The organism is Ruminococcus sp. 1001136sp1, assembly GCF_039841815.1.
Taxonomy (GTDB): Bacteria; Bacillota; Clostridia; order Lachnospirales; family Lachnospiraceae; genus Blautia_A; species Blautia_A faecis.
The window spans coordinates 1-57671 of sequence record NZ_JBDPGY010000023.1; the positions used below are offsets into that span (position 1 = coordinate 1).

A 57671-nucleotide genomic window follows, 5' to 3' on the forward strand; every position below is an offset into this window, starting at 1 on the left:
TATACAACCGGCTTATTGTGGCAGCAATAGGCTTTATAAGGCTTGAGCCGTATGATGGGAAACTATCACGTACGGTTCTTAGGGGAGGGAAGGACAGTAATGCTCTTCTCTTACCCGACTACGCCAGTGTGGAAATGCTCTATCATCCCGAACATGCAGGAAAGCCCCTGGCTGTTGGGGGAGATCCTGAAGCCAGGCATGGAATCATACTGACGGCAAATTATATTGCCAAGCAAAAAGGGGTAAAGACAGGTCAGGCTATATGGCAGGCAAAAAGTGCTTGTCCAGATCTGGTTGTTGTTCCGTCCAGGATGGATCTTTATCTACAGTTTTCTTCCATGCTGTGGGAGATTTATGGAGACTATACGAATCTGGTGGAGCCTTATGGATGTGATGAAGCGTGGCTAGATGTGACTGGAAGTACCTCCTTAAAAGGAGATGCAAAAAAGATTGCAGAAGAAATCCGCAGGCGTGTAAAAAAGGAATTGGGGATCACAGTCAGTATTGGAATCTCCTGGAATAAGATTTTTGCTAAGCTTGGAAGTGATTATAAAAAACCAGATGCGGTTACGGAATTTCATAAAGAAAATTACCAGAGCATCGTCTGGAATCTGCCTGCAGCTGATCTTTTGTATGTCGGAAGATCTACCAGAACGATGTTAAACCGTTATGGGATCAAAACCATTGGGGAAATTGCAACGTCGGATCCAGATTTCCTGGAGCGGCTGTTCGGGAAGATGGGACTGGTCTTATATTCTTTTGCAAATGGCTGGGATGATTCTCCTGTTGCACCAGAAGGATATGCAGCTCCCATTAAGTCCATTGGTAACAGTACCACCACACCAAGGGACTTAGAAACTAATTTAGATGCAAAGATCATATTTATGGCACTTGCGGAAAGTGTTTCTGCAAGGCTTCGGAAACATGGCTTTAATTGTAACGCGGTATCTATATCCATTCGTGATAATGGCTTATATTCGTTTAAAAGACAGCAGAAATTGAAACAGCCGACAGACATTACAAATGAGATTTTTAACGCTGCCTATCAGCTGTTTCTAAAGAACTATGACTGGAGTCATCCGGTTCGGAGCCTTGGAGTTCGGGCAGAGAAACTGGTCCTTGGGGATGTGCCGGTACAGCTTGATCTGTTTGCCAGCGTGGAGCAGAGAGAAAAACAGGAAAAAATGGATCGCGCGGTGGATGGGATCCGCAGACGGTTTGGCTATTTCAGTGTACAGAAAGCATTTATGTATCAGGATAAAGCCCTGGCAAGTCTGGATGCGCAGGGAACCCATACGGTTCATCCAGTAGGGTATTTTAATGGGAGGTAGAAGCAGATGGAAAATTTAAAAGTTTATGTGGATGTATTAGTAAAGATGGATAAAGATGGGGATATGACGCCTGTGCAATTTGTGTGGGAGGATGGCACCACCTACCAGATCGACCGGATAAAAAACAAAGAGCGCTGTGCCAGCCGGAAGGCCGGAGGTACCGGAATCCGGTATACCGCTATGGTAGGCGGAAAAGAATGCCATTTATACTATGAATTTGATAAATGGTTTATGGAGCGGAGGGTTTCTTGAAGAGGTGGTGCTAAAATACGCTTTTATATTGACAAATGTATGTCTGATAGAATTGCTTAGAAGAAAACAATACCAGATATAATGCAACTTAAGCTAAAACAAAAATACAATATATATGTACAAAACAAGTTGACACGTACTATATATTGCACTATTCTACAATTGAATTATCGTTTATACATAGCAGACTCTATGTAATCAAATTTTATTCCGGTACCATGCTGGGATTATACCTTTTAGAAGATTCTGGAAAATAACAGGAAGACATCAAAAATCAAAAGAATGGTTTTTGGTGTCTTTTTTGTTGCCTGAAAATATCCAGAAAAGAATTAGAGCTGCAAATATCAAAGAAAGGAGCAAAAGATAATTCACAAATAAAGAGAGAAAAAAGGAGGATACGGATGGAAAAACCAACATTAGAGTATGACGGAAATCTGGGAAAGGAACAGGTACGGCTTCCGGTGAAAGCGTATTACCACGAGAAACGGCTTTATATCGGACTGATAAAGGGAGAGGATGGAGAACCCGGGTTGTTTGATGACCTGACGGTAAATAGAGCCGGAAAAAGTCAGACAAAAAAGCAAGACTTTGGGTGTTCCTTTGCAAAGGGCGCTTGATTATTTCCTGTTAGAACATCCTGTGCGAAGAAGAAAAGAGTTTGATAAAAATCTTTCGGAATCCACATCGGAACTGTGTAGAACATATGGGATTAAACGATCAGATATATATAATTATTTACGCAGGAATAATTCTTCGAAGGAAGAAGCCATTAAACACTATATTGAACTTAATGCAACAGTTGGCTCTGAACCGATTGTTTTTCAAGGCGTTGAATATGTGGATCTTCGTGAATGCTGCCGTATGCTGGATATTTCTTATAGGTGGGTATGCGAAAAGATTTTGAATCAAGAATTAAGTGTAGAAGAAGTCCTGCTTTATTATAAAGGAAAAAAAGAAGCTCTTCGTAAGATGGAAAAAGAGCCGATTCGCTTAGAAAATGGAACTCGTTATAATAATCTTGCTGAATTTTGCACAGCACTAAAAATACGTAAAAAGGCTATTTATGGGTATATATATGCAAATGATTGTTCGGTATCTGAAGCGGCAACCTACTACGCAGACAGACAAGTGGTGTCTGAAAAAGAAATTCCTCAAATAGGAGATCGAATCTATACAGATCTCCGTGAGTGCTGCAAGGACCAGAATGTTCCATATCGCTGGGTATGCAATAAGATGCTGCAGGAAGATGTTTCTGTCCAAGACGCTGTCCAATATTATAAAAGGAAACAAGAAAAGAGGCAGCAAAAGGCCCAAAGGCAAGTTCCTGTCAAAGGCAAAATGCCTGAACCACAGCCTGTTAATGTTCTGGGAAAGAAATATGAATCAAAAGAACGCTGTTATAAAGGCTTGGGGATAACCAAAAAGTCGGTTCAAAATCATATGAAGAAAACATCCTGTACATTTGAAGAAGCTGTCGTATATTGCTATGAGAAAAAGCTGGAAAAACAATTTGAATTTCGCGGAGAAATTTATAAAAGCTACAATGCCTGCTGCACTGCGTATAATCTTGCACAGGAATATGTTGCGATAAAAGCAAAGCGGGAAAAAATCACAAGACAGGAAGCTATGGAAAAACTATTAGCACAACGAGAGTCTGAAAAAACCATATAAACAGAACACAATTTCGAAAGGAGAACAGTTATGTTGAAAAGTAGAGGCGGACGAGAAGAAAATGAGAAACTTCTTCTTTCAGTAAAAGAAACTTGCGGACTTACCGGATTGTCTGAAAGGACAGTGCGAACTTTAATGGCAGAAAATGATTTTACCGTTCGGATTGGGCGAAGAACCCTTGTTCATAAGAAAAAATTTGAGAAATGGCTGGAAAAACAGGAGACTTGAATATTTTTCTGGAACGTGTTAATATTCTGATGTACTTGTGATCTGGTCGGGAAAGGATGAAAACCAGATATTATGAGGTGTTTTATATTATTTTAAACACTGGGATGCGTATTGGAGAACTGGCAGCTCTTATGTGGGAAGACATTGATTTTCATGCACACCGAATCCGCATTTACAAAACACTTAATAAAACTACGATATTTTATGATGATAGTAAGAGAAGAATAAGATGAATACAAATGAAACAAAAAATGAAAATACCGTGCAGAAACCGTGCAGTAACACTTCCAAAAGCGGCGCAAATGTAGATAAATCAAGGGGTTCTGGCAAAAGAATGAACATGTCGCCCATGATGCAGGAATACTGCAAAACCAAAGAAGAATACAAAGACTGCATCTTATTTTATCGTCTCGGGGATTTCTACGAGATGTTTTTTGATGATGCACTTCTGGTATCCAAGGAGCTGGAACTGACGCTCACTGGTAAGGATTGTGGTCTGGAAGAGCGGGCACCTATGTGCGGAATCCCGTTCCATGCGGCAGATACTTATATCAACCGTTTGATCGAGCGTGGGCATAAGGTTGCAATCTGTGAGCAGGTAGAGGATCCGAAAAAAGCAAAAGGACTTGTAAAGCGTGCTGTTATCCGTGTGGTTACTCCCGGAACTACTTTAGATGCAACTTCTTTGGATGAGTCAAAGAACAATTATCTGATGTCAATTGTCTCCATAGCAGACCGCTTTGGTTGTGCAATAGCGGATATTACCACAGGTGACTGTTTCCTTACAGAAGTACCAAATAGCCAGAAACTGGTTGATGAGATCAACAAATTCAGTCCGGCTGAAATCATATGTAATGATTCCTTTTTTATGAGTGGGGTTGACACAGACGATTTGAAAGAACGTCTTGGAATTTGTATTTTTTCCCTGGATGCCTGGTATTTCGATGATGATACCTGCAGAAAAGAATTAAGGGAACATTTTCACGTAACCAATCTGGAAGGCCTTGGAATCAGCGATTATGACAGTGGAATCATAGCTGCCGGAGCGCTGTTTTTGTATCTTAAGGAAACGCAGAAGACTGCACTTTCTCAGATGACTACCATCCGTCCTTATACGGCAGAGCGTTATATGCTGATTGACAGTTCCAGCCGACGAAATCTGGAGTTGGTGGAGACCCTCCGTGAAAAGCAGAAAAGAGGTTCTCTTCTCTGGGTACTGGATAAGACTAAAACAGCCATGGGTGCCCGTACTCTTCGCTCCTTTGTGGAACAGCCACTGATCGATGCAGAAGAGATCAATCGCAGACTGGAAGCTCTTGAAGAGCTGAATGAGAAACCGATGCTCCGCGATGAGATCCGGGAATATCTCAATCCAGTGTATGACCTGGAGCGTCTGGTCAGCCGCATCAGCTTTAAGTCTGCAAATCCAAGAGATATGGTAGCATTTGCGTCCTCTCTGGAAATGATTCCTTATATTAAACAGGTTCTCAAGGACTTTCAGGCACCGATTCTGAAAGAAATCTACGAGGACATGGACAGTCTTGAAGATATTACAGATCTGATCAAGCACGCCATTGTAGATGAACCGCCCCTTGCCCAGAAGGATGGAGGCATTATTCGTGAAGGCTTTAACGAAGATGTGGATAAATTCCGCAGTGCCCGCACAGATGGAAAAAAATGGCTTACAGAGCTGGAAACAAAGGAACGTGAGCGTACCGGAATCAAATCCCTGAAGATCAAATATAACCGTGTATTCGGCTATGCCCTTGAGGTAACCAATACGTTTAAAGAACTGGTGCCGGAGAACTACATCCGTAAACAGACTCTTGCAAATGCAGAACGTTATATTACCGAGGAGTTGAAAAACCTTGAAAATATGATCCTTGGCGCTGAAGATAAACTTTATGCCCTGGAATACGAGCTGTTTTCCAATGTCCGTGATAAAGTTGGCCAGGAAGTGATAAGAATCCAGCGTACAGCCAAGGCAATTGCAGGTCTGGATGTGTTTGCATCCCTGGCGCTTGTTGCTGAGCGCAATCATTATGTACGCCCGAAGGTAAATGAAGGCGGAATTATAGATATCAAAGGTGGCCGTCATCCGGTTGTAGAGCAGATGATCGATAATGATATGTTCATTGCCAACGATACATACCTTGACAATACTAAAAAAAGAATTTCCATTATTACAGGCCCCAATATGGCAGGTAAATCTACATACATGCGTCAGACTGCGTTGATCGTACTTATGGCGCAGATTGGAAGCTTTGTTCCGGCAGATAAAGCTGTAATTGGAATTGTGGACAGAATCTTTACCCGCGTAGGTGCATCAGATGACCTTGCCAGCGGACAGAGTACTTTCATGGTGGAAATGACTGAGGTGGCCAATATCCTTCGAAATGCCACTGCCAAGAGCCTTCTGATCCTGGATGAGATTGGCCGTGGAACCAGTACCTTTGATGGTCTTGCCATTGCCTGGGCAGTGATTGAACATATCAGTAATACAAAGCTTTGTGGAGCCAAGACATTATTTGCCACACATTATCATGAACTGACTGAACTGGAAGGAAAACTATCTGGCGTTACCAACTACTGCATTGCAGTTAAGGAAAAAGGTGACGATATTGTTTTTCTCCGCAAGATTGTAAAAGGCGGCGCAGATAAGAGTTATGGAATTCAGGTCGCCAAGCTGGCAGGTGTTCCGGATTCTGTTATTAACCGTGCAAAAGAGCTGGTTGAGGAATTAAGCGATGCAGACATTACTGCTGCTGTAAAAGATCTGGCTTCACCGAAGAAGAAGCCGAAGGTAGAAATGGATATGGCGCAGATGTCATTATTTGACACTGTACAAGACAATGACATTATTGAAGAATTAAAAGGCATTGACATTGGAAATCTGACTCCCATGGAAGCCTTAAATACGTTATACAATCTTCAGAATAAGATAAAGAACAGATGGTAACTGACAGCTGACTTTCATATATGGTGCTGTCACCGGCAGGCGACATGTCCGTATTGTGAACCGAAGCGGTCAACCTGCTTTTATATGGAGAGAAAAACTTGAGAAAAATAGCAGTTTTAGATAAACATACCATTGATAAAATTGCAGCAGGTGAGGTGGTAGAGCGCCCTTCTTCTGTTGTAAAGGAGCTTGTAGAAAATTCCATTGATGCTGGTGCTACTGCTGTAACAGTAGAGATTACAGATGGAGGAAAGAAGCTGATCCGTATTACAGACAACGGAGGGGGAATCGAGGCTGCTCAGGTACCTACGGCATTCTTAAGTCATGCTACCAGCAAAATTGAAAAAGTAGAAGATCTGGAAAACATAGCCTCACTGGGATTTCGTGGTGAGGCTTTATCCAGTATTGCCGCAGTTTCCCAGGTGGAGCTGATCACAAAAACTCCTTCTGCTATCAGCGGCGTGCGTTACGTGATCGAAGGCGGCGTAGAACAAAGCCTTGAGGAAATGGGAGCTCCAGATGGAACTACTTTCCTGGTTCGGAATCTCTTTTACAACACACCGGCCCGGAGCAAGTTCCTGAAATCTGATTCTTCAGAAGCAAATTATATTGGAACTATGATGGAACAGCTTGCTCTTTCCCATCCGGAGATTTCTTTTAAATATATTCAGAACAAACAGGTGAAACTGCATACTTCCGGCAATTATAATGTGAAGGATGTTATTTATAATGTATATGGCCGGGATATGGCGAAAGCACTTCTGGAAGTCTCCTACGAAAATGATTTTATGAAAATTGAGGGATACGCCGGCAAACCGGAGGTTTCCAGAGGAAACCGAAGCTTTGAGAACTACTATGTAAATGGCAGATTTGTGAAAAACAATATTATTACGAAGGCCATTGAGGATGCATATAAGGGCTTTGTCATGCAGCATAAATTTCCTTTTGTGTCATTGCAGATCCAGATGACAGGAAATGATCTGGATGTAAATGTTCATCCCCGGAAACTGGAGGTTCGTTTTGCAAGAGGGGCGGAGGTGTATGATGCCATTTACGAGGCTGTTCACAATGCGCTTCTTCACAGAGAACTGATACCGGTTGTTCCAGTGGGAAAAGAGGAGCGGGAATCAAAGGTGGCAGCAGTAAGCCGCGGAGCAGTTCCGGAGCCATTTGAGAAAAGTCGCAGGACGGAACTTCATTGTGAAGGTGCTGCTGAAAAAGCTGGTCGAAGCAGCGCAGGGAATAATGAAAGCTGCTATTCACAGGCTGCTGAAAAAACAGTTCTAACTGGAAAAACAGCTCTAACTGAAAAAACAGCTCCAACTGGAAAAATAAATTCATCTGGAAGCCTTGTAAACAGCTCTGGCTGTCAGGCCAGCAGTGTGCTTCGTGAGCAGGCAATTTATCAGGCGAAGCCATTTAGCAAGGAAGAGGAAGCTCTTTTTGCAGGAACTTTAAAAGAGGCTGCGGAGGCAGATAAAAGAGCGGATGAAAAAGCAGAAGAAAAAGCGGATAAAAGTGCAGATGAAAAAGCGGCAGAAGATAACATATCGGTTGAGAGAATGAATGAAGCCGATAATCAGGCAGAGACTGCTGTATCCGTAAACTATGAGATACCAGATAAATCTGAGCCTGGACAGAGTGATCCAGGTACAGAATATCCATCCGTTGGGGGAAAGCAGCTTGAGCTTTTTCAGGAGAAACTTCTGGCACCAGAATCCCGAAACCGCCATAAGCTGATTGGCCAGTTGTTTGACACCTACTGGCTGGTGGAATTTGAAAACCAGTTTTACATTATCGACCAGCATGCAGCTCACGAAAAGGTAAATTATGAGCGCTTTGTAAAACGTTTTAAAGAACAGTCCATTGAATCGCAATATCTGAATCCTCCGCTTGTGGTGACCTTGAACATGGATGAACAGGCGAAATTAAAAGCCAACGAAGAATATTTCAGGAAATACGGTTTTGAGATTGAACCCTTTGGTGGAAGGGAATACTGTATCAGTGCAGTTCCGACAAATTTGTACGGATTCCATGAAGAAGAACTCTTTCTGGAAATGCTTGACAATCTGGGAGGAGAAGGTGCAAAGGATGCTTTTGACCTTTTCACAGCAAGACTTGCCACAATGGCATGCAAATCTGCTGTCAAAGGAAATCATCAGATGTCTGCTCTGGAGGCAGATAAGCTGATCGACGAGCTTCTTACTCTGGACAATCCATATAATTGTCCTCATGGCCGTCCCACTATCATTGCGATGACAAAGACAGAAATTGAAAAGAAATTTAAGCGAATTGTATAAACAGGAGAGATTATGAAAAAACCTCTTATTGTCCTTACCGGTCCTACTGCAGTTGGAAAAACCAGGCTGTCTATTTCTCTGGCAAAAGCCATTGGCGGCGAGATCATATCTGCAGATTCCATGCAGGTTTATAAATATATGGATATTGGCTCTGCGAAGATCATGCCAGAAGAAATGCAGGGAGTTCCCCATTACCTGGTGGATGAGCTGACGCCAGAGGATGAATTTCACATTGTGCGTTTTCAACAGATGGCAAAGGATGCCATGGAAAAGATTTACACCAGGGGACATATTCCCATTCTGGTGGGGGGAACCGGCTTTTATATTCAGGCGGTGACCAGAGATATTGATTTTACCCAGGCTGAGCAGGACGATGGATACCGGGCCGATCTGGAGGCGATTGTCCAGGAAAAAGGTCCTGCATATCTTCATCAGATGCTGGCAGAGGTGGATCCCAAAAGCGCCGAAGTGATCCACGAAAACAACACGAAGCGTGTAATCCGCGCACTGGAATTTTATCATCAGAACCATAGCCCTATTTCCGCACACAATGAGGAGCAGCAGGAACGAACCAGCCCCTATAATCTGGCATACTTTGTGCTGAATGCACCACGGGAGCTTTTATATAAACGCATTGATAAGCGGGTGGATGAAATGATGACCAGCGGTCTTGTGGCAGAAGTCCAGAAGCTGAAGGACATGGGCTATCACAGAGGTATGGTTTCCATGCAGGGTCTTGGATATAAAGAAATCCTGGCCTATCTGGATGGAGAAATGCCGCTGGAAGAGGCTGTGCGGATCTTGAAGCGCGACACCCGGCACTTTGCCAAACGCCAGCTCACCTGGTTCCACAGAGAACCGGAAACAGTGTGGGTGAATAAAGATGAGTTCGGGTATGACGAGAATAAAATGCTGGAATATATGCTGAGCGTTTGCCATGAAAAAGGAATAACTGGAGAGTAGTTATTTCGATAATCAGATTTTCCACAGGGGGTAATCGCCCGCTTTGAAAACAAAAAAATGGAGGAATACCGTCAGACAGACGGAAAATTTATTATGAAAGAATTATACGAGCAGCTGGGAATTTCTTCCCAGGTTTACGATTTTTGCCATGAAATAGAGGAATCCTTAAAGGAGCGTTTTGAACAGTTTGACAAAACAGCAGAATATAACCAGATGAAAGTTCTTCTGGCTATGCAGAAAAACCGCGTCAGCGAGGAGTGCTTCGGCTCTTCTTCCGGTTACGGCTACAACGATTACGGTCGTGATACTCTGGAAAAGGTTTATGCGGATACATTCCACACAGAAGCATGTCTGGTGCGTCCGCAGATTGCGTGTGGAACACATGCCCTGGCCATTGCTCTTTTTGGAAACCTGCGTCCAGGCGACGAAATGCTGGCACCAGCCGGAAAGCCATATGATACTCTTGAAGAGGTGATCGGTATCCGTCCATCCAGGGGCTCCCTGGCAGAATACGGAGTAACTTATCGTCAGGTGGATCTTCTTGAGGATGGAACTTTCGATTATGAAAATATCCGCAAAGCAATCAATGAGAAGACAAAACTGGTTGAGATTCAGCGCTCCAAAGGCTATATGACACGCCCCTCTTTTTCAGTAAAGCAGATTGGTGAGCTGATTGCATTTGTAAAGAGCATTAAGCCTGATGTGATCTGTATGGTAGACAATTGCTACGGCGAATTTGTTGACACGATTGAGCCCAGTGATGTTGGTGCAGATATGGTGGTTGGTTCCCTGATCAAAAACCCGGGCGGCGGACTTGCTCCAATTGGCGGTTACATTGCGGGAACCAAAGAGTGCGTGGAAAATGCTTCTTACCGTATGACCTGTCCGGGACTTGGTGCTGAGGTGGGAGCTTCACTTGGCGTAAACCGTTCCTTCTATCAGGGATTTTTCCTTGCACCGATGGTGACAAAGGGTGCGTTAAAGGGCGCTGTTTTTGCAGCCAATATTTATGAAAAGCTTGGATTTGACGTGGTTCCAAATTCCACAGAGCCAAGGCAGGATATTATTCAGGCAGTGACTTTAAAAAGTCCGGAGCGTCTGATCGCATTCTGTAAGGGGATTCAGGCTGCTGCCCCGGTTGACAGTTATGTTGATCCGGAGCCATGGGATATGCCAGGTTATGACAGTCAGGTCATTATGGCAGCTGGCGCATTTGTACAGGGCTCTTCTATTGAGCTTTCCGCAGATGGACCTGTGAAAGAGCCATATGCCGTATATTTCCAGGGAGGACTTACCTGGGAGCATGCAAAACTAGGTGTTATGATGTCCTTGCAGAAACTTGTGGAGCAGGATTTGGTAAAATTACAGTGAAATCATGAAAAACATGAATTTTCGTGCAACGCCAGGCGTGTAACAGGGAGGCGCTGAACCGTTACCATAAGTTCTTTAAAACAGATGTAAAAAACGGGAGTTTATATGGAGAAAAAACGTGTTATCGTTACAGGCGGCGGGGCGTCCGGGCTGATGGCGGCCATTGCAGCTGCAGAAAACGGGGCCGCTGTAACCATATTGGAACAAAATGAAAAACCAGGCAAAAAGATCTGCGCTACAGGAAACGGCAAATGTAATTTTACCAATATCCAGGTGCCGTCTGATGCATATCGAAGCGAAAATCCAGGCTTTGAACAGGCAGTTCTGAATCAGTTTCCGGTAGAAGACACGGTGAAATTTTTTACCCGGCTTGGAATTTATCCTGTGAATAAAAACGGCGGCTATCTCTATCCGCATAGCGGACAGGCAGCAAGCGTTGCTGAGGTATTGTGTATGGAAGCACGGAATCTTGGGGTAAAGATCAAGACCAACCAAAAAGTACAACGTGTTTTTAAGGAACAGGATATCTGGAAGGTTCAGGTAGAAGGCTGGATATACGAGGGTGAAGCAGTTATTCTTTCCAATGGTTCCAAAGCTTCTGCAATTTCCGGTTCCGATGGCAGCGGTTATGAGCTTGCCGCAGCACTGGGACACAGGCTCATAGAGCCTCTCCCGGCTTTAACTGCCCTGAAATGCAAGAATACAGGCTTTTCCGGCTGGGCAGGTGTCCGCACAGAAGGCAGAATTACGCTGCTTGTGGATGGGAAAAAAGTCACAGAGGAAACAGGAGAACTACAGCTTACTGATTATGGCGTATCTGGAATTCCGGTGTTTCAGGTTAGCCGATACGGAATCCGTGCACTGAAACAGGGAAAAAATGTGACTCTGATTTTAAATTTTCTGCCAGAATTTTCCCGGGAACAGTTGAAAGCTTTTCTGAAAATACGAAAGGAAAACTGCCCCTATAAAGGAAAAAAAGACTTTTTGATCGGACTTTTCCCGGATAAGCTTGCAAAAGTGCTTTTGTCAGCAAATGATCTGGAAGAAGCAATCAGCAGCTATCCGCTTAAAGTGACTGGTTATCAGTCTTTTGAACAGGCACAGGTGTGCTCAGGCGGCGTTGATACTACGCAGGTTAACGCCCAAACCTTGGAATCCACACGAAATTCAGGCCTATATTTCGCAGGAGAACTATTGGACATTGATGGGAAATGTGGCGGTTACAATTTGCAGTGGGCCTGGTCCAGCGGTTATGTTGCAGGAGTGAATGCCAGTAAATGTCAGAGCGTGTTTGAAAAAGGAGAATAACATGATTCGAATTACCCAGCTGAAACTTTCAATTAATCATACCCCGGAAGAGTTAAGCCAAAAGATCCGTAAGGAGCTTCGTCTGAAAAATGAAGGCTTCACTTACGAAATAGTGAAGCAGTCACTGGATTGCCGTCATAAAGAGGATAAAAAATTTGTTTATACGGTAGATGTGTCTTTGCAGGATAAAAACCAGGAAAGCAAGATCTTTCGAAGAGTTCACAATAATAACATTATGTTAACTCAGAAAAAAGAATATACATTTCCATCTCCTGGTGAAGAGGAACTGAAATATCCGCCGGTCATTGTAGGAAGCGGACCTGCTGGAATTTTTTGTGCCTGGTATCTGGCGAAGGCAGGTTACCGCCCCCTGGTTCTGGAACGGGGAGAGGAAGCGCATGTCCGTCAGAAGACTGTCGAGAATTTCTGGAAAAATGGCGTACTGGATCCGGATTCCAATGTGCAGTTTGGTGAAGGGGGTGCTGGTACTTTTTCCGACGGAAAACTAAATACTCTGGTAAAAGATCCTTCAGGAAGAAATCATGAAGTACTGAAGCGTTTCGTGCAGGCGGGTGCACCGTCGGAAATTATCTATCAGCAGAAACCACATCTTGGTACAGACGTGCTGGTTGGCGTGGTGGAGACTCTTCGCCATGAAATTGAGGAAATGGGCGGCAAATTCCAGTTTCGTTCCAAAGTGACAGATCTTTTTTTTGAAAACAGTCAGTTAAAAAAAATTGAGATAAATGGGGAAAAAAGGATTCCGGCCCAGGTATGTGTGCTGGCAGTTGGACATAGCGCAAGAGATTCCTTTTTCATGTTTGAGAAAAAAGGAATCTATATGGAACCAAAATCTTTTGCAGTAGGTGTACGTATGGAACATCCACAGTCCATGATCAATCTGGCTCTTTATGGGGAAGAGGAAAACGAGAAACTTGGAGCTGCTGCTTATAAAGTTACCCACACATGTGAAAATGGCCGTGGTGTTTATTCCTTTTGTATGTGTCCGGGCGGTTATGTAGTAAACGCTTCTTCAGAACCGGAGATGCTTGCTGTAAATGGTATGAGCTATCAGGCCAGGGACAGCCGCAATGCAAACAGTGCGCTGATCGTATCGGTAACTCCGGCTGATTTTCCGGAAGAGGGGCCTCTGGGCGGCGTAGCATTTCAGCGCAATCTGGAGCGCGCAGCGTGGAAAGCTGGAAATGGTAAGGTTCCGGTACAGTTGTTTGAGGATTATCAGAAGCATAAGCCGAGTACAAGACTTAAAGATGTAGAACCTTGTATCAAGGGCGCCTGTGTTCCAGGTGATGTGCGCAGTATTTTTCCAAAAGAGATCGGTGATTCCATAGAAGAGGGTGTTCTTGCCTTTGGAAAAAAAATCAAAGGCTTTGACCGTCCTGATGCAGTGCTGTCCGGCGTGGAAAGCAGAACATCATCTCCGGTGCGTATTGTCCGTGATAAGGATTCCCTGGAAGCAAACTATGAGGGGATTTACCCCTGTGGGGAAGGCGCTGGATATGCAGGCGGGATTACTTCTGCTGCTATGGATGGCATAAAAGTAGCGGAAGCTGTTTCTAAAAAGTTCAGAAATTTTTAGGAGAGAGTGTACATCTCTCCTTTTTTATGCTAAAATGAGTCTGCATTGTGAAACACAGTGCGGGGGAATTTGTCTTTGTGTCTCGGGGAATAAGAAGTATCTGCTTATTATGGCATGAAGAACAGTCCCATTACTGTTCATTGGCAAAGCTGTGCGAAGTAAGTTTCAGGTATGGCGTGAGCAGTATCCTGTCAGTCCTGGAGAACTGCAGGTGAAAGATATGAATGAAATGAAACAGACCATCAGAGAACTGCCGGAGTCGTCACGTCCTTATGAGAAATGTCTGCTGTGGGGACCATCCGTGCTCAGCGATAGCGAGCTTCTGGCAGTGATCCTGAGAAGCGGTGTACAAGGCTGCAATTCTCTTGTACTCGCCAATCAAATCTTAAGTCTTACGAAAGATACCTCCTATCCGGGACTTCTGGGACTTTTACATATGTCCATTCCGGATCTGATGAAGGTGAACGGAATCGGGAAAGTCAAGGCCGTCCAGCTGAAATGTATCGGGGAGCTTTCCAAGCGGATGGCGTCTGCTGTTGCCAGACCAAGACTTTCTTTTAACGAACCCATCACGATAGCAAAATACTATATGGAACGTCTCCGGCACGAAGAGCAGGAAATATTGATCGTTATGCTGCTGGATGGAAAAAACCATTTTCTTGGCGAGCAGATGCTTTCCCGGGGAACCGTGAATTCAACTCTGATCACTCCAAGGGAGGTTTTTATGGAAGCATTGAAGTTTCACGCTGTAAGTGTGATCCTGGTTCATAACCATCCAAGCGGAGATCCTACGCCCAGTGAATGTGATAAGAAAATTACAGAGCGTATTTACCGGTCTGGGGAGATTCTTGGGGTGAAGCTTCTGGATCACGTTGTGATCGGTGACCAGAGATACATTAGCTTTAAAGAACAGGGAATGATGCCGGAGGAATGATCCGCCGGAAGTGCTGACGCCGTCTGTAAACCAGTGGCGGGTATTTGTTTTTGCAGGGCATAGTAATGATGAAGGGACAGATATATGCTGTTTGAAAAAACATATGGAATAGACCTTGGAAGCAGTTCCGTCAAGGTCTATTCCATGATTCGAAATAAAAGCTACATTGAGAAGAACATGATTGCGGCCAAGGGCCGCAAAATCATAGCCGTGGGCAACGAAGCGTATGAAATGTTTGAGAAAGCACCCTCTGATATTTCCGTAAGTTCGCCGATGGCTTTTGGTATGATAGCCAATCTGGAACTGCAGGAAATTGTACTTTACAGTATGATGAAAAAAATTGATAAAATTCTGGGAATAGGCTCTGTCATGTACTTTGCAGTTCCTCTGGACATGACTGCTATTGAAAAAAGAGCTTATTATCAGGTGGCGAATGGACATTGGCTGCGGAAGAACAGGGTTTACATGGTAGAGGCTCCTATTGCAGATGCCATAGCTATGGGTGTGGATCTGGAGAACAATGCAGGAAGCATGATCGTAAATATTGGTGCCCAGAGTACGAATTTTTCCATTATTACGGGAGGCCGTATTATCATAAATAAGAAGATTCCAATTGGTGGACGTCAGATGAATGAGGCAGTGTGCAGCGAAGTACGCAAGCGTTATAATCTTCAGATCGGCACCCGTACTGGGAAGCGGCTGAAGCTGGTAATGGGACGGCTTGCAGACCAGCACAAGCAGGCCCGTAAGGTTGTAGGAATTGACAGTGTTTCTGGTCTTCCCAGGGAAGAGGTTATTTCTGCCTATGTAGTCAATGCGGGAATCATGAACTGTGTCAATGAGATCGGTGCCCAGATGAAAGTTTTTCTGGAACGTATCCCGCCGCAGATCTCCTACCACATTGCGAAAGAAGGCATTTTTCTTACCGGAGGGAGCACCAGAATCCCTCATATTGATACATATCTGGCAAGTTATACAGGCTATTCTTTTAACCTGTCAGATCTTTACGAAACTTCAGCTGTCAAAGGGCTGGAGAAGATCATCCACGACAAAGAACTTCGTAAATGGGCTCAGCCCATCACACAAAGAAAATTATAGTAACTGTGAAGGTACTGAACAGTTATAAATCATAAATTTTTAGGGGTGCCATTTTATGAAAAACCTTAAGAAAAAATTTCGATTTCGCATAAATCTGAAAAGTAAACATTTGCTGGCGATTATGACACTTTTCTGCCTGAGCTGTATTGTTGCTACATTTGCTTCAGGAATTTCCACAGCTCCTTTGCAGGAAACAGCAGGAATTGTCATAGTTCCTTTTGAAAAAAGCATTGAAAAGATCGGCAGTATGGTCCGTTCCGTCAGGGACAGCTTCAAGGACAAACAGGATCTGCTTTTTGAAAATGAAGAGCTGAAAGCAGAACTGGACAGCCTGACTACACAGAATAACAAACTGATCCAGGATCAAGGGGAATATCAGAGACTGAAAGAGCTTTACAATTTGGACCAGACCTATGAGGACTATCCGAAGGTAGCTGCGACTATCATTTCCAAAGATCCTGGAAACTGGTACGATACCTTTATGATCAACAAAGGTTCTGATGATGGGATAAGGGTCGATAATAATGTGATCGCAGGCAAGGGGCTTGTTGGAATTGTCACAGAAGTGGGTTCCTCCTGGGCTACTGTCCGTTCCATTATTGATGACAGCAGCAGTGTAAGTGCCATGACAGTAAGCACTTCTGATAACTGTATTGTAAACGGAGACCTGGAACTGATTGATGAAGGAAAGCTTCGCTTTGAGCAGCTTTATGATCAGGAGAACAAGGTGACTGTCGGGGAACGTATTGTCACTTCCAATATCAGTGAGAAATTTGTAGAAGGATTGTTTATCGGCTATGTAAGCGAAGTGCAGGTAGACAGCAATAACCTGACTAAGACAGGAACCATTGTAACACCTGTGGATTTCCTTCATTTGAAGGATGTATTTGTTATTACTGTGAATAAGCAGGATCTGGTAGACGGAACCGCGCAGGTGGAAGGTAATTCTGACAGCGGCAGTTCTGACAGTACCTCTGGCGACAGCAGTCAGGAGAGTAGCGACAATACTGACGGCAGTGCAGCAGACGGACAGGAGGGCGCAGATGAAGGGTAAGATTGTCTATTTTCTTACGATCGTAATATGTTTTCTTCTGCAGTGTACGGTTATGGATCTGATTTCTATTGGCTCTGTAACTCCTAATCTGATGCTGGTTTTCTGTGTATCCATGGGGCTTATGCGCGGGCGCAAAAGCGGCCTTTGGGCAGGATTTTTTTCAGGGCTTTTTGTGGATCTGTTCTTTGGATCCGTATTTGGATTTTATGCTTTGATCTATATGTATATTGGTTATTTAAGTGGATATGCGCACAGGATTTATTACGATGATGATGTGAAGGTTCCTATGTTTCTGACTGCAATTGCAGATCTTTTATATAATCTGTCTGTTTATGGGTTGCAGTTCCTCCTAAGAGGCAGACTGGGACTTGGGACTTATCTGTACAGGATCATTATCCCGGAAATGTTTTACACGGTATTTATTACCTTGATTGTATACCGGATTTTCCGTTACATAAACTATCACTACATGAACATAACCAGGAAAGAAAGTGAGTCAATTTGGGTACTAAAATAAAACGAATTTTCAAAAAAATCAGTTTAAAACGAACAACAGTCCTGATCTTGGTATTTGTGATAATGTCAGTTGTTCTGGTGCGTAGATTATTTGATCTGCAGATTATTCAGGGAGAGGATTACATCAGCAAATTCCAGGCCAGGACAACCAAAGAGCGTGTGCTCAAGAGCACCCGCGGAAATATTCTGGACAGAAATGGTGATATTCTTGCATCTAATGTGCTTTCCTATTCTCTGACACTGGAGGATAATGGAACTTACACTTCTACAAGGGAGAAGAATCTTACATTAAATGGTGTAGCCTATCAGGTGCTTCAGATTCTTCACAGCAACGGAGATGATATTACCCATTCCTTCCATATTGTGGTAGATAAGAATGGAGAGTATGCTTTTGATGTTGCTGAGGGCTTTACCCTGAACCGTTTCCGTGCTGATATTTATGGACAGGCATTGATCGATGATTTGAAAGATGAACAGAAGACGGCGACTGCGGATCAGATGATGGAGTTTCTCACTGGTTCCGAGAAATTTTCTATCGTTCTTAGCGGTGATCGTGCTTATACAGAGGATGAACTGACCTCCCATGGTCTGCCTCTTACTTTGACCAAGCAGGAAATGCTTGATATTGCAACTATCCGCTACGAACTGAATACCAACAGCTTTAAGAAATATATGCAGGTTACCATTGCTACCAATGTCAGTGAAAAGTCGGTAGCTGCGATCATGGAGAATAAGACCGGACTGCAGGGAATTGATGTGGTTGAGGATTCCATCCGCCAGTATATTGATGATGAAAGTATGGCACCAATCCTTGGCTATACAGGTAAGGCTTCTTCCGAGGAGCTGACAGAGCTTCGGAAACAGAATCCGGATTATTCCAATGATGCGATCGTAGGTAAAGCAGGAATTGAGCAGTATATGGAACTTACCCTTCAGGGAACAGACGGCAAGGAGACGGTTTCTGTTGATAACCTTGGAAAGGTTCTGAAAATTGACGAGGATACCAAAGTAGAGCCGGTTGCGGGAGATGATGTGCAGCTTACTATTGATACTGACTGGCAATCGGCAATCTATCAGATCCTCAAACAGCGTGTGGCGGGTGTTCTTCTGACGAAAATTGATGCGGCAAAGACTTTTGATTACACGTATGTCACAGATGCCAGTCAGATCCGTATTCCTATTTATGATGTATACAATGCCCTGATTTCCAACAGTGTGATTGACATCACCAAATTCAGCAATGAGGATGCCTCTGACATAGAAAAAAATTTATATGCCAAATTTCAACAAAAGCAGCAGAGAGTTTTTGATACAATAAGCACGAAGCTGAATGGCTCAAACCCGCCAGCCTATAAGGATGAAGATGAAGAAACACAGGAATATCTGTCTTACATCTGTAATGACCTTCTTAGAGACACGCTTGGAATTATTTCCAAAGATGCCATTGATACATCAGATGCTACTTACAAGGCCTGGACAACAGATGAAACCATCAGCCTGAAGGATTACCTGACTTATGCCACAAGCCAGGGCTGGATCGACATCAGCAGCTTTTCACCGGAAGGAGAGTATCTGGATTCTGAGGAAATTTATCAGGCACTGACAGCATATATTATCGACTATCTCAGTACAGATACTGGATTTTCCAAGCTCCTTTACAAATACATGCTGCAGGAAGATACAATTTCCGGACAGGAAATCTGCCTGGTGCTTTATGAGCAGGGAGTCCTTGACAAAAATGATGATGATTATGAGAATCTGGCTTCCGGAGCAATGGGAGCTTATGATTTCATGATCAACAAGATATACACTCTGGAGATAGAGCCTGCACAGCTGGCATTAATGCCATGCTCAGCGTCCGCTGTGGTTGTAGATGTAAAGACTGGAGATGTAGTTGCACTTGTTTCCTATCCCGGATATGACAATAATCGTCTGACCAATGATATGGATACAGATTATTATGCAAAACTGGCACTTGACCAGTCCAGTCCGTTCTTCAATAAAGCGACCCAGCAAACCACTGCACCAGGTTCCACTTTAAAGCTTCTTTCAACAATTGCAGGAATGGAAGAAGGAATTATTGACGAAGGTACATATATTGAATGTACCGGAACTTTTGACTATGTAGATCCGCCTATTAATTGCTGGTATAAGAATGGTCATGGAAGTCTGGATATCCGTACAGCGATCGAGCAGTCCTGTAACTATTTCTTTAACATGATCGGTTTTCAGCTGGGAAAAGTTGGGGACAATGAGTTCTCCGAGGTGCAGAGTCTGAATAAGCTTCAGGAATATGCCTCATTGATCGGTCTGGATCGGAAGACTGGAATCGAGCTCTCAGAGGCAACTCCGAAGGTTTCCGATGCCAAAGCAGTTCCATCCTATATGGGACAGGGAAATAACCTGTTTACTACATCAGAACTGGCTCGTTATGCTACTGTTATGGCTACTTCCGGGAATGTATTTAAACTGACTCTTCTGGACAAAGTAATGGACCCGAAGGGAGAGGTGATTCAGGAGTATGAGCCGGAAATCGAGGATGTGGTAAATATTTCTTCAAATATCTGGGATGTGATCCATGATGGTATGCGTCGTGTGATCCAGACTCATTCCCAGTTTGATGGTCTTGGAGTAGAAGTGGCAGGTAAAACCGGTACAGCAGAGCTGGATCTTCGCCATCCAAACCATGGTCTGTTTATCGGTTATGCGCCGGCCTCTGATCCGGAGTATGCGGTGGCAATCCGTATTGCCAATGGATACAGCTCCGGTAATGCATGTCTGATTGCTAATGATATTTTTAATTATATGTACAATCTTGCAGATAAAGATTCTATTCTCACAGGTATTGCTTCTACAGATACCAGTGATACATCGAATGACTAAAAACGATTTTGCTGCTGTTCATAGTCTGATCAGCAGTATTGGATATGCCTGCCGGGAGTGTTCCGGCAGGCATATCCATAAGAGAAATACCAGGATTTTGGAACATTTTGTTTAGGAGGAATCAGAAGAAATGGGTGAAGTCATTGTCATTACATCCGGAAAAGGCGGTGTAGGAAAAACCACTACAGTTGCCAATATAGGAACTGGTCTGGCTATGATGGGAAAGAAAACCGTGGTTGTGGATACGGATATTGGTCTTCGTAATCTGGATGTTGTGCTTGGGTTGGAGAACCGGATCGTATATAATCTGGTAGATGTGGTGAATGGAAGCTGCCGTCTGAAACAGGCTCTGATCAAAGACAAGCGGCATCCGGAGCTCTATCTGCTGCCATCTGCGCAAACTAAGGATAAAACCGCCGTATCACCGGAACAGATGATCAAACTGACGGATGATCTGCGGGAGGAGTTTGATTATATATTGCTGGACTGTCCGGCTGGAATTGAGCAGGGATTTAAGAATGCCATTGCAGGTGCAGATAAAGCTCTTGTAGTGACGACCCCGGAGGTATCCGCAATTCGCGATGCGGATCGTATCATTGGTCTTCTGGAAGCAAATGATCTGCGGGATATCCATCTGATCATCAACCGTCTTCGTCCTGACATGATCGCCAGGGGAGATATGATGTCTGTGGATGATGTGACAGAGATTCTGGCTGTAGATCTGATTGGAACTCTTTTAGATGACGAGCAGATTGTGATAGCAACCAATCAGGGAGAGCCTCTTTCTGGTAAAAATTCTCAGGCAGAGGAGGAATACCGGAATATTTGTAAACGGCTTATGGGCGAGGAAGTTCCCTTTGCAGAACTCAGACAGAAGAAAGGTATGTTTTCACGACTGTTTAAAAGACATTGATATTCAGGTAATAATTAGTTACGCAAAATAGCATGTTGGTTGTTTGTAATAATGTTATGTCAACTAATGCTCTGAAATGGAGGGATTTTGCATGAAGACCTTTTTAAATGAAAGAAGGCGTTCAGCAGGATATGCTCGCGACAGGATGAAACTTCTTCTTATCTCAGAACGCATAGAATGCTCTCCACAGATGATGAAAATGTTAAAAAGCGATCTGGTACATACAGTAAAGAAGTATGTGACCATAGAGGAAACTAAAGTGAAAATACAGATATCACAGGAACCGCCTGTCTTAATGGCGTATATCCCTGTGTTGACGAAAAAGGACAGATAAATTTATGATTAAACAGTATAAGCTACGTTTTTACAATTTTAAACTAGTGATCCTTCTGACTGCGATCAGTCTGTTTGGAGTGCAGCTGGTAGCAAGTGCATCGCCAGATCTTCGAAATAAACAGCTTTTGGGTGTTGTGATGGGGCTTGTGTTGCTGGTGATCTTATCGTTAATGGATTATTCCTGGATATTGAATTTCCAGTGGATCATGTATGGTTTTAATCTGCTTATGCTTATTGGTGTACGATTGTTCGGAAGTGAGGCTGGAGGTGCGTCCAGATGGCTGGATATCGGTGGTTTCCGTTTTCAGCCTACCGAGCTTTCCAAAGTTATTATTATTCTGTTTTTTGCCAAGTTTTTTATGGATCATGAAGATGATATCAATACTTTCAGGGTGCTGGCAGAATCAGTGCTCCTTCTGGCTGTTCCATTGGCTCTTATTTATGCACAACCGGATATGAAAAATACCATTACGGTAACCATTATTTTCTGTATTCTGCTGTATATAGCAGGACTGAGCTACAAGATCATCGGAGGTGCGATCCTGATCGCGGTTCCCCTTCTGATCATATTTTTGTCTATTGTTGTGCAGCCGGATCAGACTTTGATCAAGGATTATCAGAGAACACGTATTATGTCTTTCCTTTACCCGGAAAACGAGGAATACCAGGAGGATATTGAACAGCAGAATAACTCGAAGACGGCGATTGCCTCCGGAGAACTGGTTGGAAAAAAACTTACCGGGGATGACCAGGTTTCTTCTGTAAATGCTGGAAACTTTGTTGCAGAGAACCAGACCGACTTTATTTTCGCAGTTGCCGGAGAGGAGTATGGATTTATAGGATGTACAACTTTGGTCGTATTATTGCTGTTGATTTCAGTTGAATGTATCAGGATGAGCCTTAGGGCCAAGGATCTGGCCGGGAAGATTATCTGCTGCGGAATTGGCAGTGTGGTAGCTATACAGAGTTTTTTGAATATCTGCGTTGCTACTGGACTGGCACCTAATACTGGTACGCCTCTTCCTTTTGTAAGTTATGGTCTGACTTCCCTGGTCAGCTTGTTTATTGGTATGGGGCTTGTGATGAATGTAGGTCTGCAGAGCAGTACTTATAATAAAGAACTTAAGAGAAAAGAAATTGATAAGAAAGAGGAATATTTATGACAGCCGCAAAAAAGAAGAACTCAAGACGTAAACAGGCAAGATTTCGAAGCTCCAGAAGAAAGAGAATCAGAAATACTGTTCTTTTACTGTTGCTTTTGGTTGTGCTTGGCGGTACTGGGATCGGTGCAATTTATGTTCTCCGAAATGGAACTGTTTTTGATAAGCTGGAGGATGCATATGTAGCTTCCAGAGAGTTTTCTGGTGGAATTACAGACTTAGACAGCCTGAGAGCTGATGGTTTTGCTAAGAACTTGTGTGTGGTCGTATCAGATGTTCCGATGGATGGTGTTTCCCTTGGGGAAAACCAGAAAGGACTTCTTCTGGATCTGGATGACAGAAAGGTGCTTTATTCCAAACAGGCACTTCAAAAGGTATACCCGGCAAGTATCACCAAGATCATGACAGCTATGCTGGCACTGAAATATGGAAATATGGATGACGTAGTAACTATTACACAGGAAAATCTGAATCTGGAGGAGGGGTCACAGGTTTGCGGCTTTTGGGCAGGTGACCAGGTGACTATGGATCAGCTTCTTCATTGTCTGCTGGTTTATTCAGGTAATGACGCAGCAGCGGCTATTGCAGAGCATGTGGGTGGTTCTACAGATGGGTTTGTGGAGATGATGAACAGTTATGCCAGGGAACTTGGCTGTACCGGAACTCATTTTACCAATCCTCATGGACTGCAGGATGAAAACCATTATACCACTCCCTATGATATCTATCTGATGCTAAAGGAAGCTTTGAATTATCCAGAGTTTACTCAAATTACACAGTCCGGATCTTATACAGTAGAATATACTCATGCGGACGGAAGCAGTGCAAGTACCACATTACTTGCCACAGACCATTATCTCACAGGAGAAGCTACCCCTCCTAAGAATGTGACTATTCTGGGTGGAAAGACCGGTACTACGGACAATGCAGGTAACTGTCTGGCGTTGCTGAGCCAGAATGCTTATGGAAAGCCGTACATTTCCATTGTAATGGGTGCCTCCACAAAAGATGAGCTTTATGAGCAGATGTCGTCCCTTTTGCAGAATATAAACTAGAGCCTGTTTGAAAAATCATTCCCGCAATCTGCACGCCCCACTTTGCGGTATATTTTGCCCGAATTCGGTTGCCGTAGCCCGCTACGGCGCCCTCATCCGGGTAAAATCTCCCACAAATCGTGACGCACATCTTGCAGAAAGCCTTTTTCAAACACGCTCTAGTACATCGTTTCGTAAATAACTACCCCAATCGCGTAGGATGTGGATTCGAGTGTGCAGGCATAGTTATTTCGAAAACGATGTACTAGTCAGTCGCTTTATGAATCGTAGCCACAATTGAGAAAAATAGACAGAAATATTAAAAAAACTCTTGAAAATTTAGAAAAATTATACTATAATATGAAACATATTAAACAAGGTTTTTGGTAAAAATTTAATATCATATTGTCTAAGGAGGAAAACATCATGGTTGAACTGATCGTAGGAAAGAAAGGCAAAGGCAAAACAAAAGTGCTCTTAGACAGAGTAAACGGTGCGGTGAAAGAAGCCAACGGAAGCATTGTTTACCTTGACAAGAGTACCAAACATATGTATGAGCTTAACAATAAGGTACGTCTTATTGACGTTTCCTCTTATCCATTGAAGAATGCAGATGAGTTCGTAGGTTTCATTTGTGGTATTATTTCTCAGGATCACGATCTTGAGCAGATTTATCTGGACAGCTTCCTTAAGGTTTCCAAGTTGGAAGACGCTGATGTTACAGATACACTTGATCAGCTGGACAAGATCGGTGAGAAATATGGAATTTCAATAGTTGTAAGTATTTCGCTTGACAAAGAAGAGATTCCGGAAGCATTACAGGATAAGATTGCAGTAGCATTATAATCTCGGATAATATGATATTGCAGCTATAAATTCAGTAAAACCAAATTAGAGGTACATAAGGACATGACTCGACTGTGGGTCATGTCCTTTTTTGAGGTGCGCCTTAGAACCTGTTTGAAAAATCATTCCTACAATCTGCACGTCCCACTTTGAGGGAGATTTTGCAGAAAGTCTTGTTTTGCGGTATGTTTCTGTGTTGATTTACAATAATAATATTATGTGAATTAAATGCGGTGATTACAACAATTGTACGTGTGAAGCAGATGTTAATCTTCACGCAGCTTTACAGCAGTGGCTGCCTGACGCCGTCTGGAATCGTCTAAGGCTGCATAATGCTTCTTGGTAGTATTCACGTCCTTATGGCCTAAAACGTCCGCTACAAGGTAAATATCGCCTGTTTCCTGGTAGAGGGCGGTGCCGTAAGTACTGCGGAGTTTATGAGGGGTGATTTTCTTGGTGGTGGTAACCTGGCGGGCGTATTTTTTAACCAGGTTTTCAACGGCCTGGACCCCAATTCGTTTGCGCTGGGTAGAGTAGAAGAGAGCGTGTTCGTGACCTTCTACAGGAATAATGTTCTTGCGTACTTCCAGGTAGTTTTTCAGAGCTTTTTCTACTTCGGGACCGAAATATACAACCATTTCATTTCCACCTTTTCGAGTAACCTTGATTCCATTATTTTTGAAATCTACGTCTTCTATGTCAAGACCTACACATTCAGAAACACGAACACCTGTTCCGAGCAGGAGAGTAACGAGAGCGAGGTCACGGTCTTTGGTTTTTTCATAATATACCTTTTTCTGACCGGTAAGGTCGTCCCCGCCGTGCTCAATATAATCCAGCAGCAAGGCAACTTCATCAGCTTCCAGGCGAATGATGCTTTTCTGATGAATCTTTGGAACGTCTACAAGGACGGTAGGATTTGTGTGAATCATTTCACGTTTAAAATAATATGCATAAAAACTTCGCAATGAGGACATTTTTCGCTTCAGACCACGTTCGCCATTGGTTTCCGTTTTATCCCCGGCCTGGTAAACTTTCAGGTATTCTTCATATTCCTCAAGATCAACGGCTGTGAGCTGATCCAGGACATCCACAGTAAAGGCATCTATAGACCAGTCCCTGAAGGCTGGATTTTGTTCCAGAAGAAACTGAAAGAAAATGCGGATGTCATATGCATAGGAAATTCTGGTTTTAGTTGTGGTACGCGGTTCAATGGCACGAAAGAAATCCCTGCAAAATGGCGGCAAGGTTTTCAGAACATCACGAAGCCGCAAGGTATTTTCAACGTCAGTCTGTTCGTGGTAGGTGACTTTTTTATCCATGAAAAATTCTCCTTTAGCAAGTAATAATGATAGCAATCTATATGAAAAACTCGGGTTTGTCGTATAGATCTAGATGAGGGGTATAACGCCGAATCAGCCACTTCTTCTGGCTGTTTTCGGCGTTTTTCAGAATTTCATTAAATGTTAAAATATAATTGATGGTTCGACTGCATTCATTATGCAGTTACAGACGATTCTGAACATCTGGCGCACCGGTTTCAATAAAGCTTGGCCGGTTTCGTTACAATTGCTGTTAATTTTACATGATCGATTCGTCCAACATCACTGTAAACGGTCCATCGTTTTCCAGTGAAATTTTCATATCAGCGCCAAAAATACCATGCTGAACAACTGGAACAACTTTTGCAGCTTCCTTTAGCATGTATTCATAAAGTTCATTTGCCTGTTCTGGCGCACCGGCTTCAATAAAGCTTGGCCGGTTTCCTTTTTTGCAGTTGGCATATAACGTGAATTGCGAAACCATCAAAAGCTCCCCATTTACATCTGCCAGGGAAAGGTTTGTTTTGCCATTTTCATCTTCAAAAATTCGAAGTCCTAGCATTTTTTTCATATATTTGTCTGCAATTTCCCTGGTATCATTCTGACCTATGCCGACCAGTACAAGAAAGCCCTTCCCAATATTTCCGATAACTTCACCATCTACTTTTACGCTTGCATGATTTACACGTTGTATTAAAAGCCGCATGTTAATTTCCGTCCTTTTTACTGTTTTGTTTCTGTCTGTACTCTTCTATCAATTGTCTGACTTTTTGATAAATTATCACAGAATATTTTTTTATAAGGATCCAGATTGTAGTCAGGATTTTCTGGATCGTTTTTAACAAAGTAAGGGTAAATTTCAACATTGCAGTGCGTCTGGGTGTCTCTCTCTTCTTCGGCTCTTCTGCCGGGAAAAGAACGGGTTCATGTGTTTCCGGATCCAGACAGTCAATGTTGGTGTATTTTTGCTCCTCATCTGGAACCTGCTTATAGATCAGGCTGATATGGACAAGCCTACCAAGTGCCGCGTAAAGCACTGCAAAAACAGGAACGCCAATGATCATACCTGGGATTCCAAAGATTCCACCGCCAATAAGGATGGCGACAATGACCAGAAAACTGGAAAGTCCTGTGGAATCACCAAGAATCTTCGGTCCAAGAATATTGCCGTCAAACTGCTGGAGAACAAGAATAAAAATTGCAAAATAAATAGCCTGCAGCGGATCCACCAATAAGATGAGAAAAATACTTGGGATTGCTCCGAGGTAAGGTCCAAAAAATGGAATTACGTTGGTTACACCAATGATCACACTGATCAAAAGTATATATGGCATATTCAAAAAGTTCATACCAATATAACACAATACGCCAATGATGGCAGAATCCAAAATCTTACCACTGAAAAATCCGATAAAGGTTCTATTGGTAAAACGCATGGAATGGATGATAAAATTCGCATGCTGGGTATTAAAAATTGCGTAGGTGAGCATTTTTGCCTTGGCAATGAATCCCTCTTTATCTGCCATCAGGTACAGGGAAACGATAGCTCCGATGAGGAAATTCTTCAGAAAATTAATTAATTCAAACACACCTGCGGAAATATTTTTTAGCATTTCCTGCATCTGCGGAAGGATATTCGTAGTCAGGTAGTCCTGCGCTGTGGTGATGGACTGATTCAAAGTGTCCAGTGCATCACTGTTCAGATTCCATTTCTCAATGAAAGACTGCAGCCATTTCTGAATAACCTTCACATAGGCTGGAAAACTGTAGATCAGACCCATAATACTTCGGATCAGTTCTGGCAGAATCATCATAATAAGGGCATAAATAAGAGCAAGGAAGAGAAACATACATAAAATTACGCATGCCCACCGAATTGCCTTGCGCCCCTTCTTTCCTACTGATACTTCCTTCCTGGCAAGAAGCGGATAAATGATTTTTTTCTCCAGGAAATTTAATACAGGGGTCAGTAAAAAGGCAATCACGACCCCATAAACAATAGGTGTGAGAATCCCCAGAAATGTCTGAATTCCTGTAATCAGTGTCTTCATATGGAAAACACCATAATAAAAGAGCATACTGGCTGCGATTACAAGGAAAGAAGTTACTCCCCAGCGAACATGTTGATTGTCCCAGCGTAATTTCATATTCTAATATCGTCCTCCTGAAACATGAATGCAAAATATGTGTTACTGTCTGCTGTTTGCACAGTAACCAATAAGTGTCTGTACTGTTATTTATTTAACAGCGATTGCTATCTATTATAACACAGTTTTGTCTCAATGTCTCATTAAAAAAATATAAAGTGGCGATGGCGTTTGAAAACAGGAACCGAAAACAGGAATTGAGATGCAACAAATTACAAAAGGAGCTCTCTTTCGAGAACTCCTTATTTTCACATGATTCTGTATATTATTTCTTAAGGTCATCAAAAATATGTATGGTATTGATAATCGCCTGGGCAGCACCTTCGATACCAAGCACACTGCTGTCAACGCTTAAGCTGTAGCCCGCTGCTGCACCCCATTTCTTATTGGTGTAGTAATTATAGTAACTTGCACGGCTCTTATCTGTTTTGGTGATCATATCTTTGGCTTCTTTAGGTGTCTTATTGTATTTGCCTGCAATACGCTTGATCCTCCAGTCCAGATCAGCATGAACAAAAACACTGAAACAGTCTTTATTATCTGCAAGAGCATAATCTGCACAGCGCCCTACCATAACACAGGGGCCTTCTGCAGCTAATTTCTTGATGGCTTCGAACTGTGCCAGGAAAACCTTGTGGTTCATAGGCATGTCTGTAAATCCAGCAGAAGAATATCCAAAAGAATAAGTATCCATTACAAGAGAATACAGAAAGCTGTTAGTTGGCCTCTCATCATGATTCTCAAATAATTCCTTGCAAATACCGCTGTCGTTTGCAGCATGCTCCAGAAGTTCTTTGTCGTAACACTTGATTCCAAAATATCTGGCTACTTCCTGACCAATCTGCCTGCCGGCGCTTCCATATTCACGTCCGATGGTAATAATTGAACTTGTTGTATTGTTCATATCTGCCACTCCCTTCTGCAATTCCTTTGTTACTGTTCACTTCGTGACTGGCAATTCATAGGAATTTTGTAAGATTATTATACACTACATCAGGGTAAACTGACAACTATTTTCTTAATTTTTCTAACAAATTGAGAAAATATTCTGGCAAAGGTGCGGAAAATTCCATATACTCTCCTGTTCTTGGGTGAACAAAGCCCAAAACCATGGCATGAAGAGTCTGTCCCTGGAGATGATAAGGATTTTTGCCTGAGCCATAGATCTCATCGCCAAGAAGAGGATGTCCAAGGCTGGTCATATGTACACGAATCTGATGGGTACGACCGGTTTCAAGGCGGCACTCGATATAAGTCGCATTCCCGAAACGTTCCAGGACTTTATAATGGGTGACAGCGTCTTTTCCATTTTTGTAGTTGATCGCCATTTTTTTCCGGTCAATTGGGTGGCGGCCGATCGGGCCTTCTACAGTACCTTCATCTTCCTTAAGATTACCTGCCACAATAGCCCGGTAACGCCGCTTGATAGTATGCGCTTTCAGTTGCTGGGCCAGATCACGGTGAGCCGTGTCATTCTTGCATACAAGAAGAGCTCCTGTAGTGTCCTTATCAATACGGTGGACGATTCCAGGACGCATAACCCCGTTAATACCGGACAGATTGCCCTGACAGTGGTACATAATAGCATTTACCAAAGTTCCGCTGGTGTGGCCATTTGCAGGATGGACTACCATTCCTTTGGGCTTATTTATCACCAGTACATCATCATCTTCGTATAAAATGTCCAAAGGGATATTTTCCGGAAGAATATCCGGTTCAGTCAGATCAGGCAGGGTTGTCTGAACCAGATCCCCTGCCTGTATTTTGTAGTTTGCTTTTACTGCTTTCCCATTGACGGTAACACCTTGTTCTTTCAGAAGCTTCTGAAGATAAGAACGGGAAAGTTCCTCATATTTATCGGAAAGACAGCGGTCTATGCGCACTCCTGCTTCATTTTCGGTTGCTGTAAATTCCAATTGCTCCATGTATCAGTAAAACTCCTCTCTCAATTACGCGGTATATGAAAAATCAGACAAATCAATTTACCTGGCAGATCTGTTCCCCGGTTTCAGAAAGTCAAAATCATTTTCTTCTGTATAACGGAAAAACATAAGAAATACCATCACTGTGATCCCACAGGTCACGTAAATATCTGCCACATTAAACGTGGGAAAATCAATCAGGGAAAAATAAATAAAATCTACCACATATCCACGGAAAACACGGTCTATAAAATTCCCCATTGCTCCAGCGAACACAATTGCCGCTGTATAAAGCAGTGGTCTATAATAAACAGTTGCAGGTGCTTTTATAAAAAGATATATAATAGCCACAAAAAACACAATACAGGTAAGCACCAGAAAAAGAATCTTATTCTGGAGAAGGCCAAATGCCATGCCTCTGTTTTCAAGGTAACGAAGGTTTAACACATTATCAATAAGAGAAATCCCGGAGGTTCCTTTCAGATACCTGATTGCAAGATACTTTGTTCCCTGATCCAGAAGAACCAGAAAAAGGATAAGCAGAATTCCTTTTAATTTAGGTGCTTTTAGTGGAAGATCATTGTAGTTTGAAGCTGTTTTATTTTCCATGATAGATTACCTGCAGATGGCGTGAATTCCCACAAGAAGCTCCTGATCCGTAACTGTCTTGTCAATAAAACTCTTTCCAAGACCATCCATAAGAATAAATTTAATCTGTCCCTGTTCCATTTTTTTGTCCTTTTTGGTAGCTGCAAGAATGTCTCTGGGAGAAAGTCCTTCCACATACAAAGGCAGACCGTAAAGCTTAAGGCTATGGCAGATCTGCTCGTATTCACCATTTGTGAGGAGACCTCTTTCCCTGGAAATGGCAGCTGCGGCAACCAGTCCGATTCCCACACACTGACCATGGAGAAGGTTAAAGTTCATCAGCTTTTCGACTGCATGTCCTATGGTGTGGCCAAGATTAAGAAGAGCACGCTCTCCCTGTTCCTTGGGATCCCGCTCTACAACCCCGGCTTTGATGGCACAGCATTTTCGGATCATAACGGCAAGCATTTCTGGATCCATAGTGCGGATAATCTTGTAATTTGCGCATACAAAGTCGAAAAAGTCTTTATCGCAAATTAGTCCGGTCTTTAGAATTTCACCCATTCCACAGCCAAATTCGCGCTCAGGGAGGGATTGCAAGGTGGCCATGTTCATATAAACCAGTCGGGGCTGATGAAAAGCGCCTACCATATTTTTAAACTGTCTGAAATCAACGCCAGTTTTACCGCCTACGCTGCTGTCCACCTGCGCCAGAAGCGTGGTAGGAATCTGGATAAAATCAATTCCACGAAGATAGGCTGCGGCACCGAAGCCGGATAAGTCTCCTGTTACTCCGCCTCCAAGAGCAACCACCAGACTTTTGCGGTCAAGCCCATTCTCAATAAGGCACTGGAAAAGATCCTGTACGGTATCAAGATTCTTGTATGCTTCTCCGGCGGGGAAAGTGAACTGGTATACATGATCGGATACTTTCAAAAGCTCTGCTTTCACCTGGTCTGCATAGAGAGGTGCTACTGTGGAATCTGAAACAATACACATGCTTTTCCCTGCAAGACCTTCGTCTGTCAAGGCCTGTGAAAGAAAAGAAAAGTCATTTTCAAAATAAATGGGATAACAGAACTCCCCGTCACGTTTTACAAGTAATTTTTCTTCTGCCATAGTTAAATCCTCTCCAAATGTATTATTGTTTATACGTATTTTCGAATGCGGACACCAAGGCGTCCTTTCTTTGTCTGTCTGGATACACCATCATAGATAAAGCGTCCTTTGCCGCGAACGGAAATAATATCGCCTTCTTTTGGCTCATATCCATTGGAGGTGATCAGTTTGCCGTTTACAAACACAAGACCGCTTTCAATAAAAGAAACCATGCTGCTTCTGGACGTCTGAAAAGCCAGCCCGATGAGAGCATCCAGCCTTACAGAAGCGCAGGTACCATTTATCATTTCAAATTCAGGTTCCGGAATCTCTTCTGCCTGCTCTACTCTGGAAACCAGAACGGTAGTATGTTTTACCCGAATAAGATTTTCAATAAAAAAGTCAGACATTTTATGAAGGCAGAAAAACCAGGCTTCTTTATCCTTGATGAGGATATCACCAACTACACTGCGGTCAACTCCAAGATTCAGGAGCGCTCCAAGATAATCTCTATGTCCAAGCTCCTCAGAAAAACGAAGAGCCTTGGGCTCTATTTTCAGGCAGTCAATAGGATAATCCCAGGAAAAACCAAGGCCTCCGGGGAAAAAAGCTGCCATCTGCCGTTCTGCATGCTCATAGCCACCGAAAAGCTTTACCTCTACGCCTATCTGATGAAGCTTAAGGGAAACAAGCATATTTTGTTCGTTTAAGTTAAGAAAATCCGTAAAGGTGACAATATCTCTCTGGTAAGAGAGATTTGCCAGCTCCCGGATTCTCTTAAGTAAAAATTCATCCTTATCCATAAAAATCAATAACCAGCTCTTACAGAAGGTGTAGCGCCGCCAAGAATATTCTGAAGATCACCAGTGATATCTACAGAAGAGGGACCAAGTACGAAGATGTAGCTGGAAATCTTCTGAAGGGAACCATTCAGGGAATAACATGCGCCAGATGCAAAATCAATAATACGCTGTGCAAGTTCTACATCAATACCCTCCAGATTCAGAATTACAGTTGCATTGTCAAGAAGTGTGTCTGCAATTTCCCGGGTGTCCTCCATGGAAGCAGGTTTGATCACACAAACCTCCATAGAAGAAGCCTGATTCGCACGACGGCTGCTTCTCATCGGAGTGATTTTGGAAGAAGCTACAGGGCGCTGCTTCTCAGCTGGCTGTTTCGCAGGAGCCTTGGCAGCAGTCTTTGGTGTTGCTGTATGTACAGGTTCTTCGTCAAAGGAAGTATCTGCGTCAGCCAAATCATCCTCTTTCTTACGACCGAATTTCTCGAAGAATTTCTTCTTAGGCTTGTCATCCATGGGATCGTCATCAAAGAAATCCCCCTCTTCGTCATCCATCAGATCCTCATCTAAATAATTATCTTCATCATAATCGTCATCATTCAGTTTAATAGAATCTAATAATTTATCAAAAACGCTCATTTTCAATCTCCAATCTTAATCTTCTTGCCGTGTGGCATAATTTCGTTCACCAAAAATACCGGTTCCCACACGTACCATGGTTGAGCCTTCCTGGACAGCAACCTGATAATCTCCGGTCATACCCATACTCAGAACACTCATGTTAACATTATTAATGTTTTTTGCATTAATGTCAACACTTAATTTCTTCAATGTGCGAAAAACTTCACGATTTTCTTCTGGATTTTTCACAAATGGGGCAATGGTCATAAGTCCCATCACTTTTATATGGGAAAATATGCTGATTTTCTCAAGAAGAGGAAGCACCTCATTCGTCGCTAATCCGAATTTGCTTTCTTCCTCTGCTACATTAACTTCCAGCAGAATCGGCATAACAAGATCTTTCTTTGCAGCTTCCTGCTCAATGGTCTGGGCAAGGCGAAGGGAATCTACCGAGTGAATCATGGCAACCTTGTCAATAATATATTTTACTTTATTGCGCTGCAGATGACCGATCATGTGCCACTGGATATCTGATGGCAGCTGGTCATATTTATCCATGATCTCCTGCACTTTATTTTCTCCAAAAACACGCGCACCGGCATCATACGCCTCCTGAAGCATGGAGACCGGTTTGGTCTTACTTACTGCCACCAATGTGACTTCACCTGGGTCACGGGAAACAGCAGCACAGGCTTTTTCAATATTTGCATTTACCTGCTGTAAATTTTCAGCTAACATTTATAAGCCTCCTTAAAAATAGTATATGTTAAACTTAGTAGAGAATATCCTGCTCTTTTACCTGGGAGGAGTCTCTGGCAATGCGGTCATAGCGGGAAAGTCCGTAGGATGTATTACTGGAAATAATGGCATATTCTTCATTCTGATCCAGTATATCTACCTGACGGAATACCGCATACCCTTGATTGATGCAGTAAACGCCTTCCAGAGAATCTGTTTCGCCTACAATAAAGCGCTGGTTGGAGTCATCTTTTACAATAGCATCTCCTTCCTTAAAAGCGCTTCTATCCACGTAATAATTGTAAGCTTCATCGGCAGAATCATCATCTAACTCAATTTTAACTTTACCGTAGATTGTAGCATTGATAAAGGTTCTTACGTTATTTCCGCTGGAATCTTTGGAAATCTTGTTAAAGCCTACACTTCCGCTGTCAGGATCAGTCGTGGCATATTCTGCCGGAATTACGTAAAAATCCTTGGATTCAATAGCGGAAAGGGGAATCTTAAGACCGGTTACTGTATTGGTAACCAGCTCAATATCCAGAAAACGGTCAGATGCATAGCGGATCAGACCGCGGCTGAAGTCAATTTTTCCATATTTGTTACCATCGATTTTTATGATGGAAAAATCGCCGCTCTGTGTCATATCATCCTTGAGAAATTTCACACGAATGGTGGAACGTCCCTCCAGCTTGGCGGCCTGTTTGTCGCTTAATGGAATGATCAGGCTCCATAATTCGCTGGTAATATTTGTATAAATGTTATCTCCGGCCTGCACCTTTTCGGATGTCTTCAGATCCGTTTCATGGTAAGAAGTCTGGTCAAAATCTGCTGCTGTAATGTTCTCCACAGTCTTATTCTCATAACCGTCCATAGAATAGAGGATAATGCCGTCTTCCTGGGCTTTACAGATATTCTGTCCACCGATGGTCACTACTTGTGAATCTGCATTCCCGTCAGTGGAAATTCCCTCATACTGAAGGATGCTTCCCTCCAGCTGGTTCTTAAAACTGTAGGTGTTGTTAAATTTACTTCCGGAAAATCCCTTGGAAAAGCTGAGCATAGAACTGCGGATTTTCTCCAGTTCGTCCGCAGTCAATGCAGACTTGGTTTCTGCAATTTTTCCGGAACTTAATCCGTAAACAGCACCGTTGGCATTGATCTTACTTCCCTCCCGGGCATAATAATTCACATAACCGGAGGATTCTGCCTTAAAAACACTCTCTTCCCGAAGAGAAATACCAGTGTAGGTCTCGTTTCGTGATAAAGGACCTGTGGTAACCTGGTAAGATTCGATGTGTGTGGAGGTTACAAGTAAAAATGCAGTAAAAATCATATATAATAACAATACACCAAAAGCAACGGTGGCAATATTCAGTCCGAATATGTTCTTTAACTGGACAAAAAGTCCTGCCATTTTGCCAGGCTTGTTAGATTTCTTCTCGGACAAGCGGATTCCCCCTTTGTTTTTGAGTCGGGCTCTGAATTTTCATACCAAACAATTGTACCATTTTTTGTCGGTGAACACAAGGAAAAGAAAACGAAAAGTGTGTGAACAAAGCTGGAAGCTGTGAACAGCCTGCATATCAAAAAACGAACATATTTTCAGAATATCTGTTTGCTTAATTAAGAAAAATATGGTATGATAAGAAAAAGTTGAATGAATTCCGGAGGAAAACTCTTATGACATATGGTAAAATCAGCAAAAAACAGCAGGAAATTTTAGAATATATTAAAAGTGAGATTCTGAACCGCGGATTCCCGCCAGCAGTTCGTGAGATTTGTGAAGCTGTAAATCTGAAGTCTACATCATCTGTTCATGCCCATCTGGAAGCTCTTGAGAAGAACGGATACATCCGCCGCGATGCCACGAAGCCAAGAGCCATAGAGATCATTGATGACAATTTCAATCTTGTCCGCCGTGAAGTGGTCAATGTTCCGCTTGTAGGTACCGTAGCCGCCGGACAGCCTATTCTGGCTGTAGAGAATGTAGATGGCTACTTCCCCATCCCGGCAGAATTTATGCCCAATGAACAGAGCTTCATGCTGAAGGTAAAAGGCGACAGCATGATCAATGCAGGAATCTTCGATGGTGATCAGGTTCTGGTAAAGCAGCAGCCAACTGCAGATAACGGCGACATTGTAGTTGCCCTGGTAGAGGACTCTGCCACAGTGAAGACCTTCTATAAGGAGAAGGGCTACTACCGCCTTCAGCCAGAGAATGACACTATGGATCCCATTATCATTACAGGAGAAATCCAGATTCTGGGTAAAGTATTTGGTGTCATGCGTTTTTACCAATAGTCATAAAAAATTTCCCCTTTAGCAAACAATTGCTGTTTCCAGACAATTGTTTACCAAAGGGGACTTTTTTATTTCTCTAAAAACGCATCCATCTCCAGAACCTTTCCATCTCTCCAGATTCTCTCCAGATCATAGAAAAGTCGGTTTTCCTCATCAAACACATGCACGATCACATCGCCGTAATCCATGAGAATCCAGCTGGAATTGCGGTTTCCCTCAATCTGCTTCGCCTCAAAGCCAGCGCGTCCAAGCTGCTCCTCCACATTATCGACGATCGCCTGAACCTGATTGGAGTTTGTACCGCTTGCGATTACGAAATAATCTGCAATTACAGAAACATTATGAATATCAATTATCTTAATATCCTGTCCCTTTTTATCATCAATTGCCTTGCAGGCAATCTGTGCCATCATTTTCTCTGTACTTACTGTACTCATTCTGATCTGCTCCTTTCTTAATAATGCATATACTGACCTAATATTATTTTAAATTCCTGCGAGAACAAAAGGCTTTAAAAGTGAAATAATATCCTCTGTCAGGTGGTACCTGGCCTTCGCTCGTGCGAAATATCTCGCATCTCGTAGAATGTTAATTCGCCAGTATATGCGGAGTATTAATTATCAGATACGTTATTACGCTTATTATGCAATTCTTTATAATAAATATAAGCCTCCTTGGAAGTTGGCTCAATATCATCGGCAGAATCTTCTTCCAGATACTCCAGGGTATCTTTTAGGATCTCATACATACACTCATCCAGGTCTTCAAACGCAAGTTTGCGAATTTCCGGTAAACGGCTTGCTTTATAACGCATGGGCTCAATATAATCTGCAATATAAATAATCTTTTCAAGAAGACTCATTTCACGTCTGCCAGTTGTGTGATAATTGATGGCAGAAAGAATCTCCTGATCGTCAATCCCATATTTCTCGTGAGCAATATAAGCTCCAAGACGGGAGTGGAGAAGAAACGGGTGACTTCTCTCAAAATCGGAAACCGGAATATTGTGTTCGCTGCACATCTTCAGTTTTTTCTTATTGGGAATGCATTTGGCGCAATCGTGAAGAAGACCGGACACCTGTGCATCTTTGATATCATATCCATGGACCATAGCCAGACATGCGCTGGTGTACATAACGCCCATGGTATGCTGGAAACGATCCTCATCCAGGTATTTGGAAAGTTTTTTTTCAATTTTTGCAAAATCGTAATCTGCCATGGTCAGACTTCCTTCTTTCTGTAAATTCCATTCTCTTTCATGTAAGAAATCACCTTATCCGGGACGTAATATTTCAGACTTTTTTCTTCTGAAATCCACTGACGGATCTGATGACTGGACACATCAATATTCATAGTATCCAAAAGGGCAAAATTTCCGTTGTACCTTGCAGAAAGACGCTGGATTTCCCGATTCAGTTCAGCGTAGGACGCATGATCCCGGACAGCCACCACAAGAGTACAGGCCCGACAGATCCGCTCTGGTTCCATCCATTCGTCAAAAGCAAAAAGAGAATCTGCACCAATGATAAAATAATAGTCTGTGTCCGGATTGTATTCTTTTAGCTCTTCCAGAGTGCGATAGGTATAGGTATACCCGGTCTCGTGCATTTCTGCAAGAGACAACTCAAAATGGGGATTATCTTCAATTGCAAGCCGGACCATATCCACACGCTGGTTATCAGAGGCTCTGCCAGCACGGTCCCGTTTATGAGGCGGGTTGCCGGAAGGCATAAACAGAACCTTATCCAGCTGGAATTGCTCATAGCTCTGCTCACCCAGGATCAGATGTCCCATATGGATGGGATCAAAGGTACCGCCCATGATCCCGATTTTTTTTCGATTATTTTGGCAGTTCAATTTTCTTTTTCTCTTTTTTACCTTCGCGGTATAATACGATCTTCTTACCGATCACCTGTACAACCTGGGAATGGGTGCGCTCTGCAAGAACCTGTGCCATTTCCTTAGGATCCTCCAGACAGTTCTGAAGCACACTGATTTTAATCAGCTCTCTCGCTGCAAGTGCTTCGTCAACAGCCTTGGTGTTTTCCGGTGTAAGACCGCCCTTGCCAAGCTGGATAATGGCATCCATTTTCATTGCCAGACTTTTTAAATATGCTCTTTGCTTACTTGTCATAATTTATCTCCTGAATACCTGCTGAATAGCTGCTATTTATTTATAATAATCAAATTCAAATCCATACATACGAACCGTATCACCCTCCTGAATACCGGCGTTTTCCAGTTCATCCAGAATGCCGCCCTCTTTCAGGAAACGCTGGAAAAAGGCGAAGCCTTTCTCAGAATCCAGATTGGTATAACCAAGCATTTTCTCGATACGTGGTCCTTCTACGATAAATACAGAGGGATCTTCCTCATCAACCTGTACGGTAAATGGAAGGCTCTCATTGATCAGCATATCTTCCGGGAAGAATTCCTGCTCGAATACGATTGCTTTCTTCGGACAACTGTCCAGAAGTTCCTTGATATGGAAAAGAAGCTCGCGTATACCCTGTCCGGTAACTGCAGAAATGGGATATACTTTGATACCTTTTGGTTCAAATTCTTTGCGAAGTCTGTCTACAGGATTCTCCTGACCGTCGTCAAAAATACAGTCCACTTTATTGGCTGCAATTACCTGAGGACGCTTTGCAATTTCCGGATTGTATTTCTCCAGTTCTTTGGTAATCTTATAAATATCATCAATAGGATCTCGTCCCTCTGTGGAAGCTGCATCCACAATGTGCACCAGAACTCTGGTACGCTCAATATGGCGAAGAAACTCATGACCAAGACCGACTCCTTCAGAAGCACCTTCGATCAGTCCAGGGATATCTGCGATGATAAAACCGCCATTCTCAGTATCTACAACACCAAGGTTCGGGCTTAAGGTTGTGAAATGATAGTTGGCAATTTTCGGTTTCGCATTTGTAACACGTGAGAGAAATGTAGATTTACCAACATTAGGAAAACCTACCAGTCCTACATCTGCGATCACCTTTAGCTCCAGAAGCACTTCAAGCTCCTGAAAAGGCTGTCCAGGCTGGGCATATTTGGGAACCTGCATGGTAGGGGTTGCATAATGCTGATTTCCCTTACCGCCGCGTCCACCGCGCAGAACGATCTGACGACGATTGTCACCGGACATGTCTGCAATTACCTTACGGGATTCAGCCTCCATGATAACAGTACCTTCCGGTACCTTTAATATAATGTCGGCACCGTCGGCACCGTGGCAGCGCTTTTTGCCGCCCTCCTGACCGTCTTCTGCCTTATATTTTCTTTTATGACGGTAATCACCGAGGGTATTCTGTCCCTCGTCAACTTCAAAAATGACGTCTCCGCCCTTGCCGCCGTCGCCGCCATCCGGACCGCCGTCAGGTACATATTTTTCCCTGCGGAAGCTTACATGGCCGTCGCCGCCCTTACCGGAACGGATATATATGGTAGCTCTGTCTGCGAACATTAAATCTCCTTTATAAGAAAAGGCTCCAAACCTTTATAGATTTGAAGCCTCCTGCTCTACGAATTACTCTGCCTCTACTGGTACGATAGAAACCTGTTTCTTATCGCGGCCTTTTCTGGTGAATCTTACAACACCATCGGTCAGTGCAAATAATGTATAGTCTTTTCCGCATCCTACGTTCTCGCCTGCATGGATCTTAGTTCCGCGCTGTCTGTAAAGGATGTTGCCGGCTTTAACAAACTGTCCGTCTGCTCTCTTCGCACCTAATCTCTTGGACTCGGAATCACGACCGTTCTTTGTGGAACCAACTCCTTTTTTATGTGCGAATAACTGAAGGTTCATCTTCATCATTGTTGTTACACCTCCTTGACTCTTACTGTCAAATATCGATTGTTATAACTATGCTCAATTTCTGTTAATCCAAGAATCAGGGAATCCATAAGCAGTTTCCCGCGCTCAGTATTCGGATTTGTTTTAAAATGGATGGATACATATCCCTCATCCGCTTCCGCTTCAATCTGCTCTTCCGTAAATTTCTCAAGAGAATTCACAGTAGTAATGATCAAGGCTGATACGGCAGCACATACAATATCCTGTCCCTCTTCGGCATAGCCTGCATGTCCTTTGGACAGAAAATCCAGATAAGAGCCTTTTCTCTTCTTAACTGTAATATTGATCATAACAGCACCTGATTAAGCGTTGATCTTTTCGATTTTAACTTTGGTGTACTGCTGTCTGTGACCGTTTTTCTTGTGATATCCAGTTTTTCTCTTGTACTTGTAAACGATGACTTTTTTAGCCTTTCCGTTCTCAACTACAGAAGCGGTAACACTGGCATCCTTAACGTCTTCTCCAACCTTTAATCCGTCATTACTAACTGCAATTACAGAATCAAAAGTAACGGTTTCACCAGCTTCAACTCCGAGCTTCTCAACTCTGATTACGTCGCCTTCAGCAACTTTGTACTGTTTACCACCTGTTGCAATAATTGCGTACATTTGTGGCACCTCCTATAGACTTTACTCGCCAAATATGGTGGTCTCTCGACTCTTAAACCTCTTTGTGCGGCATACTCGATTATAATAACAGGGAGATTTGGTTTCGTCAAGAGGTTTTGCGAAAAAAATTGTAAAAAAATAAAAATGAAAATCCATATTTCGGGTTTTCTGCTTATAATAATTTCGAAAATACGAAAAAGAAATTTCTTATAGTTTTACTTAGAGAGTGTTTGAAAAATCTCCTGACTTTATCTGCCTGATTTCCTCGATTACCGGTTTTCTGACTTTCTTTCGTGTCATCTCCAGAATGTGAAGCGGTGTAATATCTATGGCTTTACATTTCACCGGATCCTTCCTCAGATATTTCTGCAATACATGAAAAAGCTCGTCGTTATGATCTGGGTTTGTCATATTGATAAAATCAATAAGAATAATTCCGGACAGGTTGCGAAGCCGCAGTTGTCGTGAAATTTCCTTAGCTGCTTCCAGATTGATTTTGCGATAGGTTTCTTCGGCTTTTTTCTTTCCGGTAAATTTCCCGCTGTTTACATCGATGGAGACAAAGGCTTCTGTCTGCTGGATCACAATAAACCCGCCGCTGTTCAGCCAGATTTTTTCCTTTTGAACCTCATCCAGCGCGTTTTCCATGCGGGAAAGCTTGTATAACGGAAGAAGCTTGTCCTGATAAAAACGGGCTTTGCTTTCTTCCTCCGGACTTGTTTCTTTCAAATAAGAAGTGATCTGCTGAAAAATTTCAGGATCATCTGTTACAATGTCTGTGAGATTTTCGCTGTAAATATCACGGAGAGTGGTAAGGTAAACCGGTTCTGTTTCGTAGAGAAGGCTGAAACAGGTGCGGCTTTTGCCGTTGACAGCAACTTTTTCATACAGTGATTTCAGATAAGAAAGTTCCTGAAGGATTTCAGCCTTTTCAGCCTGGGCTGCGTTGGTGCGGACAATCAGGCCATATTCCTTATCCGGACGTGCAGCCTCTGCTTCCAGCCAGCCGGATAAAGTGTGGCGTTCTGAACCAGAGAGCTTACCGGATAGTCCGAACTTTTTTTCTCCTGTGGTGAGCACCAGATACTTACCGGTAAAATTTAAGTTTGCAGTCAGTGCGGGCAGCTTGCCCTTCATGGCATCACGGCTTACCTGCACCAGAATCTGGTCACCCGGACGCAAGGGACTGCCAGGTGCTTTCCCGGAGGCATAGATAACCTGCTCTGCTTCCTGAAGAGGAAAATAACCGCGTACTCCAGGTGCAATAAGAACAAATGCTGCCTGGATATTAGAAGCAATATTTTCCACCTGTCCTACATAAATATTTCCGAGAATGGACTGTCGGGCGGCTGCCTCCAGGCGAAGCTCCATAATCTGACCTTCTTCCTCGATTGCACAGGCATGACATTTGTTACCGCAAAGTTCCATGGTTGTTAGAATTAATTTCGTCACTTGATTCACCTGTTTTAAGTTTATTGAACTTCCACGCCAAGGAATTCCAACGATACAAATTTATGTTTTTTCTCATTTCCAAGATCTGCATATACTTCCAGACGATGAATCATGCAGGCAAATTCCGGAAGCTCCTGTCCAAGCCAGCTGGTAAATGCATCCATTACAGCATCTGGTTTGGTATAGTTGGCACTTGCAGAAGCAAGACTTAAGAAAATGCGGTTGTCATTCTGTAAATTCATTTTGTAAATAAAAGGTCGGATATCTACCTGTTTTTCGCCTTTTTTGGTTTCTTTTGTAACAAGGATCTCAGGCTGCTTTAAAAATTCCGTAATTCTTGTCTGCCATCCATCTGCCGGTGCTTTTCCAGGACGAAATTCCACCAGATAATCAGCTGCTGCCACCAGGGACATTGCCTTGCTCGCTTTTCCATCTTCCACCTGGCGGGCACTTAAAACATGAATACCATCTACCATCTGGCTGTTAAGACGTTGACAGATTTCATCAGTAGGAATCGTAGCGGTAAGCTCCATATCGAAATATTCCCCTGTACTGGTAACGCCAACTCCAAGAGGGGCAGCAAAGGACATGATCATATGAGGGCTGTAACCTCCAGAAAAAGCAATTGGAAGCTCTGCGCGGCGGATGGCTTTCTGGAAGTAGCGCATGGTGTCAAGATGTCCTACAAATTTCATAGGCCCTTCTTTCGTAAATTTAATTCTTACCTTCATAACATACGCCTCCTTCATAACGTCTTGCTCCGCAGCCTGCACATTTCTGACGGCAGTTTGGTGTAACCACTTCGCCTTTTGCCTGTTTCCACTCACGGATCAGAAACTCCTTGGTAACACCTGCATCTATGAAATCCCATGGGAGGATTTCATCTGTGCTTCTCTCTCGGAGTGTGTAGAATTCAATGTCAATTCCTGTTTCTGCAAAAGCCTCTTTCCAGATGTCGTAGCGGAAGCTTTCTGACCAGGCATCGTAAAGGGCACCTTTTTCATAGGCTTTTAAGATAACTTCAGAAGCACGGCGGTCACCTCTTGCAAGGAAGCCTTCCAGTGTGGTTACATCCGGTTCATGCCAGTTGTATTTAATACTCTTCTGGTTCAGCTGTGCACGGATTTCTTCTTTTACTACTTTTGCCTTGTCAATAAAATCCTGTTCTGTATACATTGGAGCCCACTGGAATGGGGTAAATGGCTTTGGCACAAAGAAGGATGTGCTGACTACGATCTGAACCTTTCCATGGCGTTTTTCCTTTGGAACGGTATCGTAATATTCTTCTGCAATACGCTCTGCAAGATGAGCAATTCCCTTCATGTCTTTTTCTGTTTCAGTAGGAAGCCCAAGCATGAAATAAAGCTTCACACGGTTCCATCCTCCAACAAATGCCTCATGCGCACCGTGAAGGATCACTTCTTCGGTAAGTCCTTTGTTAATTACATCACGAAGTCTCTGGGAACCAGCTTCCGGGGCAAAAGTAAGGCTGCTTTTCTTAATATCCTGAACCTTGCTCATAACATCCAGGGCAAAAGCATCAATACGAAGTGACGGCAGGGAAATATTAACACCTGCAGATTTAAATTCGTCGATCAGGAAGTTTACCAGCTCTTCCAGATGGGTGTAATCACTGGAACTTAAGGAACTGAGGGAAATTTCCTCATGACCGGAATTCTTCAGCATAGCTCTTGCAGATTCCTTCAGTTCTTCTACATCACGTTCACGGAGAGGTCTGTAGATCATACCAGCCTGGCAGAAACGACAGCCACGGATACATCCACGCTGGATTTCCAAAGTGACACGATCCTGTGTAGCTTTAATAAAAGGAACAACCGGTTTTTCAATCGGGCAATATCCTTTATCCATATCTACGATCAGCTGCTTTTGGACTTTCTCGGGAACTCCCGGACGATTTGGTGCAAAGGATGCAATTGTACCGTCTTCTTTGTATGTGACATCATAAAATGCCGGAACATAAATTCCCGGAATCTGAGCTGCCTTCAGAAGGAACTCCTCCTTGCTGCCTCCGGCTTCCTTATTGGCCTTGTATGCATCAAAAAGCGCATCATACACAGTTTCTCCTTCGCCAATATAAAACAGGTCAAAAAAGGCTGCTAATGGCTCTGGATTATATGCACACGCACCGCCTCCGATTACAATAGGACATGATTCGTCACGGTCAGCTGCTTTCAGTGGAATCTGGGAAAGATCCAGTGTCTGGAGTACGTTAGTATAACACATTTCATATCCAAGTGTGATGCACAGAAAATCAAAATCCCTGACAGGATCCTGGGACTCCAGGGCAAATAACGGGATATTCTGTTCTCTCATAAGCTTATCAAGATCAAGCCATGGGGAATAAACTCGCTCACACCAGACATCAGGGCGTTTATTGAACATATTATAAAGAAGCATCATACCAAGGTTGGACATGCCGATCTCGTAGACATCCGGGAAGCAAAATGCGACCCTGGTGGTCACCTCTTTCGGGTCTTTCATCACAGAGTTGACTTCCCCGCCGATATAGCGGGCTGCTTTGTCAACACTAAGTAATATTTCGTCACTAAGTGCTAATTTTCTCATATTTTTCCTTTCGATAATTATGCATATGCAACAATAAGGCAATGAATTTCTAGGAAATTCAGATTGCTGTAATATGCGTTTTAGGACTCAAAAATCTGTCTTTTCGTTCTAAAAATCTGAAAAACAGAGGGTCACTTTTAAGCCGGTTTTTTGGTTAAAAATGGATTTGGTCACTTTTTTCTATTTTCAAGCAAAAAAATAACCTCAGCATCTGGAAATGCGTGAGACCATTTTGATACCGGAAAACAGGACCATTAACAGTGTTTTTATTATAAACAGAAACGCTTAGAAGTTCAAGTATATAATTTTTATTCGGGAAAATTCAGAAAATCATGGGATTTTTCGCATTGAAATGATCATTATATAGAAAATCCGGCTAGCATAACAGGAAAAAGTATAAAATATCAGGTAGTATCAAGGAATGCTATAAAATGTTATTTAGTGTTATTTAGTGTTATTTATTATATCTTGTTAGGATTGACGGAAATTATAAAATTCCTGTTTGGTCACTTTTTTGCTGTAAATATTTATTCCTATATTATGAAGCAAAAAATGAACGCCATCCCTTTTAAACACGCATGATGAAATGCGGTAGTTTTCAAGAGATGGCGTTCATTTTGCTTTCATACATTGACTGGCTGATTATTTCATCAATTCTATTAGGTCACTTCTGTCAATTGGAATTTGGGGAATCTCGCGTGGCTGGGGCTGTCCGGAATTTTCAGCCCCAAGGGTTTCGGTAAATCGTTTCATGCTGCTGGCTGATAACTTTATTCTTCGAAGTTCTTTCCAAGGAAAGGTAGGAAACGGACATTTTGCGCAGATCCTAGCGTAAGGCTTGTTGATAAAATTATTTTGTCTCTGGGAACCGTTCCGTCCCCAGATCAGGTATCCGGAAGGATTAAAATCCGGGGCTGTTTTCTGACAGGCTTCCAAGCGTTCCTTCTGGAGCCGGATCTCGTCCATCACAAAATCGGCCAGGTATACCATTTTCGTGTTTTCCTCCGGGATGGTGATGGTATCCGTTCGATTGGGAAGATCATCTTTTACGGGAAGCTGCAGGCAGATGGTCTGGTTGTAAAAATGAATATCCCGGAACGTGACCGTAAGGATTTCTGAAATCCTCAGGCCGGCAGTGGATGCCAGAAGCATGGGAAGATAGAGAACCGGTGCTTCCAGTTTGCAGATCTGCAGCATTTGGAGAAGCTGCTGTGGAGAATAGGTGCCGGAAGGAACTTCGTAATAATTATGCAGATCCTCTTCTGCTTTTTTTCTTTCTTTCATTATGCGTACTGCATCCGCACTGTTATCCTGCGTTGTACAGTAATGGTTCCGTGCATCCCGGAAAAAACAGGTTACAGCATCACATACCCTGTAAAATTCGGAAGAGGGAACTTTTGCAAGGATATCCATCAGATCGCTGGCAGTCACGTTGTCCATGAAATGTTTTCCGAGGACCGGAAGAATATAAGCTGCAATAGACCGGTTGTACGCATTGTCAAAACAGTAGGAATGCGTCCAGTATGCATGGAATTCCTGTACGGTACACTTAAAAACAGTAATTCGCTTTTCTTCCACCTGTTTTTTGTAAACTGGATACATAGCCTCGGCTTCTGCTTCTGTATCGTAATATTTCGTTTGAACCATTTTGCGGCGTCCTGATTCGAAGGTGCAATTCATACGGTAACAATACTGGTTTCGGGCGGTAATGTAAAGCGGATGGGCTGAAAGCGTTGCCAAAACCAGGTTTCCGTTTGAGAAAATGTCTTTGAGTTTTGTCGGGTTGATCGTGTTCTGTGGCATTTTATCATTTTCCTTTCTGTTATGGATTTTTATGAGGTTCCTAAAAAGCGTTCCATTTTAACACCTCCGGTAAGCTTTTGGATTTCTTCCCAGGGGCAGTCTTTTTCTAACAGGATCCAGACAAACATATCACGGAGATCATACATGGTGATAATGGGAAGTCCATTCTTTTCCGTGATGTATTTTAATCTTGTATTTAGGGTTTCCAGGGTTTTTATTTTCCCACGGCTGCTGATGCAGAAGTTATCATTATCCCTTTTATCCGGGTGGGCGCGAAAGAAACACATATTTTTTTCCTGCCGGAGGACAAGTTCCTCACAGACAAAATCCGGGATCTGAAAAGAACGGTACCGTTCTCCTTCCAACTTCTTACAGCTGTATTTGGGATCTGCTGATTCAGAAGGAAGGCGTCCATCTTTTGTATATTGTTTATGGATGTTTAAGGTTTGGGTGCTGGAATCAAAATTGTTATAAGTAAGGCCAAGGATCTCACCAGGACGCAGTCCGCAGAACAGTGCCAAAAGAAACTCCAGGCGGTGTGCATATGGATCTTCATGTATGGCATTCAGGAATAATTTCAGCTGTTCTTTGGTATAAATACGAAGGCTGGATTTTGGTTCTTTGCGTTCTGTGATGTCAGATGCCAGGCATGTTTCAAGGAATCCCTGGTTCCAGGCAGAATAAAGAATCCTGCATAATAATTTATAGACTGCATATTCTGCACTTGTACAATAGTTCCTGCAGGATTCGATCAGGTTTTCAATATATTCTGCATCTACATATGGAAGAAGCGGATCGGCAGTGACCCGGGGCAGAATAATATGGTAGATGATCCAGTGGTATTTTACTTTTGTGCTTCCACTGGTACTCACTGGGACGTAGAGCTTTTCATACCAGTGTTTGAGGTATTCCGTGAAAGTAAATGGACACGGGCTGGATGCTTTCAGCTTTTCAAGCTCTTTTGGGAAAAGGCGGCTGGCTTTCTCATAAGCTTTTTCTGCATTGTCCCGTGTCAGAAACCCTGTGCGGGTACGGTGTTCAATAGTCTTAGAGTTAAAGTTTACAACCGGAGTATGGCAGCACCATAAATTTTTGTGTGAGAAAAATACGTTCTCTTCTGCTTTTTTCTGCATAAAGGACCTCCTATTTATTAAGGCGTAAAAACATCAGTGCCGACTGATGGCTGGCATTCGAACCAGTATTTTCCTGCCTTTATTACTATTATGTCGGATTTTGAAATCCTGTTTTGGGAAAAAATAATTTAGCTGATTTATCTTTTTAAATAAAATCATTTTATAGACATATATAATATGTATGAAAATGATAGAAAAGGCTTATTTTTATAAGAAAACATTGGAAAAACTAAGTTCGGCTGAATTGGAATCAAAGGCGCCTGTTTATACAGAAGAAAAAGACACACAATATAACAGATTGTTACACTGTGCGTCTTATAAAGAAATGAAAGTTTAAATTTTATCCGAAAAATATTTCATATATGCCGAGTCGTCCGGAAGGGCATATACCTTGCGGCTTCTCTTTGCCGGGGATTCTGGCAGAAGTCCATAAAGTAAGACATACTCTTCCATCTGTCTGCTGAGGTCATAGACCAGTGGCTGATGCTCTACATATACAGTATTGGTAAAATCCGGACTAGAATGCCCAAGGTTTTTTGAAATGGCTTTCATGCTGACTTTTTCGTTGGCCAAGATGGTAGCATTGGAATTGCGCAGTTTTCGCCAGTCGATTTTTGGAAAATTGTATTTCTTCAACAGACGATGGTACGGCTTTTTGTAAAAATTTTGTCCATAGGGCATACCATTTTTGCGGCAGCAGACATAGCCCAGATCACAGAAATCCGGTTCTGTGGCCCGGTTGTGTTCATAACGCTGCCGCTCCAGCAGGATCTCCGTCAGGACATAGTCAGGCAGTACAATTTTCCTGCGGCTGTTTATCGTTTTCAGCTTCTTTTCCTGGAATTGCATGGAGTGGTAGTTTTTATCAGGATCTGCATCCTTTGTGCGTCCAAGCTGGGTTTCGATAGATGCGCATTTGTTCAGAAAGTCGATGTTATCATACTTCAGGGCCCGGAGTTCCGAAATCCGGAGCCCGGTTGCAGTCGCCAGCAGCATGGGCAGGTAAAGGGATGGATCCTCCTGCCTGCACACATTCTGGAGACGGCTCAGCTGGACAGAAGAATATACTTTTGCAGCCCGTTTCCATGCAGTGGGGGTGGACATAAGACGCTGTTCTTCTGTCCTCTTCAGCCGGTTCACTTCTGCGGTGATTTTCATGGCATTGTTACAGGAAATATAATTTCTGTCCCTGGCAACCTGCATGGAACTGCTGACAACCGCACAGGCGAGCCTTCGCACATTGGGGGACGGAATCCCAAGCAGAACCTGGATGAGATCTTTCCGTTTCAGGGAAGGCAGGGAAATGGTACCCAGTGCAGGATCAATATAATTCAATATGATGTTCCGGTATGTCATATAGGTGTTGTAAGAAATATCTTTTTCGTCCCACATATAATAACAGAGCCAGTAATCATAAAATTCTTTTACGGTATAAGAATACGGGACAAACTGCTTCCGGCAGATCTGAATGAGTGCGTCATCTCTGGCAAGCTGGGCAGCTTTCCGGGTGGGAAAGCCACTGCGCTGGATCGATTTTGAAACTCCCGACTGGAAAACAAGTTTAAAACGGAAACTGTATCTCTTACGGGACTTTATATAACTTATACTTCCTCCAGGAAGACAGGAGACAACGCTTCCTAAAAAGAAGGTATCTTTCACAGATGGTTTTTCAATGCATTTTCCCTTGGGCATGGGAAACCTCCTTTCCCAGACTGTTCCGGATGCCAAGAACCGGATCCAAGGTGTTGCTTAATACAGATTGAATTTCATTATTTTCATCAGGAAAATTACAGCAGAATGCGATGGTGGAACTGAGTTTTGTGTGTCCAAGGATATGGGAAATGTTTTCGATATCCACTCCCATTTCTGCCAGTATATAGGCAGACATATGGCGGAGATCGGTCATACTAAGAGCTGGCAGAAGGGCCGCCCTTGTGATGTCTCTAAGTGCTGCACCTGGGGTAGAGATGGATTTTATTCTGGCAGTGGCGCCAAGGCAGACATAATCCTGAAATTCTGTCGTATCAGGATTGGCTTCCAAGATCAGGCGGTTTTCTTTTTTTCGTTTGGAAAGCTCCTGGAAAATGAAATCTGGTATTTTCAAGGTCCGGTTCTGGGCAGTTCCAAAAAGGTTCTTAAATGTTGGATTGTCAAGATGAGCCCTGTTATCGGTACAGAGTTGCTGAATAGTTAAGGTATGTTCTTTGGAATTGAGGTCTGAATATTTCAGTCCCAGGATTTCTCCTGTAGAAAGCCCGCAGAAAAGGGCAAGGAGGATTTCCAGATAAGAGGATGTTGTGGAAGCCTGATCAAGCAGTTTCCGGATCTGTTCGGTGGAAAGGAATACGGATTTATGCTGAGGCTCCGGATAGTGTTTTAGCTTGGGAAATTCCTTTTCCGGAATATAATTATTCTGGTAAGCGGACCATAAGATGATATTTAATAACTTATAGGCATAATAGCCTCCATTCTGGCAGTATCCCTGGCAGGAATCAAGCAGTTTATTCAGGAACTCTTCGCTGACACAGTCCAGGAGAACGTCATTCTGAAGATGTGGAAGGATGATCTGGTATAGGACCCAGCGGTATTTGAATAAGGTACTTTTGCTGGTGGAATAAGGTGAGTAGACTTCACGGAACCAGTAGTCCAGATATTCAGAAAAGGTAAACGGGATCTTCCGGGACTTTTTCAGCTGCTGGATCTGACTGGAATAGGTCTCCAGGGATTTCTGGTAGCTTTCCTCTGCTTCCTTCTCTGAGGGAAAGCCGGTATTATAGCTGTATTCAATAGTACAGATAAGCGGATTTACTGTCTGGGTGACGTGTCCCCATGAACCATCCTCATTTTGAAATATAGGTGTTCTTTTTTCTTGCATTGTTTTGCTTCTCCTATGTGTATTTTTATGTAAAGGAAAAAGGATGATAAATAAAAAATGTATAGCGCAGTGGGAACACTATACATTTCAAAAATTCCTTTTTCACCAAAGGTTACCAAAACCATTCTTTCAGCTTTCCTTACTTTCCAGAAATTCGATGGCTTCAAAAACATTGGAAAAGGTCATACATTTTCTGAGCAGCCACTGATTTCGTATGTCAGTATCTTCTAAACATGGCATACCTTCATCCAAAAGTCTTGCCAAAGTCTTTTTGGCATATTTCACTGCAATCGGATAATCTTTTGCAATCTTTGCAGTGATTTCTCTATTTCCCTTTTTATATAAAGGCTCTTCTAACTTTAGGTCAGAAATCACTTTCTCTTTCTCAGCAGTAGTTTGCAAAGAAGGCGTATAATATCTGCGGTGCAGCATGAGCCAATATTCAATACACCCCGTTGTCATTAGCAGACGAACACGCGTATTCTTATTCCTGCCAAATTTCCTTAAGCGTTTTATTATTTGATACCGTTCATTTACTTTATCAATATCCTTTGTTTCAACATCAAAGAAGAACCAAATTTCGTTAATAACCTCTTTATAGTCTCTGTACAATGGATCTTTAGCAAAACGATCACTTGCTCTGTCAAATAGCCCAGTTTCTTTCGGATACTCAATTACAGCCACATCACTGAATTTATGCTTCAAAAATTCAGTATATGCCTGTTCACTTTCTCCTTCACAAAACACTCTGATAATAACTTTACCAGATCCTCTGCCTCCAGTTTTTCTTGCCATTATTCTACCTCTTCAATCTCAATGTTAGGAGTGGCACCATATTTTCCAACCAAATAGCCTTTCCGGATATTATCGGTTGTCTTGGTAACAAAATCAGTCACGCTGTAAAGCTCAGATGAGCCATCAGACCTTTTTTTATCTGCAAAATAAATCTGATCTTTTCTCATAAACTCTAAATTCATAAGTTCAGTGTTATGCGTGGTGAAAATAATCTGGCCACCATTGGGATTGCTTTTTTTGCTTTGAAACTTTGCAATAATGAAATTAACAAGCATAGGGTGTAATTCCCTCTCTAATTCGTCTACTAATAAAATGCCTCCTTTATTAAGGACAGACTCAATTGCAGGTGCAATTGACATCAATTTCCTTGTTCCATCTGATTCATCCTCCAATTCCAGATGATACAGTTTGTCCTCACCTGCAGCATTAATGCCCTTATGCCTGGTTTTCGCTTTTACCTGGCTCATTTTCAGCTGGCCTTCCGAATTGTTGGAAGTCTCAGACAAAATCTGGATAAATGATGTCAGCGCAGCCTTCATGCTTTCTGGAATATCATCAGGAAATTCAAGATTGTTTCCAATTTCCTTGTTTTCTACCTCAAACTGCATCTCTTCAATTCCAAAGTCTGCTGTTTTTGCATAATCCGAAATAACTTTAAGCATATTGCTGTCATTGTAATATTCCAGCAACTGCCTCGGAATGTCGGTATAATCCCTGGAAAAGAAAATATCTTCCCGAAACCATTTCATTGCATTAATACATATCGTATCATTCATTGTACACGCAACTGAGAAAAACAGCTGGTTTTCAGCTACCGTTTCACTTATTAATTTTCTCCTTGCTTTATCCTCAGTAAACGTAAATTTCTGTCCTTCTCTGACAAATACCTGGGCTTTTTGTCCTTTGGGTGCATGATATAAAGACTCTCTTACTATTTTTTGCTTCGTTGCAGAAAATGAATACCAATATTTTATACCGCCATTAATATAATCAAATTCAAACTCTGTTGGTTCATTTGCAGAATAATCATTGAGTGCAAAAGGTACTACGGGAACCGCAGCTTTTTCATGCTGTGTTCTCTGTGCATTTCGAATAAACTGAACAGCTAACCAAAATGCCCGGATTACGTTACTCTTGCCTCCACCATTTTTTCCATAAATGGCTACACCTGGTAATACCTTCATATTATTTTGTTCGATCAGACAGCTTTTAAACGATGCAAGTCCAACTGCCTCCATAGAAAGAATAGCTTCATCCCTGAAAGATCTATAATTTTTAAATCGAAATTCTACTAACATATTTTTGCACCTCCGATATTATTATATCCATAATATGCAGGAAATTCAATTTAAATTATTATTATTTTGATTTTTTTCGCCTTGATTTCTTAGATTTTTCTTTATAGTTGTTCTCTTCCTTCTTCCATAATATTTGTTGCTGAATTGGAATCTGAGCTTCCAGTTTGCAAGTTTAAGTTCAGATTTAGCTAATCGCTTGCAAAAGTAAATTCTGGCAAATCAAAATATCATGATTTTTATGGAAGTTAGTTTTGCAAAGTTCTTCAAAACTGGAATTTACTATTAGAAACAAGTTGTTTTATGCTTCATATGCTGATATTCTTTTTTGAGATCTTAATCCTCTGAAAAAAGAGTCACGTTAAGCGGAGGTCGAATTTTATTTCTTTTTTCGCAAGATCAAATTCCACCCCTCATTCGGTTCAGTATTTCTTCCGAATGGCGCTACGTTTTCTTATTTTTCAGTAATAGAGATGTAAGGCTAATCTCGTTAGCGGGAATGGATTTTATTCCTAACTTGTCAAGAATATCCCCGCCATTAATGAAGCTGAACAACTGGTGTGCCGACTGGTTATTCAGTTTTTTTCTGTTATATGAGTTGATATGACTCATCATAAGATTGATATCATCCTGAGTTAAGTTATCAAAAGAGGTTTTCTTCGGAAGCACACGACGAATCATCTCATGTGTAACTTCACAACCACCTTTTTGATCAGAACGCTGTGGATCACAATAAAAGATATGTGTTCTGCGACCATTGCCCTTATTAAATTCGATTGCCAGCGGGTTAGTAAATTCACTTCCTCTGTCTGTCAAAATCACCTGGAAGAGGCTAGTGAATACTTCATGTCTTAACTGTTTATACAACCAGTCAAATATTTCTGTAGCTGCTTGTTTTTGATATACTGGTGATGGATTTCCAGCACACGGGTACAGGGGGTGAAGTCTTTATAGGTAAGGCCAAGTATCTCTCCTGTATGCAGGCCGCAGAACAATGCAAGAAGGAATTCCAGACGGTGAGGGCAGGAACTGCTGTATACCGCATTCAGAAAAATTTTAAGCTGTTCGCTGGTATAGAGTAATACGGTTGTTTGGGGCTTTTTATAAGCGGCAGGTGAAGGTGCGGGATTGCAGCTGACTTCTCCGTGTTTCCATATATCATCTGAAAAAAGCTGCAGCAGTTTGGCTACGGCATATTCGGTACCTTCGCAATAAGCTTTGCAGGCATTGATCAAATCTTTTAGATATTTGGCATCGACATTGTGAAGAAGCGGATCTGTTGTAATGTTGGGATCGATTAGGTTGCGGATGACCCAGCGATTCCTTATAATTTCATTTTTGCTGCAATTATATGCAAGGTATATTTTATAAAAATAATAGCTCAGGTATTCGTTGAAAGTAAAAGGGCAATGGTTGGCACTTTTCAATTCCACAAGTTCCTTTGTAGAAATACGTGCTGCTTCTTCGCAAAGTGTTTCAGCTGTACTGCGCTGCAAAATGCCGTTATGGGTAACGGAACGGATTGTCTGCGATTTAGGGTCTACTGTTCTGGTGCGATAGCTCCATAAATGTTCATGTGATAAAAATACGTCTTCTGTTCGGTTCATAAAATCCTCCTGAAAAAATAGATAAGACAAAATGTTCAAAGGTAATCTGCGGCAGGCTGCCCAGGCAGGAAAACGTGTTGCCTTCATCATAAATATGTCTGATCATGACTTTTTTGAAATGATCTTCGTCCAGAGCGGAGGCTGTATCAATTATATCTTCGACCGTAATATTTCCATGCAAACAGGAGATATCTGTATTATGGCATCAGATATTACCCATTCTTTAAGTGCTTTCCATGATAAAGACGTCATTATGAATATTCTTATACGAAAAAGCACTTTTGAACAGTCGTTTTTCGGACTTCTGGATGATAATACCATTCTTTCTGACTTCTTCAAAAGAACTTTCTATCAGACTTCAGAAATTCCCTATCTTCTTTTTCATACAGGAAAAGATTCCGTTCTTTCTGACCTCATTGACCGTGCATATACGGAATGTGCACAACCAAAACGATATAGAAAACAAATGGTCAATACTCTGCTTTCTCTGTTTTTCATCAATCTATTTCGCCGTCATGAACAACATACAGAGCTTTCTGGTATCCATCCGAACTCTTCAGAGAAAAATCTGATGTATATTCTCCGTTATATGCAGGCTAATTATAAGACAGTTTCACTGAAAGAACTTTCTTCAATTTTTAACTACAGTGAACGTCAGTTACAGCGTATTATTCAGAATGCTACCGGACATACATTTATTGAAAATATTCAGAATCAGAAAATGAAACAGGCCGCTGATCTTTTACAAAACAGTACACTTCCTGTTTCAGAAATCAGCGAACGAACAGGTTTCCAGTCCTTGAATAACTTCAGAAAAATTTTTTTCAAATATTTCAATATGACACCATCTGAATACAGAAAAACGTGCACCACAAAGCACACGTTATCCATAAGTTTGTAGAAAAATCCTATAGCAATAAACAAATTAATAGAAAGATATTGCTTGCAACGTTCCTGCAATTTCAGATCACCGGAAAATATCCGCACCGACATGGATTCGTTGCGACTACGAAATTGATACAATTTAACGGTGCACACCCTTGTGAACACCCCTGTTCGCCTTTCGTTAAATAATTAAAATAGGCTACTCTTTTGCATATTTCTGATCAGCCTGTTTCTTCCATAAAAAAAGAGACATTGACATAATTTGATCAATATCTCTTCTGCTGCTTTGCTGAGACATATTCTTCCGACTGGATATACTCTCTCAGGGAAGCATCAAATTCATCCTTGACGGAATCCAGTCCATAATAAAACCGCTACCACACCGAAACAAAGGATATGTCTCTATTTTTGGTAAAACCATAGATGTAGGTTAATCATGTTTTTTTAATCAGCGTTTTGATACTCACTGTCTTCCCCAAATAGCTACCGAATTTGACCTCACGATCAATTCTTCGACAGGCAGACCAATCGGGCAAATGTTATGGCAAGCTAATGATTTCCCGCATCCCTCAAAATAATTTTCCTTATATTGAGTTGAAACCTCATTCCGATGGCTTATTTCCTGTTCTTCATTCAGAATCCGAAATGCGTTGACTGCAGCAACAGCGCCTGCGAAAGTCCCATTTGCAGAGAAGTTAGGACACACTTCAAGGCAGCAGCCACACATCAGACAGCGTGCCGACTGGTATCTCGGTTCATGTGTCCACGGATTCATATAAGCTTCACTTTCAAGCCAAAGGTTCAGTTTTTTCAAATTTTCAAACAGAATTGACCGGTCAACGATCAAATCTCTTACAAGCGGAAATTTGCTTAAAGGTTCCAAGGTGATTGTAGAACCTTTTAACGTATGTAGAAATGTAGAGCATGCCAGCCTCGGACGTTCGTTAATCAGCATGGCGCAAGCCCCACATTTTCGCACCATACAGCTACATTCCCAGCTGATGGGAGTAACTATATTCCCTGAATTATCTTTCAAAGGGGTTCTACTGTTCAATTCCTTTAGAACATTGGCAACAGAGCTGTTTTTGCTTCCGTCAAACTCAAATTCCTGCCAATAACTGTCTGATTTCTGACTCTCCTGCCGCCTGATTCTTATTTTATATACCAAGTGAATCACCGCCTTTCTGGAACAGGTACAAAGGAAATCTGTATCTGCTTTCCATCAAATCTGGCTACCGTTGTTTTAAGGTAATCATCGTCATTGCTCTTCGGATAATCCTCCCGCCAGTGTGCACCACGGCTTTCTTTTCTTGCAAGAGCACTCTTTAGAACTGCCATGCCAAGCAATGGAAGATTTCCTGTTAGCGCTTGTACCGTTTGAATCCCATTTAACAACGTATTCTCATTTCTGACAACGCCCATAGTATCCTGCATCACTTTGTTTAATTGCTTTATTTCTGAAATTTGAGACGTTGGTGGAAAATCTATCTGTGTCGCACAAGATAGATCTACTACATCTGCCTGTTCACATGCTGATTTTGCCGCAACACGTCCTCCGTATAACGCTCCTAACAGAGAATTTCCACCAAGACGGTTGGCACCATGATATTGGGCACAGCATTCTCCGGCAGCGTAAAGATTCTGAATCGGCGTTCTGTGCTGCTCATCCACCAGAATGCCTCCCATAAAATAGTGAATTCCCGGTAAAACAGACACCGGTTCCTTTCGTATATCTTTATGCAGATAGGTCATACAATCGTCTGCCAGACCAGATAGCTTATTTGAAATAATCTCCTCCGATATTTCCGTCATGTCAAGAAATACCTCTGATTCATGGCTGACCTTCCATATCTCTCTGGCGGTAATATCTCGTGGCATCAGATTTCCAAGCTCCGGGTATTTTTCCTCCATGAAATACCATTGTTTTCCATCTTTCATGGCAAACAACCTGCCACCTTCCCCTCTGGCCGCCTCGCTGATGAGCATGCGTTTTCCACCACATTTCACAGTTGTCGGATGGTACTGGATCATCTCGCCATTTGCCAGAGGAACACCAAGCCGGAACAATTCTGCGGTGACTTCTCCTGTATTGCTCAGCGAACCCGTTGTATTTCCAAACAATCCGTGCATACCACCGGTGGCAACAATAACCGCATTCCCCGGTAATTCCACAGTCTCCTGACTGTATTCATCCCTGATTACGCAGCCACAACAAATATTGCCACACAGACGAAGTGTTAGGAAAGAATGATGGCTGAACCGTTCTACCATACCAGATGCTTCTTTCCTGCGAACAGCGTCTATCATAGCTGTCATGATCTGCTTCCCGGTATCGCTCTGTGCAAAAGCAGTCCGTTTCTTTTTCTGCCCGCCAAAATTCCGCAGATCCACATCATCATAGCCACTCATGTTAAATTTAACTCCAAGTTTTAGCAGCCAGTGCACCAGCTCCGGTGCTGCCTGTGTCATTCCCCAAACTGCAT

At 42.5% G+C, this 57671-nt stretch carries 55 protein-coding genes and 2 pseudogenes (1 of these 57 running past the window's edge); 24 read left to right on the forward strand and 33 right to left on the reverse strand.

The genetic code is table 11. The annotated features are described in order from the left end of the window. Positions 1-134 precede the first annotated feature (134 nt). The 20 genes from ABHC48_RS17030 to ABHC48_RS17125 all read left to right on the forward strand — a co-directional run bounded on the left by ABHC48_RS17030 (position 135) and on the right by ABHC48_RS17125 (position 23932). The gene (locus ABHC48_RS17030) at positions 135-1331 is read left to right on the forward strand and encodes a DNA polymerase IV (RefSeq protein ID WP_195700263.1); all 1197 of its coding nucleotides are present in this window, start codon (positions 135-137) and stop codon (positions 1329-1331) included. A 6-nt stretch (positions 1332-1337) separates the two neighbouring features. After that, entirely contained in the window at positions 1338-1583 is a 246-nt protein-coding gene (locus ABHC48_RS17035) for a hypothetical protein (RefSeq protein WP_195700240.1), read from the forward strand. A gap of 401 nt (positions 1584-1984) precedes the next feature. Beyond that, positions 1985-2200 (forward strand): hypothetical protein, encoded by a 216-nt coding sequence (locus ABHC48_RS17040; RefSeq protein ID WP_195700241.1) that lies wholly within the window; start codon positions 1985-1987, stop codon positions 2198-2200. 220 nt (positions 2201-2420) lie between these two features. After that, complete coding sequence (locus tag ABHC48_RS17045) at positions 2421-3254, forward strand: hypothetical protein (RefSeq protein ID WP_195700242.1); 834 nt, start codon at positions 2421-2423, stop codon at positions 3252-3254. Positions 3255-3284: 30 nt separating this feature from the next. Then, complete coding sequence (locus ABHC48_RS17050; protein ID WP_173718917.1) at positions 3285-3482, forward strand: helix-turn-helix domain-containing protein; 198 nt, start codon at positions 3285-3287, stop codon at positions 3480-3482. A 334-nt stretch (positions 3483-3816) separates the two neighbouring features. Continuing rightward, positions 3817-6441, forward strand: a complete 2625-nt coding sequence (gene mutS / locus ABHC48_RS17055; protein WP_334285726.1) for a DNA mismatch repair protein MutS — start codon at positions 3817-3819, stop codon at positions 6439-6441. Between the two features lie 98 nt (positions 6442-6539). Beyond that, positions 6540-8741 (forward strand): DNA mismatch repair endonuclease MutL, encoded by a 2202-nt coding sequence (gene mutL / locus ABHC48_RS17060; protein WP_195700243.1) that lies wholly within the window; start codon positions 6540-6542, stop codon positions 8739-8741. 12 nt (positions 8742-8753) lie between these two features. Beyond that, the gene (miaA, locus tag ABHC48_RS17065) at positions 8754-9704 is read left to right on the forward strand and encodes a tRNA (adenosine(37)-N6)-dimethylallyltransferase MiaA (RefSeq protein WP_173769981.1); all 951 of its coding nucleotides are present in this window, start codon (positions 8754-8756) and stop codon (positions 9702-9704) included. 93 nt (positions 9705-9797) lie between these two features. After that, entirely contained in the window at positions 9798-11075 is a 1278-nt protein-coding gene (locus ABHC48_RS17070) for a methionine gamma-lyase family protein (RefSeq protein ID WP_195700244.1), read from the forward strand. Positions 11076-11180: 105 nt separating this feature from the next. Continuing rightward, the gene (locus ABHC48_RS17075; RefSeq protein ID WP_195700245.1) at positions 11181-12383 is read left to right on the forward strand and encodes an NAD(P)/FAD-dependent oxidoreductase; all 1203 of its coding nucleotides are present in this window, start codon (positions 11181-11183) and stop codon (positions 12381-12383) included. 1 nt (position 12384) lies between these two features. Then, positions 12385-13983 (forward strand): FAD-dependent protein, encoded by a 1599-nt coding sequence (locus ABHC48_RS17080; RefSeq protein ID WP_195700246.1) that lies wholly within the window; start codon positions 12385-12387, stop codon positions 13981-13983. 220 nt (positions 13984-14203) lie between these two features. Then, the gene (gene radC / locus ABHC48_RS17085; RefSeq protein ID WP_334285725.1) at positions 14204-14917 is read left to right on the forward strand and encodes a DNA repair protein RadC; all 714 of its coding nucleotides are present in this window, start codon (positions 14204-14206) and stop codon (positions 14915-14917) included. An 84-nt stretch (positions 14918-15001) separates the two neighbouring features. Then, positions 15002-16015, forward strand: coding sequence for a rod shape-determining protein (locus ABHC48_RS17090; RefSeq protein WP_195700247.1), 1014 nt, complete (start codon positions 15002-15004; stop codon positions 16013-16015). A gap of 55 nt (positions 16016-16070) precedes the next feature. Beyond that, a complete protein-coding gene (gene mreC / locus ABHC48_RS17095) occupies positions 16071-17069 on the forward strand; it encodes a rod shape-determining protein MreC (RefSeq protein ID WP_173717118.1) in 999 nt (332 codons plus the stop codon). Then, positions 17059-17586 (forward strand): rod shape-determining protein MreD, encoded by a 528-nt coding sequence (gene mreD, locus ABHC48_RS17100; protein WP_173717119.1) that lies wholly within the window; start codon positions 17059-17061, stop codon positions 17584-17586. The genes mreC and mreD overlap by 11 nt, the downstream gene beginning before the upstream one ends. Before the next feature lie 56 nt (positions 17587-17642). Further along, a complete protein-coding gene (locus tag ABHC48_RS17105; protein WP_334285727.1) occupies positions 17643-20468 on the forward strand; it encodes a penicillin-binding transpeptidase domain-containing protein in 2826 nt (941 codons plus the stop codon). Positions 20469-20598: 130 nt separating this feature from the next. After that, positions 20599-21381, forward strand: a complete 783-nt coding sequence (gene minD / locus ABHC48_RS17110) for a septum site-determining protein MinD (RefSeq protein WP_118580227.1) — start codon at positions 20599-20601, stop codon at positions 21379-21381. A 91-nt stretch (positions 21382-21472) separates the two neighbouring features. After that, positions 21473-21715, forward strand: a complete 243-nt coding sequence (gene minE, locus ABHC48_RS17115; protein WP_118580224.1) for a cell division topological specificity factor MinE — start codon at positions 21473-21475, stop codon at positions 21713-21715. 4 nt (positions 21716-21719) lie between these two features. Continuing rightward, positions 21720-22880: an FtsW/RodA/SpoVE family cell cycle protein gene (locus ABHC48_RS17120; protein ID WP_148463016.1), complete on the forward strand. Its 1161-nt coding sequence runs from the start codon at positions 21720-21722 to the stop codon at positions 22878-22880. Continuing rightward, positions 22877-23932 carry a D-alanyl-D-alanine carboxypeptidase family protein gene (locus tag ABHC48_RS17125; RefSeq protein ID WP_118580218.1) on the forward strand — a complete coding sequence of 352 codons (1056 nt, stop codon included), beginning with the start codon at positions 22877-22879 and terminating at the stop codon, positions 23930-23932. Before ABHC48_RS17120 ends, ABHC48_RS17125 begins: the two co-directional genes overlap by 4 nt. Positions 23933-23972: 40 nt before the next feature. Here ABHC48_RS17125 and ABHC48_RS17130 read toward each other — a convergent pair. After that, positions 23973-24023, reverse strand: a pseudogene (locus ABHC48_RS17130) (DUF6783 domain-containing protein); the annotation flags it as partial. Here ABHC48_RS17130 and ABHC48_RS17135 point away from each other — a divergent pair. Further along, positions 24000-24113 (forward strand): annotated as a pseudogene (locus tag ABHC48_RS17135) (DUF6783 domain-containing protein); the annotation flags it as partial. The pseudogenes ABHC48_RS17130 and ABHC48_RS17135 sit on opposite strands and share 24 nt — an antisense overlap. Before the next feature lie 224 nt (positions 24114-24337). Continuing rightward, entirely contained in the window at positions 24338-24757 is a 420-nt protein-coding gene (locus tag ABHC48_RS17140; protein ID WP_118580215.1) for a twitching motility protein PilT, read from the forward strand. Between the two features lie 266 nt (positions 24758-25023). Here the strand turns inward: ABHC48_RS17140 and ABHC48_RS17145 are convergent, their stop codons facing one another. The 11 genes from ABHC48_RS17145 to ABHC48_RS17195 all read right to left on the reverse strand — a co-directional run bounded on the left by ABHC48_RS17145 (position 25024) and on the right by ABHC48_RS17195 (position 35442). Next, a complete protein-coding gene (locus ABHC48_RS17145) occupies positions 25024-26079 on the reverse strand; it encodes a tyrosine-type recombinase/integrase (protein ID WP_118580212.1) in 1056 nt (351 codons plus the stop codon). Positions 26080-26338: 259 nt separating this feature from the next. Continuing rightward, a complete protein-coding gene (gene dtd, locus ABHC48_RS17150) occupies positions 26339-26785 on the reverse strand; it encodes a D-aminoacyl-tRNA deacylase (protein ID WP_148463019.1) in 447 nt (148 codons plus the stop codon). Between the two features lies 1 nt (position 26786). After that, the gene (locus tag ABHC48_RS17155) at positions 26787-28226 is read right to left on the reverse strand and encodes an AI-2E family transporter (RefSeq protein ID WP_118580206.1); all 1440 of its coding nucleotides are present in this window, start codon (positions 28224-28226) and stop codon (positions 26787-26789) included. Positions 28227-28491: 265 nt separating this feature from the next. Beyond that, the gene (locus ABHC48_RS17160) at positions 28492-29130 is read right to left on the reverse strand and encodes a cytidylate kinase-like family protein (protein ID WP_118580203.1); all 639 of its coding nucleotides are present in this window, start codon (positions 29128-29130) and stop codon (positions 28492-28494) included. A 106-nt stretch (positions 29131-29236) separates the two neighbouring features. Beyond that, positions 29237-30151: an RluA family pseudouridine synthase gene (locus tag ABHC48_RS17165; RefSeq protein ID WP_118580200.1), complete on the reverse strand. Its 915-nt coding sequence runs from the start codon at positions 30149-30151 to the stop codon at positions 29237-29239. A gap of 57 nt (positions 30152-30208) precedes the next feature. Beyond that, positions 30209-30757: a signal peptidase II gene (gene lspA / locus ABHC48_RS17170; RefSeq protein ID WP_195700248.1), complete on the reverse strand. Its 549-nt coding sequence runs from the start codon at positions 30755-30757 to the stop codon at positions 30209-30211. A 6-nt stretch (positions 30758-30763) separates the two neighbouring features. Continuing rightward, positions 30764-31855: a 3-dehydroquinate synthase gene (gene aroB, locus ABHC48_RS17175; RefSeq protein WP_118580194.1), complete on the reverse strand. Its 1092-nt coding sequence runs from the start codon at positions 31853-31855 to the stop codon at positions 30764-30766. A 29-nt stretch (positions 31856-31884) separates the two neighbouring features. Next, a complete protein-coding gene (locus ABHC48_RS17180; protein ID WP_118580331.1) occupies positions 31885-32637 on the reverse strand; it encodes a YlmH/Sll1252 family protein in 753 nt (250 codons plus the stop codon). Positions 32638-32642: 5 nt separating this feature from the next. Further along, a complete protein-coding gene (locus ABHC48_RS17185; RefSeq protein WP_118580191.1) occupies positions 32643-33272 on the reverse strand; it encodes a cell division protein SepF in 630 nt (209 codons plus the stop codon). A 15-nt stretch (positions 33273-33287) separates the two neighbouring features. After that, complete coding sequence (locus ABHC48_RS17190; RefSeq protein ID WP_118580188.1) at positions 33288-33992, reverse strand: YggS family pyridoxal phosphate-dependent enzyme; 705 nt, start codon at positions 33990-33992, stop codon at positions 33288-33290. 34 nt (positions 33993-34026) lie between these two features. Further along, the gene (locus ABHC48_RS17195) at positions 34027-35442 is read right to left on the reverse strand and encodes an HlyD family efflux transporter periplasmic adaptor subunit (RefSeq protein WP_243110373.1); all 1416 of its coding nucleotides are present in this window, start codon (positions 35440-35442) and stop codon (positions 34027-34029) included. A 233-nt stretch (positions 35443-35675) separates the two neighbouring features. On the opposite strand from ABHC48_RS17195, the gene lexA reads away from it, so the two are divergent. Then, positions 35676-36296: a transcriptional repressor LexA gene (gene lexA, locus ABHC48_RS17200; RefSeq protein WP_148463022.1), complete on the forward strand. Its 621-nt coding sequence runs from the start codon at positions 35676-35678 to the stop codon at positions 36294-36296. 68 nt (positions 36297-36364) lie between these two features. Here the strand turns inward: lexA and rsfS are convergent, their stop codons facing one another. The 19 genes from rsfS to ABHC48_RS17295 form a co-directional block, all read right to left on the reverse strand. Continuing rightward, positions 36365-36733, reverse strand: coding sequence for a ribosome silencing factor (gene rsfS / locus ABHC48_RS17205; protein WP_118580185.1), 369 nt, complete (start codon positions 36731-36733; stop codon positions 36365-36367). Between the two features lie 176 nt (positions 36734-36909). Then, positions 36910-37515: a bis(5'-nucleosyl)-tetraphosphatase (symmetrical) YqeK gene (gene yqeK, locus ABHC48_RS17210; RefSeq protein WP_118580182.1), complete on the reverse strand. Its 606-nt coding sequence runs from the start codon at positions 37513-37515 to the stop codon at positions 36910-36912. A gap of 2 nt (positions 37516-37517) precedes the next feature. Next, positions 37518-38153 (reverse strand): nicotinate-nucleotide adenylyltransferase, encoded by a 636-nt coding sequence (nadD, locus tag ABHC48_RS17215; RefSeq protein ID WP_226815140.1) that lies wholly within the window; start codon positions 38151-38153, stop codon positions 37518-37520. Beyond that, on the reverse strand, positions 38137-38430 hold the full coding sequence (yhbY, locus tag ABHC48_RS17220; protein ID WP_118580179.1) for a ribosome assembly RNA-binding protein YhbY: 294 nt from the start codon (positions 38428-38430) through the stop codon (positions 38137-38139). The genes nadD and yhbY overlap by 17 nt, the downstream gene beginning before the upstream one ends. Before the next feature lie 36 nt (positions 38431-38466). Further along, on the reverse strand, positions 38467-39759 hold the full coding sequence (gene obgE / locus ABHC48_RS17225; RefSeq protein WP_195700249.1) for a GTPase ObgE: 1293 nt from the start codon (positions 39757-39759) through the stop codon (positions 38467-38469). Positions 39760-39822: 63 nt separating this feature from the next. After that, positions 39823-40110, reverse strand: a complete 288-nt coding sequence (gene rpmA, locus ABHC48_RS17230; RefSeq protein WP_015542711.1) for a 50S ribosomal protein L27 — start codon at positions 40108-40110, stop codon at positions 39823-39825. Positions 40111-40115: 5 nt separating this feature from the next. Next, entirely contained in the window at positions 40116-40439 is a 324-nt protein-coding gene (locus tag ABHC48_RS17235; RefSeq protein WP_118580173.1) for a ribosomal-processing cysteine protease Prp, read from the reverse strand. Positions 40440-40451: 12 nt separating this feature from the next. Then, a complete protein-coding gene (rplU, locus tag ABHC48_RS17240; protein WP_118580170.1) occupies positions 40452-40757 on the reverse strand; it encodes a 50S ribosomal protein L21 in 306 nt (101 codons plus the stop codon). A 219-nt stretch (positions 40758-40976) separates the two neighbouring features. Beyond that, a complete protein-coding gene (locus ABHC48_RS17245) occupies positions 40977-42209 on the reverse strand; it encodes a ribonuclease E/G (protein ID WP_270414470.1) in 1233 nt (410 codons plus the stop codon). Positions 42210-42229: 20 nt separating this feature from the next. Then, entirely contained in the window at positions 42230-42940 is a 711-nt protein-coding gene (locus tag ABHC48_RS17250; RefSeq protein WP_195700250.1) for a TIGR03936 family radical SAM-associated protein, read from the reverse strand. After that, positions 42924-44795 (reverse strand): TIGR03960 family B12-binding radical SAM protein, encoded by a 1872-nt coding sequence (locus tag ABHC48_RS17255; RefSeq protein ID WP_195700251.1) that lies wholly within the window; start codon positions 44793-44795, stop codon positions 42924-42926. Before ABHC48_RS17255 ends, ABHC48_RS17250 begins: the two co-directional genes overlap by 17 nt. Positions 44796-45437: 642 nt before the next feature. After that, a complete protein-coding gene (locus tag ABHC48_RS17260; RefSeq protein ID WP_195700252.1) occupies positions 45438-46598 on the reverse strand; it encodes a site-specific integrase in 1161 nt (386 codons plus the stop codon). Positions 46599-46627: 29 nt separating this feature from the next. Continuing rightward, positions 46628-47731, reverse strand: a complete 1104-nt coding sequence (locus ABHC48_RS17265) for a site-specific integrase (protein ID WP_195700253.1) — start codon at positions 47729-47731, stop codon at positions 46628-46630. A 333-nt stretch (positions 47732-48064) separates the two neighbouring features. Next, complete coding sequence (locus ABHC48_RS17270; RefSeq protein ID WP_195700254.1) at positions 48065-49423, reverse strand: site-specific integrase; 1359 nt, start codon at positions 49421-49423, stop codon at positions 48065-48067. Next, the gene (locus tag ABHC48_RS17275) at positions 49401-50606 is read right to left on the reverse strand and encodes a site-specific integrase (RefSeq protein ID WP_195700255.1); all 1206 of its coding nucleotides are present in this window, start codon (positions 50604-50606) and stop codon (positions 49401-49403) included. Before ABHC48_RS17275 ends, ABHC48_RS17270 begins: the two co-directional genes overlap by 23 nt. Positions 50607-50735: 129 nt before the next feature. Further along, the gene (locus tag ABHC48_RS17280) at positions 50736-51401 is read right to left on the reverse strand and encodes an RloB domain-containing protein (RefSeq protein WP_195700256.1); all 666 of its coding nucleotides are present in this window, start codon (positions 51399-51401) and stop codon (positions 50736-50738) included. Beyond that, positions 51401-52699: an ATP-binding protein gene (locus ABHC48_RS17285; protein ID WP_195700257.1), complete on the reverse strand. Its 1299-nt coding sequence runs from the start codon at positions 52697-52699 to the stop codon at positions 51401-51403. The genes ABHC48_RS17280 and ABHC48_RS17285 overlap by 1 nt, the downstream gene beginning before the upstream one ends. Before the next feature lie 441 nt (positions 52700-53140). Then, positions 53141-53512: a hypothetical protein gene (locus ABHC48_RS17290; RefSeq protein WP_195700258.1), complete on the reverse strand. Its 372-nt coding sequence runs from the start codon at positions 53510-53512 to the stop codon at positions 53141-53143. Positions 53513-53547: 35 nt separating this feature from the next. Then, entirely contained in the window at positions 53548-54303 is a 756-nt protein-coding gene (locus ABHC48_RS17295; RefSeq protein ID WP_195700259.1) for a hypothetical protein, read from the reverse strand. Between the two features lie 31 nt (positions 54304-54334). On the opposite strand from ABHC48_RS17295, the gene ABHC48_RS17300 reads away from it, so the two are divergent. Next, positions 54335-55204, forward strand: coding sequence for an AraC family transcriptional regulator (locus ABHC48_RS17300; RefSeq protein ID WP_195700260.1), 870 nt, complete (start codon positions 54335-54337; stop codon positions 55202-55204). 447 nt (positions 55205-55651) lie between these two features. Here ABHC48_RS17300 and ABHC48_RS17305 read toward each other — a convergent pair whose 3' ends face one another. Then, on the reverse strand, positions 55652-56356 hold the full coding sequence (locus ABHC48_RS17305; protein ID WP_110102357.1) for a 2Fe-2S iron-sulfur cluster-binding protein: 705 nt from the start codon (positions 56354-56356) through the stop codon (positions 55652-55654). A 5-nt stretch (positions 56357-56361) separates the two neighbouring features. Continuing rightward, positions 56362-57671 carry the 3' portion of an FAD-binding protein gene (locus tag ABHC48_RS17310; RefSeq protein WP_195700261.1) on the reverse strand. 235 nt of this gene lie beyond the right edge of the window, so the window shows 1310 of its 1545 coding nt (coding positions 236-1545); its start codon lies off the right edge, out of view — the gene reads right to left on this strand; it ends in the stop codon at positions 56362-56364.

Excerpts from the sequence above, each read along its gene's own strand:
- ABHC48_RS17300 (WP_195700260.1), top strand. The coding sequence starts at position 54,335 with ATGTTCAAAGGTAATCTGCGGCAGGCTGCCCAGGCAGGAAAACGTGTT.
- dtd (WP_148463019.1), bottom strand. The coding sequence starts at position 26,785 with ATGCGGCTTTTAATACAACGTGTAAATCATGCAAGCGTAAAAGTAGAT.
- yqeK (WP_118580182.1), bottom strand. The coding sequence starts at position 37,515 with ATGGCAGATTACGATTTTGCAAAAATTGAAAAAAAACTTTCCAAATAC.
- ABHC48_RS17250 (WP_195700250.1), bottom strand. The coding sequence starts at position 42,940 with ATGAAGGTAAGAATTAAATTTACGAAAGAAGGGCCTATGAAATTTGTA.
- lexA (WP_148463022.1), top strand. The coding sequence starts at position 35,676 with ATGACATATGGTAAAATCAGCAAAAAACAGCAGGAAATTTTAGAATAT.
- ABHC48_RS17270 (WP_195700254.1), bottom strand. The coding sequence starts at position 49,423 with ATGCCCAAGGGAAAATGCATTGAAAAACCATCTGTGAAAGATACCTTC.
- mreD (WP_173717119.1), top strand. The coding sequence starts at position 17,059 with ATGAAGGGTAAGATTGTCTATTTTCTTACGATCGTAATATGTTTTCTT.
- obgE (WP_195700249.1), bottom strand. The coding sequence starts at position 39,759 with ATGTTCGCAGACAGAGCTACCATATATATCCGTTCCGGTAAGGGCGGC.
- ABHC48_RS17030 (WP_195700263.1), top strand. The coding sequence starts at position 135 with ATGCTCTATCATCCCGAACATGCAGGAAAGCCCCTGGCTGTTGGGGGA.
- aroB (WP_118580194.1), bottom strand. The coding sequence starts at position 31,855 with ATGGCAGAAGAAAAATTACTTGTAAAACGTGACGGGGAGTTCTGTTAT.
- lspA (WP_195700248.1), bottom strand. The coding sequence starts at position 30,757 with ATGGAAAATAAAACAGCTTCAAACTACAATGATCTTCCACTAAAAGCA.
- rplU (WP_118580170.1), bottom strand. The coding sequence starts at position 40,757 with ATGTACGCAATTATTGCAACAGGTGGTAAACAGTACAAAGTTGCTGAA.
- ABHC48_RS17285 (WP_195700257.1), bottom strand. The coding sequence starts at position 52,699 with ATGTTAGTAGAATTTCGATTTAAAAATTATAGATCTTTCAGGGATGAA.
- minE (WP_118580224.1), top strand. The coding sequence starts at position 21,473 with ATGAAGACCTTTTTAAATGAAAGAAGGCGTTCAGCAGGATATGCTCGC.
- ABHC48_RS17160 (WP_118580203.1), bottom strand. The coding sequence starts at position 29,130 with ATGAACAATACAACAAGTTCAATTATTACCATCGGACGTGAATATGGA.
- mutS (WP_334285726.1), top strand. The coding sequence starts at position 3,817 with ATGAACATGTCGCCCATGATGCAGGAATACTGCAAAACCAAAGAAGAA.
- ABHC48_RS17275 (WP_195700255.1), bottom strand. The coding sequence starts at position 50,606 with ATGCAAGAAAAAAGAACACCTATATTTCAAAATGAGGATGGTTCATGG.
- ABHC48_RS17260 (WP_195700252.1), bottom strand. The coding sequence starts at position 46,598 with ATGCCACAGAACACGATCAACCCGACAAAACTCAAAGACATTTTCTCA.
- ABHC48_RS17235 (WP_118580173.1), bottom strand. The coding sequence starts at position 40,439 with ATGATCAATATTACAGTTAAGAAGAGAAAAGGCTCTTATCTGGATTTT.
- ABHC48_RS17080 (WP_195700246.1), top strand. The coding sequence starts at position 12,385 with ATGATTCGAATTACCCAGCTGAAACTTTCAATTAATCATACCCCGGAA.
- ABHC48_RS17075 (WP_195700245.1), top strand. The coding sequence starts at position 11,181 with ATGGAGAAAAAACGTGTTATCGTTACAGGCGGCGGGGCGTCCGGGCTG.
- radC (WP_334285725.1), top strand. The coding sequence starts at position 14,204 with ATGAATGAAATGAAACAGACCATCAGAGAACTGCCGGAGTCGTCACGT.
- ABHC48_RS17035 (WP_195700240.1), top strand. The coding sequence starts at position 1,338 with ATGGAAAATTTAAAAGTTTATGTGGATGTATTAGTAAAGATGGATAAA.
- miaA (WP_173769981.1), top strand. The coding sequence starts at position 8,754 with ATGAAAAAACCTCTTATTGTCCTTACCGGTCCTACTGCAGTTGGAAAA.
- ABHC48_RS17050 (WP_173718917.1), top strand. The coding sequence starts at position 3,285 with ATGTTGAAAAGTAGAGGCGGACGAGAAGAAAATGAGAAACTTCTTCTT.
- ABHC48_RS17125 (WP_118580218.1), top strand. The coding sequence starts at position 22,877 with ATGACAGCCGCAAAAAAGAAGAACTCAAGACGTAAACAGGCAAGATTT.
- yhbY (WP_118580179.1), bottom strand. The coding sequence starts at position 38,430 with ATGACAAGTAAGCAAAGAGCATATTTAAAAAGTCTGGCAATGAAAATG.
- minD (WP_118580227.1), top strand. The coding sequence starts at position 20,599 with ATGGGTGAAGTCATTGTCATTACATCCGGAAAAGGCGGTGTAGGAAAA.
- ABHC48_RS17140 (WP_118580215.1), top strand. The coding sequence starts at position 24,338 with ATGGTTGAACTGATCGTAGGAAAGAAAGGCAAAGGCAAAACAAAAGTG.
- ABHC48_RS17040 (WP_195700241.1), top strand. The coding sequence starts at position 1,985 with ATGGAAAAACCAACATTAGAGTATGACGGAAATCTGGGAAAGGAACAG.
- ABHC48_RS17265 (WP_195700253.1), bottom strand. The coding sequence starts at position 47,731 with ATGCAGAAAAAAGCAGAAGAGAACGTATTTTTCTCACACAAAAATTTA.
- ABHC48_RS17165 (WP_118580200.1), bottom strand. The coding sequence starts at position 30,151 with ATGGAGCAATTGGAATTTACAGCAACCGAAAATGAAGCAGGAGTGCGC.
- ABHC48_RS17145 (WP_118580212.1), bottom strand. The coding sequence starts at position 26,079 with ATGGATAAAAAAGTCACCTACCACGAACAGACTGACGTTGAAAATACC.
- rpmA (WP_015542711.1), bottom strand. The coding sequence starts at position 40,110 with ATGATGAAGATGAACCTTCAGTTATTCGCACATAAAAAAGGAGTTGGT.
- rsfS (WP_118580185.1), bottom strand. The coding sequence starts at position 36,733 with ATGAGTACAGTAAGTACAGAGAAAATGATGGCACAGATTGCCTGCAAG.
- ABHC48_RS17185 (WP_118580191.1), bottom strand. The coding sequence starts at position 33,272 with ATGAGCGTTTTTGATAAATTATTAGATTCTATTAAACTGAATGATGAC.
- ABHC48_RS17180 (WP_118580331.1), bottom strand. The coding sequence starts at position 32,637 with ATGGATAAGGATGAATTTTTACTTAAGAGAATCCGGGAGCTGGCAAAT.
- ABHC48_RS17090 (WP_195700247.1), top strand. The coding sequence starts at position 15,002 with ATGCTGTTTGAAAAAACATATGGAATAGACCTTGGAAGCAGTTCCGTC.
- ABHC48_RS17295 (WP_195700259.1), bottom strand. The coding sequence starts at position 54,303 with ATGAACCGAACAGAAGACGTATTTTTATCACATGAACATTTATGGAGC.
- ABHC48_RS17070 (WP_195700244.1), top strand. The coding sequence starts at position 9,798 with ATGAAAGAATTATACGAGCAGCTGGGAATTTCTTCCCAGGTTTACGAT.
- ABHC48_RS17120 (WP_148463016.1), top strand. The coding sequence starts at position 21,720 with ATGATTAAACAGTATAAGCTACGTTTTTACAATTTTAAACTAGTGATC.
- ABHC48_RS17155 (WP_118580206.1), bottom strand. The coding sequence starts at position 28,226 with ATGAAATTACGCTGGGACAATCAACATGTTCGCTGGGGAGTAACTTCT.
- ABHC48_RS17280 (WP_195700256.1), bottom strand. The coding sequence starts at position 51,401 with ATGGCAAGAAAAACTGGAGGCAGAGGATCTGGTAAAGTTATTATCAGA.
- mreC (WP_173717118.1), top strand. The coding sequence starts at position 16,071 with ATGAAAAACCTTAAGAAAAAATTTCGATTTCGCATAAATCTGAAAAGT.
- ABHC48_RS17255 (WP_195700251.1), bottom strand. The coding sequence starts at position 44,795 with ATGAGAAAATTAGCACTTAGTGACGAAATATTACTTAGTGTTGACAAA.
- ABHC48_RS17190 (WP_118580188.1), bottom strand. The coding sequence starts at position 33,992 with ATGTTAGCTGAAAATTTACAGCAGGTAAATGCAAATATTGAAAAAGCC.